Source organism: Bacillus sp. FSL R5-0512 (assembly GCF_038593295.1).
Classification (GTDB): Bacteria; Bacillota; Bacilli; order Bacillales; family Bacillaceae; genus Bacillus; species Bacillus safensis.
This window is the reverse complement of the sequence record NZ_CP151982.1, coordinates 1,436,383-1,494,053: the sequence shown is the minus strand read 5'-3', so window position 1 is coordinate 1,494,053 and position 57,671 is coordinate 1,436,383. Positions and strand designations below refer to the sequence as shown.

Genomic DNA, 57,671 nt, shown 5'->3' with positions numbered 1-57,671 from the left:
GCTTTGTATGCGGTCTGATTGCTTCCACAACATTCGGCCCAAATGTAATATTCGGTACAAAATGGCCGTCCATCACGTCGATATGAATGTAATCCGCTCCGCCTTGTTCCACATCACGGATATCTTTCTCCAAATTGGCGAAATCTGCTGATAAAATGGAAGGGGCAATATAAACCATGAGTTAGTACCTCGGCTTTCTGTCTTTGATTTCAGTTAAAAACTCTAAATAATGCTGATAGCGATACGCTCTGATTTGCTCTTGTTCGACCGCGCCTTTTACCGCACAGCCAGGCTCTTTCACGTGCAGACAGCCTCTAAACTTACAATCTGCACTCCGCTCTTTGATTTCTAAAAAGTAAAGGCCTAAATCTTCCGCTTCGATGCCGGTAAATTCGAGCGAGCTAAAGCCAGGTGTATCTGCAATGAGCCCTTCTGCTGTACGAATGAGTTCGACATGTCTTGTCGTATGCTTCCCCCTTCCAAGATGAGAGGAAATATCATTGGTTTTCAGCGCCAAATCAGGACTCATCGCATTTAAAAGAGAGGACTTACCTACACCAGACTGACCGGCAAATACAGTGATTTTATTGTGAAAATGCGGGGTCAGCTTTTCAATTCCGTCTCCCTCGATCGTGGATGTTACATGAACATCATATCCAATTTGCCGATAGTCCTCTGCATAGCCTTGAATACTTTCACGCTCTTCATCTGTTTTCAATAAGTCCACTTTTGTGATACAGATAATCGGCTTAATATCATTTGCTTCCACCAGCACTAGAAATCTGTCTAAAAGCGATGTGCTAAAGGTCGGTTCTGTCGCAGAGAAAACGAGCACCGCTTGATCGACGTTACTAATAGGCGGACGAACAAGTTCGTTTGTCCGCTCTTTTACTTCTAATAAGTAGCCTTCTTTATCGTTGTCCGCTTGATATACAACATAATCTCCAACAAGAGGTGTGATTTTGTTTTTCCGAAAAATACCTCTCGCTCTGCACTGAATCACTTTTCCACTTTCTAGAGACTCATCGAGCACATAATAAAATCCGCTTAATGCTTTAATAATTTTGCCCTCAGGCATAAAGTCCCTCCTTTATTCATCGTCAGGGTATTCGATTGTTTTAGAGCTTACGACCTTATCATCAACTGTCACTTGATAGTATCCTTTTTGACCTGGTTCAATCTTAAATTTAATGGTCCGTTCAGTTGGTGCAGTGATGTTAAAGGTTTCATATGAATCAGAAATGCTATGCTCAGCATCGTCAATGGAAATCTGAACGGTCATTTCTTGCCCTTCAGTTACTGGTTCATACGGGATGGCAATCTTTTCAGTTACCGTTTTAGCCGGTTTTTTCTTCGGTCCAAGTGAGAAGGTGATTTTAACCGTATCACCTGGTTTCACAGCAGTACCAGCTCCTGGTTCCTGCTTCATCACCTCACCTTTTGGCACATCATCAGAATACGCTTCTTTTTCATCAAGCTTTAATCCGTTATCCTCTAAATAATTCGATGCAGCCTGTTTACTATATGTCGTTAAATCCCGCAATGTAATATCGGCAGGACCTATGCTGACCGTCAACGTCACTTCTTCATCTGCTGCCACAAGCTCAGTACTCGCTGAAGGTTTCTGTTCCATGACAATCCCAGATTCGGTGTCATTATCATTTACTTCCTCCACAACAACTTGCTTAAACCCTTTTTTCTCTAATAATTCTTTTGCTTTATCGACCTTTTCACCTGTTACATCAGGTAATTCGGTCTTTTCTTTGCCAGTACTTTGGTAAAGCTGAATCTCGGTTCCTTCTTTTACCTTTGTGCCGATTTTCGGGTCTGTTTTGACGACAAGCCCTTTTTCAATTTTTTCATCAGCAATCTCAATTGGTTCAGAGGCGACGGTAAAACCGGCTTTCTTCAAGGTGTCCTCTGCTTTTTCAATCGTCATGCCAGATACATCAGAGACCTCAACATCTTTTGGAAAGAGCAGTCCGGGAAACACAGTGATAGCTAAAATGGTCGCAGCAGTTAGAATAAACAGGATGGATGCCACAACCCAAGGCCATTTTTTTCGTTTCTTTTTCGGCTTTTGTTTCTCTTTTTTCTTCGGTTTTTTCACCGGATGGACAGCTGTTTTTTCATTGTCTTGATCGACTTGATGATCTTGAATGATTGGGATCGCTTTCGTTGCTTCATGATCCTCTTCAATGACAAAGCGTTTTTCTTTTAGTCTTGAAGGGTCGAAAGCAGTTTGCAGATCTTTTTGCATTTCAGATGCATCTTCATATCGATAAAATGGATCTTTGGCCATTGCCTTTAAAATGATGTTTTCCACGCTTTGTGGAACAGAAGGATTCCACCTTCTTACAGATGGCGGCTCTGATTGCAAATGCTTCAGCGCAACACTGACAGCTGATTCCCCTTCAAATGGCATGCGTCCAGAAATGAGTTCATAGAGCACAATTCCAAGTGAATAGATGTCTGACTTTTTCGTCGCAAGACCTCCGCGGGCTTGCTCTGGAGACAAATAGTGCACGGATCCTAGAACCGAATTTGTGTGGGTGATGGTCGCTGAGCTGAGTGCAATGGCAATCCCAAAATCAGTGACTTTAATATTCCCCATGTTGTCTATTAATATATTGTGAGGCTTAATGTCCCGGTGGACGAGCTGCTTTGCATGGGCTTCTTCCATTGCCGCAACGACTTGCTCCATAATGCGAACGGCTTCTTTCGGATGAAGCGGGCCATTGGCATGTATGTATTCTTTCAGCGTCATCCCCTCGACATATTCCATGACAATATAATAAATGTCATCTTCTTCCCCTACATCGTAGATGCTGACAATATTTGAATGATCTAAACTTGCGGCTGACTGCGCCTCGCGCCGGAAACGTCTAATAAAATCATCATCGCTTGCAAAGTCAAAGCGCAAAATTTTAATCGCGACTTCGCGATCTAAAATCATATCCTCCGCCAAATAAACGTTTGCCATTCCGCCTCCGCCTATGACGCGAAGAATCTGATAACGGCCGCTGATCCGTTTTCCGATCAACACTTGCTGTCACCCTCCTCTGGCTGGGAGGAGATTTCTAACAATACTGCTGTAATGTTATCTTCACCGCCGTTGTCATTCGCTGTTTGGATTAATGCTGTTACTTTTTCATCTGGTGCGGTCGTTTGCGTTAAAATATGAATCAAATTCTCTTCTTCTACTTTATTGGATAAACCATCTGAGCAAAGCAGGATTTGATCTCCTGGGTCTACTTCAAAAGTATGTGCATCAATTTGAACGTGCTTATCTGTTCCTAATGCTTTCGTGAGCACATTTTTTCTTGGATGATATTCTGCATCCTCTTTAGAAATTTCACCTGTTTTCACAAGCTCATTTACAAGTGAATGGTCATCCGTTAGCTGGGTCAGTGCTCCTTCTCTCAGCAAGTAGCAGCGGCTGTCGCCAATATGGGCAATTGTGACCGTTTGCAAATGAACGAGCGCACAAACAATGGTCGTCCCCATTCCTTGGCACTCCTCATTGTTTTTCGCATGTTCATATACTTGATCATTAATGTCACTAATTTTTGAGATTAACCAGCTTTCTTGCTCTGCTGGTTTTGCTGGAATTGAAGATGTTTCTTCCCAGTATTCTTTTAAAGAAGAGACGGCCATCCTGCTGGCGACATCACCAGCAAGATGACCTCCCATTCCATCTGCTACAACAGCTAGAAGGGTGTCTTCTTTTGCTTCAAAAATACCTGCATCATCTTCATTATGCTGACGGACTTTTCCTGTATCGGTTTGAAAGGCTGCCCTTATCAACATTCGTCACCTCGTCTCTTCCTGACGCTCCTTCGCTCTTAGCTGACCGCAAGCAGCATCAATATCATGGCCTTGCTCTCGTCTAATCGTTACGTTTACGCCGCGTTCTTTCAACGTTTTTTCAAATAGGAAGATTTGTTCTCTCGGTGTTCTTACATAATCTCTTTCCGGTACATAGTTCACCGGAATGAGGTTCACGTGGCACTTGATTCCTTTTAATAAGTCTGCAAGCTCTTCTGCATGATGAACTTGATCATTTACTCCGCCAAACAGGCCGTATTCAAAGCTGACACGTCTACCCGTTTTTTGAATGTAGTATTCGATGGCTTCCATTAATTTTGGCAGCTTATATGCCTTATTGATCGGCATCAGACGGCTTCTGATCTCTGTGTTCGGTGCATGCAGGGAGACAGCAAAATTGATTTGCATTTGCTCATCAGCGAATTGATAGATCTTTGGAATGATTCCGCTTGTCGACACTGTAATATGACGCGCGCCAATATTTAAGCCGTTGTCATGGTTGATGATTTTAAGGAAGGCAAGCATTTCGTCAAAGTTATCAAACGGTTCGCCAATTCCCATGATGACAACCGAGCTGACTCTCTCATCTGTTTCGTCAAGTGCCTGCTGCACTTTCAATACTTGAGCAACGATTTCTCCTGCTTCGAGGTTTCGTTTTAACCCGCCAAGTGTAGATGCACAGAATGTACAGCCGATTCGGCAGCCAACCTGAGTTGTGACGCAGACAGAGTTGCCGTATTCGTGGCGCATCAGCACTGTTTCAATCGTATAGCCATCATGTAATTCAAATAAAAACTTGATCGTTCCGTCTTGAGACGTTTGTTTGATCACGGTTTTTAATGTGGTGATCGCAAATTGATCTTTTAATTTCTCTCTTAAATCCTTTGAAAGGTTAGACATATCGTCAAAAGATGTCACACGTTTCTCATAAAGCCACTCGAAAATTTGGGCTGCGCGGAAAGGCTTTTCGCCTTGTTCTTTTAACCATTCTTTCATTTCGTGAAGCTCAAATGAGTAGATCGACGGCATTTCTGTCTTCAGTTCTTTTCTTACTTTTTGTTCTGTCATTTTTTATCCCTTCTTTCTCATGCTGCAAATAAAGAAACCATCTGTTCCGAAATAATGAGGAAGAATTTGTACACTTCCGTTTTGAACAAACGGAGCAACCTGCTCAGGCAGCCGTTCATTAAGAGATAGATCGGGTTCGAAGTCTTGGTGTTCTTGTAAAAACGCATGAATCACTTGTTGATTTTCTGTTGGGTCCATTGTACACGTACTGTATACAAGGGTTCCGCCCGGTTTTAAAAGCGGGGCCGTTTCCTTTAAAATGGCCTGCTGGATAGCTGCAAGCCTTGCTGAGTCTTCTTGTGACTTTGTATATTTCATATCTGGTTTTCGTCTAATGACGCCAAAACCGGAACACGGTGCATCAATGAGAATACGGTCAAACGAAGCTTCGCTGTAATAGTCTGCCGCTTTCCTTGCATCAAGTGCTTTTGCCTCAATGTGAGTAAGGTTCAGACGTTTTGCTGCTTGTTTGATGAGTTTCACTTTATGTTCATGTAAATCAAGTGAAACAATTTTGCCCTCATCATTCATACGTTCTGCAATATGTGTTGATTTTCCGCCAGGAGCCGCACAGGCGTCAAGCACCGTTTCTCCCGGCTGAGGGTCGAGCGCTCTTGCGACAAGCATCGAGCTTTCATCTTGTATCGTCACATAGCCTTCTTGAAAAGAAGGGGTTGAGACGATGGACCCTTTCATGAGCTTAAGTGCATCTTCAGATAAGTCGCCAAGCTCCGTTTCAATGCCTGCATCCATTAGTTTTTGCTGCAGTGCCGTGCGGTCAATTTTCATTCGATTGACGCGAAGGGTTTGCTTTGGCGGGACTAAATGAATGCGGCACATGTTTTCTGCCGCTTCAAATCCGTACGCCTGAACCCATTCCTGCACAAGCCATATTGGGTGGCTTGTCTCAATGGACAGCCGCTTTACTGGATCTTTGATCGCATCAAATGACGGAACGCCTTCTCTTTGCATAGAACGAAGAACACCGTTCACAAGTGAAGAAATCCCTTTGTGCCCGCGTTTTTTCGTCAGCTCGACAGCTTCATGAATCGCTGCACGATCTGGGATTTTTTCAAGGTACACCATTTGATAAAGGGACATCCGCAAGAGCTGCATCACCCACGGAGCCACCTTTTGCGGTTTTTTCACAAAGGGCGTCAGCATATAATCTAATGCCAGCTTATTTTGCAGTGTACCATATACAAGCTCTGTTAACAGCGGTTTGTCCTGATCAGCTAAGTCTTTATCTTTCATGACTGACTGCAACAGCAAATTACTGTAAGCCTGGTTTTGTTCGAGTTTGATTAAAGCGTCCAGCGCTACTTCTCTCACATTACTTTTCTTCATTCATTAACCCTAATTTCTGTCCAATTTCGATATTTGCGCCTCTTAAGAAGTCTTCGCCGCTCATTTTTTTCTTACCAGCTGGCTGCACACCTGTTAATAAAAGGCCTTGCTCATCCCCAGTTCCAATGACCGGACCTTCTTTTTGAAGCTCAATCACTTTCCCGGGTTCTTCTTGCGCTTGAAGCGGAACCTTTTTCGCTTCCCATACTTTTAGATGAGCGCCGTTCCATTCAGTATAGGCAACTGGCCAAGGATTTAGCCCGCGAACTTGGTTGTAAAGCTCTTCGCCGGTTTTTGTCCAGTCTAATCTTTCTTGCTCCCGCTTAATATTTGGTGCGTATGTGGCCGCTTCTTCATTTTGCGGAATCGGAGAAATAGATCCGCTCAGAACATTTGGCACCGTATCTTTTAGCAGCGTGGCACCTGCAACACTTAATTTGTCATGCAATGTTCCGACATTGTCTAATTCATCGATTTCTACTTCTACTTTACTGATCATGTCACCTGCATCAAGTCTTTCCACCATGTACATGATGGTAACGCCTGTTTTCTTTTTGCCTTGAAGGATCGCATAATGGATCGGCGCGCCGCCTCTTAGTTCTGGCAGCAGCGAGGCATGAACATTGATACAGCCAAACTTAGGTTCATCGAGTAATCGCTTTGGTAAAATTTGTCCAAATGCCGCTGTGACGATTAAATCCGGCTGTAATGCAAGCACCTTATCAATTTCTTCATCAAGGCGCACCTTTTCAGGCTGCAACACAGGAATGCCGTGCTTTAAGGCTTCCACTTTTACAGGAGGGGGTGTGAGCACTCGTTTTCTTCCTTTTGGGCGGTCTGGCTGCGTGACAACCCCTACCACTTCGTATCCTTCTGTTATCAGTGTTTGCAGCACAGGTACTGAGAAATCAGGGGTTCCCATAAATACGATACGTGCCATTTTCTTCACCCTTCCATTTCCGCAAGTTCTTTTTCTGTATAAGTTTCAATGATTTTTGACGTAAATAAAATGCCGTCTAAATGATCAATTTCGTGCAATAAAGCTCTTGCTAAAAATCCGTCTGCTTCTATTGTAAATGGTTTGCCTTTCTTATCAAAGGCTTTTACCTTCACATAGTTCGGTCTCTCTACAGTGCCGTATAAAGATGGAAAGCTCAGGCAGCCTTCAATATCTGTCTGGCTTCCTTCTACTTCAAGCACCTCGGGGTTCACTAAGTCAATTCTGCCAGATTCTTCTCCGATATCTACAACAGCGATTCTTTTTGAAATACCGATTTGTGGTGCTGCTAGTCCAACTCCATCCAGCTCAAGCATTGTATCATACATATCATCCAGCAGTTTTTTAAGCTTTTTATCGAACGTACCGACGAGCTCTGTCTTTTGTTCAAGCACTTCTGCCGGATGTATGACTATTGGTTTTACTGCCACTTACAGCCCTCCGTTTTACATCATCATATATGGATTCATATCTATTGAAATCATCAATTGTTTTTGTTCCATTTCCTTTTGATAATGGTCTTGTATTTTCCGTAGTAAACTTGCCAGTTCATTTTCCCTTTTGTATTTTATCACGCATTGATACCGATATCTATCTTTGATCTTAGCGATTGGCGATGCGGCCGGACCAAGGATTCGAGTATTCGGTGCACAGTTCATTTTTAGGAACTGGACAATTTGATCAGTGACATGTGCTGCCTTCGTCACTTCTTCGTGTGACACTGTCACCATCGCCAAAAAGTAATAAGGCGGATAGGACTGGTGGCGTCGATGCAGCATCTCCTGTTCATAAAAGGCTTCGTAGTCATGCTGCTTCGTTAATTCAATACTATAGTGAGAAGGCGTATACGATTGAATAATAACCGAGCCCGCTTTTTCATGGCGCCCTGCTCTGCCGCTGACCTGTGTGAGAAGCTGAAATGTTTTTTCACTTGAACGAAAATCAGGGATGTGAAGGGATGTATCCGCACTGAGAACACCAACAAGTGTGACATCTGGGAAATCCAGCCCCTTTGCAATCATCTGCGTCCCGAGCAAAATGTCCGCTTCTTTATTGCCAAAAGACGTAAGAAGCTTTTCGTGAGCACCTTTACGAGACGTTGTATCCACATCCATTCGGATCACACGCGCCTCAGGCAATACCTTTGTCAGTTCTTCTTCTACTCGCTGCGTGCCAGTTCCAAAATAGCGAATATGCTCACTGTGGCATTCTGGACATTCAGAAGGTACTGGAGCTTCGTGACCACAATAATGGCACTTCAGCCGTTTTTGATAGCGGTGATAGGTGAGAGAAATTTCGCAATGAGGACATTGCTCCACATATCCGCAATCACGGCACATCACAAAGGATGAATAGCCTCTTTTGTTCAGAAATAAAACGGCTTGTTCTTTTCTTTCAAGCACTTCCTTTAACCTGATCATTAATTCTTCTGAGAACATGGAGCGGTTGCCATTTCTTAGTTCTTCTCTCATATCAATTAACGAAACGTGCGGCATCTGCTGCTGGTTGACGCGGTGCTTGAGCGGCAGCAATGTATAGACGCCTTTTTTTGCACGTGCATAGGTTTCAAGTGAAGGTGTTGCACTGCCTAATACGACTGGACATTGATGCCGCACTGCTCGTTCAATGGCGACATCCTTGGCATGATAACGAGGCATTTCTTCTTGTTTATAAGAGGATTCATGCTCTTCATCTATAATAATCATGCCTAAATTTTCAAATGGAGCGAAAACAGCAGATCTTGCGCCAACGACAAGCTTGACTTCCTTGCGATGAATTTTCCGCCATTCATCATATTTTTCTCCTGTCGATAAGCCGCTGTGAAGAACAGCCACATTTGAGCCAAATCGTTCTTTAAATCGCTGCACCATTTGAGGGGTTAACGAAATCTCAGGAACTAAAACGATCGCTTCTTTGCCTTTTTGAAGAACATGATCAATTGTCTGCAAGTAAATCTCCGTTTTGCCGCTTCCTGTCACTCCGTGCAGTAAAAAGGTTGCGTGCTGATCCTCACTGACTGCTTGATGAATATGTTTTGCCGCCTCTGTTTGCTCAGGCGTGAGATCAAGTGATGCAGATGGTGTAAACTCCCGGTCACGGTAAGGATCCCGGTAGACCTCTTCATAGCTTTCTGTTAACAGCCCTTCTTGAATAAAGGTTTTAAGCGTTTGAGAACTCGCGCCTGTTTGCTGCTGCAAGTCTTTCGCTAAAAAGGTTGCCTCTCCCGCTTGAAGCAAGTAGGAAATCAGTGCCTTTTGTTTTACCGCATTTTTCTTTAGCTGCTGCTGCTTTTCTTCAAGTTTTTCTTTCGATACAGCCAGCTGGAGCATGCGGACCTTTTTCTTTCCAGATTTTTGCGAGACATGGTATCTCACCTCTAGATGACCTTTTTGGACATGCTTTTGAATCTGTTTTAATTGTTCAGACGGGATGTCAGCATAAAGAATGCTCTCTCGCTGACCGAAAAGCTCTTTCAATGACTGCGGAAGTTCTTCCTCTGATAGCACCTGTATTTCTTTTTCATACTTTGCCTTCATGGCTGCGGGCAGCATCGATTGAAGTGCCGTAATATGATAGGACAATGTTTTTTCCGTCAGCCAGTGAGAAAGCTCCAGTAGCTCATCTGTCAGAACAGGTGATAAATCAAATAAATCGACTATCTCTTTAATGCTTCCTGTCTTGATGTCTGTTTCCTCTTTGACTTTTGTCACAAACCCTTGAATCTTCCGCGGGCCAAAGGGAACGACCACCCTCATTCCCGCTTTGACGAGATCTTTGAATCGATCTGGTACACGGTAATCAAATGGCCGGTCAATGGCTTTCGTTGTGACATCTACGATGACTTCAGCAATCATGCGCGATCACGCTCTTTTGGAAGCAGCATTATTGCCTCCTTTAAAATTTCAAAAGCGAGGTCTTTTTTGCTCATCATTGGCAGCTCTTTTTTCGTTCCATCTGCTTTGATGATTGCTGCCACATTGGTATCTGTGCCAAAGCCTGCACCTTCTTTAGTGACGTTATTGGCCACAATCATATCGAGATGCTTGGATTCAATTTTCTTTTTCGCATAATATTCTACATCCTGCGTTTCAGCTGCAAATCCGACCAGCACTTGATGCTCTTTTCTTTTCCCCAGTTCTTTTAAAATATCTTTTGTCCGGGTGAATTCAATGTCCAGAGCGCCGGCCTGTTTTTTCATTTTATGAGCATATGTCGTGACAGGGGTGTAATCGGCGACAGCTGCTGATTTAATGACAAGATCAGCTTCCCCGTATACATCTAGCGCAGCATGATACATCTCTTCAGCTGATTCAACGTGCACTACATGTACATGGTCAGGTTCAGTTAAAGAAACAGGTCCAGAAATCAGCGTAACATCTGCACCCATTTGCTGAGCAGCCTCTGCAATCGCATAGCCCATTTTTCCACTAGAACGGTTTGTAAAGAACCGGACAGGATCGATCACTTCACGTGTAGGACCTGCTGTCACCACAACTTTTTTACCTGAGAGCGGTAAGCTTTTTGGCTCTTCAAAAAAGGCCCGGATGTGTTCAACAATTTTTTCAGGCTCTTCTAATCGCCCTTTTCCAATGTACCCGCAGGCTAAATAACCTTCACTCGGCTCAATAAACCGGTAGCCGTCTTCATATAATGTGCGAATGTTCCGTTTCACAGCCGGGTGATCATACATATGCACATTCATCGCTGGTGCGACCCATACAGGCGCTGTAGAAGCAAGCAAAGTCGTTGTGAGCATATCATCTGCAAGTCCAGCGGCCATTTTACCAATCGTATGTGCTGTTGCAGGGGCAACAAGAATGAGATCGGCCCAGTCAGCTACGTCAATATGTGCAATGACTTTTGGATTGTTTTCTTTGAATGTATCTACATATACCTCATGCCGAGACAGTGCTTGGAAGGTAAGCGGAGACACAAACTCACGAGCAGATTCCGTCATAATCACTCTTACATTTGCGCCTGCTTGTACGAGTTTACTAGTAAGTGCTGCTGCTTTATATACGGCAATTCCTCCGCTGACACCGAGCAATATATTTTTTGACTGTAACATTTGTTTGTCCCCCTTAACGGCCTTTTTCACAAATTCGTCTACAATTCAAAAAAGTCAAAACCAATCATAGTTTTGACTTTTTTGAACGTATCGTATCTGCATTGCAGAAGCGATGTGTTATTCTTGATCCTCTTTTTCAAATGTCAAAAGACCAGCGTCAATTTCTTCTAGTGCTTTGCCTACGAATTTGTAAGACTTTGTGTTTTCAATCTGCTGATCTTGATGGATCTGCATTTCACGTGCACGGCGTGCCGACACTGTTACAAGTGTATATTTTGAATCAAGTTTGTTCATCAATGAGTCAATTGAAGGATCTAACATGGTTTATTCTACCCCCAGCATTTTTTTATATCTTGGTGCGACTCTGTCTCTGCGCAGGTGTTCTGCAAGGACGATCGCTTTGATTCTTTCACAAGCAAGCTCGACATCATCGTTTTCAACGACATAGTCGTAAGCATCCATCATTTCAATTTCTTCTTTCGCAGCAGCCATTCGGTTTCGAATGAGCTCCTCAGATTCTGTACCGCGAGTAATGATACGGTTTTGAAGTTCTGAAAGACTAGGCGGTGCAAGGAAAATAAAAAGACCTTCCGGGAATGCTTCTCTTACTTGAAGTGCACCTTGCACTTCAATTTCAAGGAAAACATCTTTTCCTTCGCTTAATGTCTGTTCTACATAGTCAACAGGCGTGCCGTAGTAATTCCCGACATACTCTGCCCATTCTAACAGCTTTTTGTTTTCAATCATATGTTCAAATTCTTCCCTGGTTTTAAAGAAATAATCGACACCATTTCTTTCACCTTCACGCGGTTTGCGTGTCGTCACAGAAATAGAGTATTCAAATTTCGTATCTTCCTGGGAGAAAATGGCTTGTCTGACCGTTCCTTTTCCAACTCCCGAAGGTCCAGAGAGAACGATTAAAAGTCCTCTTTCTTTCATAATGGCGTATTACCCCTGCCCTTCATCTATGATTTCTTCTTTTACAGAAAGTCTTTGCGCGACAGTCTCAGGCTGAACGGCAGATAAGATGACATGGTCACTGTCCATAATGACAACAGCACGGGTTCTTCTTCCGTATGTAGCATCTATGAGCATGCCTCGATCTCTTGCGTCTTGTATCATTCGTTTAATCGGTGCTGATTCCGGACTGACGATCGAAATCATCCGATTCGCTGAAATGATGTTTCCAAATCCGATATTGATCAACTTTATGGTCATCTTCTTTCGTCCCCCTGTAATATAAACGTCTCTAGTCTCGCCGAAAGAGACGCACTGTAAACAGCATACACAATGACTATTCTATATTTTGCACTTGTTCTTTTATTTTTTCAATAGCACTTTTCATTTCAACCACCAGCTTTGTTAAATGGTGATGGTTCGCTTTTGATCCAATGGTGTTCACTTCACGGTTGAGCTCCTGTACAAGGAAGTCAAGTTTTCGGCCGGCAGCACCGCCTTGCAGCAAGATTTGCTGAAACTGCTGAAAATGACTTTTCAGTCTCGTAATCTCTTCTGTAATGTCACACCGGTCAGCAAAAATGGCTGCCTCTGTCGTTAGTCTGCTCTCGTCAAGCGCCTCTCCGATCCATTCTTGCAATCGCTGATTCAATCGTTCTTTGTACTGACTCACAACCTCTGGTGCAAAGACTTTGATTTCTTCTGTATAGGCCTCTAGTTCAGAAAGCCTCAGTTCACAGTCTTTTTGAAGTGATGCGCCCTCTTGCTCTCTCATGAAGCAAAGCTCCTTGACAGCAGCCTCGCAAGCTTCCATCAGCAGCTGCTCTAACTGTTCATTTCGGCTGGCTGACTCTTCCACCTGAACGGCAAGCTCCAGCCCCAATAAGTCATGTGCATGCTGAATGCCTGAAATGTGATAGCGTTCTTCGAGGTCTTTTGCGGCTTTCATGTATTCATCAAGCAGCGGCCAGTCGATCTGTAAGGACCGGCTTGCTAGTTTACCGCCTTCAATCGTGACAAACAGCTCAATTCTACCGCGCTGCACGTGACGAAGAATGATTTTTTTTAATGTATCTTCGAAATATAAAAGCGGCCTCGGCAAACGGGCATGAACCTCTTTAAAACGGTGATTGACCGATTTTAGCTCAACTGACACTGTCAGTTCTCCATCCGTTTTACTCGCTTGGCCGAATCCCGTCATACTGCGTATCATGTCAAAACACCCAATTCTTTCATATTAATAAAATGAAAAAGGTAATAGCAGACACTATTACCTCAAAATTATACCATAATCAATTATTTTTTTCTTGTCAAAAGTGATCCTGCCAGTAAAAAAGTTGGCAGTGCAGACATCCCAATGATCAGCAGCCAATCAATTGGTGCAACCGCCACCGTTTTGAAAATCGGCTGAAGCGGCGGGTAATAAATGACCACAAACATGAGTAAAAGTGATGACAAAACCGCACCGATCAAATAAAGGTTCCCAAATGGATTACGTTCAAAAATGGACCGTTCACTGCGGCAGTCAAATACATGAATGAGCTGCGCCAAAACAAGCGTACTAAATGCGACAGTCTGTGCATATTGCAGGTTGTTTGGATCGCGGTGATACACAAATATAAATGCCAAAAGGGTCGCAAGCCCGATGAGGAATCCTCTTGAGATGACCTTCCAGCCAAGCCCTCTAGCAAAAATGCCCTCTTTCACATTCCGCGGCTTTCTCTTCATGACATCGCCTTCTGGCTTATCCATGCCAAGTGCCATAGCCGGCAGACCATCTGTGACAAGGTTTACCCATAAGATTTGTATAGGAACGAGCGGAAGCGGCAGCGCGAGGAGCATCGCAAACAGCATGACCAAAATTTCTCCGACATTTGATGCCAGCAAATAACGGACAAACTTACGAATGTTTTCATAAATATTCCGGCCTTCTTTAATGGCGGATTTAATGGTCGCAAAGTTGTCGTCAAGTAAAATAAGAGAAGACGCTTCTTTGGCTACGTCTGTTCCAGTGATGCCCATGGAGATGCCGATATCTGCTTGTTTAATGGCAGGCGCATCATTGACCCCGTCACCTGTCATCGCCACAACATGACCATTTTTTTGATAGGCTTTGACAATTCTCAGTTTATGCTCAGGGGAAACCCGGGCAAAGACGTATACATTTTCAGCCGTTTGCTCAAGCTCTTTGTCGCTCATCTGATCAAGCGCCTTCCCGTCAAGCACCTGTCCTTGCTTCGGTAAAAGGCTCAAGTCTTTGGCGATCGCTTTGGCCGTTTCTACGTGGTCGCCTGTAATCATGACCGTTTTAATCCCGGCATCCCGGCACTCTTTAATCGCTCGTCTGACTTCAGGACGCGGTGGATCGATCATGCCCTCTAACCCGATCAATGTTAAATCGGTTTCAGCCTGCTTTACAGAGGTGATTTTTTCTGTCAGACCGACTTTTTTATAGGCAATGGCAATGGTTCTAAGCGCCTGTCTTGCTAAGCCTTGAATCGCAGCTTCTGTTTCTTGCCTGTGAGTGGCTGAAAAAGAAGCTGTGCGCCCGCCGTGCATGATATGACTTGAACGGTTCATTAGTACATCCGGCGCACCTTTTGCAATGACATACCGCTCTTTTTGATTCGTTTCAACGACGACTGACATCATCTTTCTTTCTGAGTCAAAAGGAAACTCCTCAATGACATGAAATCCAGCTTCGATGAATTGCTCTGTAAAACCCGCTTTACGTGCTGCGGTGAGAAGCGCCCCCTCTGTCGGATCTCCATCAAGCCTCATCTCCCCGTCTTTTTCAACGATGGTCGATGTATTACACAGCGCCCCGTATAATAACACCTTTTGCAGGCTTGGGTGCTTGTCAGCATGGACGATTTCTCCGTTCAAGGTAAAGTCACCGGATGGCTCGTAGCCTGTGCCAGAAATATTCCACGTTTTCCCCTCTGCCCACACATGGGTCACGGTCATTTTATTTTGCGTCATCGTTCCTGTTTTATCAGAGCAAATGATTGACGCGCAGCCGAGTGTTTCCACCGCTGGGAGCTTTCTGACAATCGATTTTTGTTTGATCATCCGCTGCACCCCTAGGGAAAGTGCAACAGTGACGATCGCCGGCAGGCCTTCTGGAATCGCAGCAACAGCAAGAGATACTCCCGCTAGGAACATATGATACAATTCATGTCCTTGCACAACCCCGAGAACAACAACGAGCACCGTTAAAAATAAAGCAGCCACAATCAGAATTTTCCCAAGCTGCTCGAGACGTCTTTGCAGCGGTGTTTCCATATTACCTGCTGCATCCAGCATGCCGGCAATTTGTCCCATCGCCGTATTCATTCCTGTACCAATGACAACCCCTACGCCGCTGCCTCTAGTAACAAGCGTCCCCATAAAGGCCATGTTCGTCAAATCTCCGAGAGAGACATGGTCGCTTGAAAGCGGACTTGCGTGTTTGACCGCTGGGATGGACTCACCAGTGAGAGCGGACTCCTCGATTTCTAAGCTCTTTGTTTCTAGTAATCTAATATCTGCCCCAATCCGGTCTCCGCTTGAAAATTTCACAATATCCCCTGGCACGAGATGTTTAGACGGGATCTTGACCCATTCATTATTTCTTCTTGCATACACGTGCGGAGTTGATAATTCTTTTAACGCTTGAAGGGATTTCTCCGCCCGGCGTTCTTGATAAAAACCGAGTACACCATTAATCAAAACAATGGCTACAATCGCAACAGCATCAATGTATTCTCCTAAAAAGGCAGAAATGATTGTTGCTGCAAGCAAGATTAACACCATGAAATCTTTAAACTGTGCTAAAAAAATGATCAGAGCCGACGCCTTTTTTCCTTCCTGCAATTCATTTGGCCCGTGTTTTTCAAGCCGCTTTTGTACATCTTTTTCTGACAGTCCGTCACCTATCGATGTATTCATTGTTTTTAATAAATCGGTTTGGTTCAGTTCATGCCAATTCATTTGACCTCGTCCACTCCTCTTTTGTTCTCTCTCATATGCAGTGTTCTATAAGCCAGTTTATTCAGACTCGTCCTAAATCATGCTATAATAATAAGACTGCCTAAAGAACGAGAAAATGGAAGTTCTTTCAGTAGATTTGTGTGAAAGAAGAGGGTGTATCCAACATGTCATTTGACGGCATTTTTACATATGGTATGACAAATGAATTGCAAGAGACTTTAACTGGCGGGAGGATTTCAAAAATCCATCAGCCATATAAACACGAGCTGATTTTTCATATTCGGGCAAACGGGAAAAATCACAAGCTGCTTTTATCGGCTCACCCGAGCTATGCGAGAGTGCAGCTCACAGAGCATCAATACGACAATCCAAGCGAGCCGCCGATGTTTTGTATGCTGCTCAGAAAGCATCTTGAGGGCGGCTTTATTGAACGTTTTGAACAGATTGGGTTTGACCGGGTGATCGTGCTTCATGTGAGAAGCCGAAATGAAATCGGTGATGAACAGACGCGTAAGCTTTACATTGAAATCATGGGACGTCATAGTAATTTGATTCTTGTAGAGGATGGAACGCAGCAGATCATTGATGGTTTAAAACACCTTTCTCCATCTGTGAACAGCTATCGAACGGTGCTTCCTGGTCATGAATACCTTCTGCCGCCTGCGCAGCAAAAATTGAATCCTTTTGACGTGACAAAGGATGATATTTTGAAGCATTTACGCTTTCAAGAAGGAAAGATCGCGAATCAAATTGTCGATACCTTCTCTGGGGTTTCCCCGCTGTTTGCAAAGGAAGCAGTACACCGGGCCGGCCTTGCCAATCAAGAAACAATTCCAAATACACTGCTCGACATGTTCCAGCTCATTCGCATGCATTCTTTTACGCCGCAGCTCACAAGAAAAGACGGGAAAGAGTATTTTTATTTATTAGAGCTTCAGCATGTCCATGGCGAGATGAAGACATTCGACTCACTTAGCCAGCTGCTTGACCGCTTTTATTTCGGAAAAGCTGAGAGAGACAGAGTCAAACAGCAGGCGGCAGACCTTGAACGATTTGTCGTCAATGAAAAAAAGAAAAATGAAAACAAGCTGAAAAAGCTAAAAAGAACACTTGAAGAATCCCAAGATGCACACAAATATCAGCTCTATGGTGAGCTGTTAACAGCCAATTTATATGCGATTAAAAAAGGGGATAAAGAAGCGACTGTCATCAATTATTACGATGAAGACGGCGGAGAAATCACGATCCCGCTCAAAACAAATAAAACCCCTTCTGAAAATGCACAGGCATATTTCACAAAATATCAAAAGGCAAAAAATGCTGTAGAAGCTGTAAATGAACAAATTAAGCGGACACATGAAGAAATTGCTTATTTTGAAGAGCTGATTCAGCAGCTGTCCTCTGCTTCACCGAAGGATTTAGAGGAAATGAGAGAAGAGCTTGTTGAAGGAAAATATTTGCGCGCCAAACAAAAGCGCCACGCCAAAAAGAAAAAACCGGCGGCCATTCAGCTCGAAACGTATGAATCGTCCCAAGGCATACCAATTTTAGTCGGAAAAAACAACAAACAAAACGAGTATTTGACTACAAAGGCAGCTGCTCGTGATGATATTTGGCTGCATACAAAGGATATTCCTGGATCACATGTCGTCATCCGCCACCAAGCACCTGATGAACAAACTCTGCTTGAAGCGGCTCAAATTGCCGCCTACTTCTCGAAGGCAAAAGAGTCCGGCTCCGTTCCTGTCGATTATACGAAAATCCGGCATGTGAAAAAACCAAACGGAGCAAAGCCTGGCTTTGTTACGTATGATCAGCAGCAAACATTATTTGTCACGCCTGACGAAGATCTTGTGCTCAAGCTGAGAAAATAAATAAAAAGCCGATAAAATCGAGGGTCAGTCCCCGATTTTATCGGCTTTTTCTTTGTCGTTTTTTTCTTTCGATGTAAAGGGCATCAAGTGCGTCAATATCCTCTTCTTCAAGCAAGGATTCAATTGCCGCAGCCAATTGTTTTGTCCGGGCGGGGCTTGCACCGCTTGTAGAAACTGAAATCGTCACTTTTCCTGCTTTGACAACCTTCGGCACCATCACATTGCCGAGCTCAGATTGGCTCACACAATTCACGAGCTGGTGAGGCTGTGCTGTTTGTGCAATCCATTCATTTACCGAAGGGTCGTTTGTAGCAGCAACAATGAAAAACGCATCCTTTAAATCTTCAGCGTCTACTTTCTTTTCCTTCCAATTGAGCGCATATGTATCAATGAGGCGTCCCATCTCTTCAGAAATATTAGGACTCACAACGGTTATCTGGCAAGACTCCGTACACAATGCCTTTGCTCTTCTTAACGCGACAGATCCGCCGCCGGCGATGACCACTTGTTTATCGGTTAAATCAAGATGGACTGGAAGCATGGATTTCTCCTCGGAAACGAAACGCATCGTCTTTGTTTAAAATGGTTTCTTGAACGCGTTCAATATAAGCCGATTTGACATGCGGATGAAAGCCAATATACCGGCATACCCGGACATCTTTCAGCCGCTTTCTCGCCTGAGCGGCTTCACTTTCAATTTCTTTCATTAAAATCCCCGTAAACAGCAAGTAAGGAACGAGATAGACAGGCCCATCGTCATCTGCTGATAACTGCGCGAGAACATCTCGATAATTTGGCTCACATGCTGTAATAAAACACGGAAGAACCTCTGCATGCGGAAGCAGATTTCGGACATCGTCTGCAATGCCAAACACATCTCGCTTCACATCCGGATCAGAGCTCCCGCGGCCAATTAAAAGAATCCGCGCGTGCTCGCCTTGATATCCTGCTTCTTCAATTCTTGCGGCAACCGCTTTTGTTACTTCTTGATTCACGCCGATTGGCTTTCCATATGTGACCTTCACTTGCGGGAAACGCGCATGCACTTTCTCAATTTCGACCGGGATATCCGATTTGGCATGCATGGCAGTTAAAAGGAGGAGCGGGACGATTGCAATGTGTGTCGCTCCTTTTTTCACACAGGCCTCAAATCCTTCTTCTATAGAAGGGTCCGTCAGCTCTAAAAAAGAAATTTCTTGTATATCTGCTTTCACTAACGGCATACAGCTTTTCATAAAAGAAATGGCCTTATCTTGTGCTTCTTTTACCCTGCTTCCATGCCCAACATAAAGGACAGCTTGTTTCATGGGGCTCCTCCCTCTCACTTGTTTTCATCAGACGAAAAGACACGATGTATGCACGTGTCTTTTCTTTATCATTCTCATTTCTCGATGAATGCAGGTTCAAACCAGTTCAGCTTTTGATGAAAATGAACGACATCTCCAACAACAATTAAACTTGGATGCTCGATCCCTTCTTTTTTAACGGTTTCAGACAGTGTCGCCACCGTGCAGCACGTTGTCTTTTGCCTTGTTGTGGTTCCCCAGTGTATAAATGCAGCGGGTGTTTCAGGGTCCCGTCCATTTTTCAAAAGCAGGCGCTGCACTCTTTCCACGTTTTTGACACCCATGTAAATCACAAGAGTATCAATCCCTGTAGCCAGCGCCTCCCACTTTTCTTCAAAATGTTCATCCTTTTGATAGTGACCCGTGACAAAAGCAACATTTGAGCTGAATTCACGATGTGTCACAGGGATGCCCGCATAAGCAGCCGCTGCAATCCCAGAAGTAATTCCTGGGACGACCTCATACGGAATCCCGTGCTCAGCTAAGCATTCGATTTCTTCACCGCCGCGGCCAAAGACAAAGGGGTCGCCGCCTTTCAGCCGAACGACAACGTTCCCTTCCTTTGCATGAGCCACAAGCGCTTCATTGATGGCTTCCTGTCTCATTGTATGATGATTTGGCAGCTTGCCGCAATAAATCAATTCCGCCTCCGGTTTGGCATGGGCGAGAATTTCTTGATTGACAAGACGATCATATAAGATGACATCTGCCCGCTGTATCGCCTTATGGGCCTTTAATGTTATTAAATCTGGGTCACCGGGTCCAGCACCCACAATGTATACTTTCCCCATCTTGCTTTTCTCCCCCTGCCATCAGGCGATTATTTCGTTGTTCCTTTTACATAATCAACAAGACGCTGTTTAGATTCCTCACGGGATAATTCCCCTGTATCTAATACGAGCTCAGGCGCAGCAGGCTCTTCATACGGTGAATCGATTCCAGTGAAAAACGGAATTTCACCGTTTCTCGCCTTTTTATATAACCCTTTTGGATCACGCTCTTCACACACATTCAGATCACATTTGACAAATACTTCGTGAAATTCCCCATCTTCGACCAACTGTCTGACAGTGTGGCGGTCTTCTTGAAATGGAGAAATAAAAGCAGTGATGACAATCGTCCCTTGCTCCACAAATAGTTTTGCTACTTCTCCGATCCGGCGGATGTTTTCTTTTCTGTCATCATCTGAAAACCCTAGATCTTTATTGAGTCCGTGCCGCACGTTATCGCCGTCAAGAACTGTGACTTGGTAGCCTTGTTCAAACAGCTCTCTTGCAGCTGCATTCGCGATCGTTGATTTACCTGACCCGCTTAGACCTGTAAGCCAGATAATGCCGCTCGTATGATTGTTTTTCTGCTGATATTCTTTTTTTGTAATTGATGAATCATGCCACACAATATGTTCGTTGCTCATGTCATACCCTCCCGTTAAGATACCGTCGTTTTTAATCCTTCGATTAATGTTTCAATGACTTCTTTTCGGCTGAACGTGCTTGGTGGTAATTCACCGTTTCTCAGCATTGTTCGAACCTTTGTACCTGAAAGAATGACATGCTCGCTTTTGTCGTGAGGACACGTTTTTGGTGTGGCCATCGCTTCGCATGTATTACAGTAGAAGCTGTGTTCAAATTTTAATGGGGTAATGCCGATTTCTTCGCTTGTAAATTGATCAAATAGTTCCTGCGCCTCGTATGTGCCGTAATAGTCACCAACACCTGCATGATCTCTTCCGACAATAAAATGGGTGCAGCCATAATTTTTCCGCACTAGCGCATGAAAAATGGCTTCCTTTGGTCCAGCATAACGCATTGCAGCAGGAAAAACACCTAAAAAGACGCGGTCTTTTGGATAATAACCGTCCAATAATACTTGATAGCTTTTCATTCTTACATCTGCCGGGATGTCGTCAGATTTTGTTTCACCGACAAGCGGATTTAAAAATAAACCATCGACTGTTTCCAGTGCTGTTTTTTGAATATATTCATGAGCACGATGAACAGGGTTTCTCGTTTGGAAACCAACAATGGTTTTCCAGCCGTTATCTTTAAAATGACGTCTTGTTTCTTCTGGCTCATACGTAAATTGAGGGAATGGTTTTTCACTGCGTTTCGTCAGTGTAATTTTTCCGCCAATGTAAGTATCGCCGCGTTCAAATAATTTTTTCACGCCTGGATGATTGCGGTCATCTGTTTTATAGACATTCACCGCTTCTTTTTCTTTATCTGGTGTGTATTGATCCTCTACTTCAATGACCCCATATACAGTTCCATTGTAGGATAAGCGCACGATATCGCCTTGATGGATTTCCGCCGCCTTTTCTTTTGTTACTGGCAGTGTAATAGGAAGAGACCAAACGACACCACTTGCTAGCCGCATACTGCTTACAACTGCTTCATAATCAGCTTTTGTTAAAAACCCTTCAATTGGACTATATCCGCCAATTGCAATGAGTTCAAGGTCTGCAAAGGAAATCGCATCTAGTTCAATTTCCTTCGCAGCCGTGCTGAGATCATATTCTTCATTTACTCGATTAATTAATACGCCACCATGTGGTGTTAAACTCATTTGTTCATCTTCCTCTCAATGTTCATATTTATTAGATGTTAATAGTCGGATTTATGGTTAAATCCCGCCGCCCTGTTCATGAATAGAGCTGCTTTCATTTTTGACTGCCTTCATCAGACTCAGCGCACCAAGTGAGGCAAGCAGTACACTCATCATGATAAAGATAGAGTAATAGTCTCCTTTTAAGAAAAGGCTCACAAGCAAATACGAGAGGCTGAGTGATAAAAAAGGTGAGACCACCCATACTTTCAGCATTTTTTTCACAACATGTTTGTGAAAAATGTTAGGCCCGCCTTTTGCCATTCCAAGCCCGATGATAGACGAGGAGGTGATTTGCGTAAGTGGAACGGGCAGCCCAAAAATAGAGCTGACGATGACAAGCCCGGCACCGGTACTCGAAAGTAAAATCCCTTCGCCTGTTTGATAGCGGGTAATTTTCTTTCCGTTTGTTTCCAGCACTCTTCTGCCTAGCAAGAGGGCCCCTGCTGCGACGAAGATTCCGCCGTAAAGTATTCCCTGCCCAACAGACAAAACGCCTGAAGCGACGAGCGGGCCGACGGCATTTGCCACATTGTTCATACCGGCTGAAAATGCCTCTAAAAATCCGCTGAGGATTAATACGACAGATAAAATAGCTGTGCCTTTTTTAGACAGCTTCCGTTTAGGGAACATTCTGATGATTTTGACGACAGCAAAGGTAAAAAGAAAGGCAAAAAGCGGGATGATGATCCAAAATGCCACAATTACTAAAATGGATTTCACAAACAATACTTTATACGCGACTGCCACACCAACCACAGCCCCTACTGTGACCTCACTTGTTGATAAAGGAATCGCCATGAGATTCGCTATGAAAAGTGATAGTGCAGCAGAACCAATGATAATACAAACGATTTCAAGTGTAATGACTGATTCTGGCATAATACCAGAGCTGATCGTTTTGACGACCTCGCCGCCGCCAATCACTGAACCTGCTAAAATCCCCACTGCACAAAAACTGAGTGCATAAATGGGCTTTTGAATGGCACCTGATCCATACGCAATGCCCATAGAAGCAGCTGCCCCGCTTGCGCCTATGTTTAAAGCAAAGAATAGACTAAATAAAATTGCGGCGATTTCCATACATTATGCTCCCTTACTCATGTAATCCGCACTCTGTCTTTGCTGTTCCTGACCATCTGCCAGAACGCAGATCATCTGCAGTAAATGCTGGCTGTGTACACGGTGCACAGCCGATACTTGGATATCCTTGGTCATGCAGCGGATTATAAGTAAGTTCCTCTCTAGATGCATATCTCCATATGTCCTTCCACGTCCAATGGATGAGCGGACATACTTTCACTGATTTGAATTTTTCATCCTTATTTAAGAAATTCGTCCCTGCTCGTTTTGGTGACTGCTCTCTTCTTAAACCGGAAAGCCATGCTGGATAACCAGAGAGGGCTTCTTGCAAAGGAATGACCTTACGCATATGGCAGCAGCTTTGAGGATTTGTTTTCCATAATTCATCACCGTGCTGCTCATTTTGCTGTTCAACCGTCAGCTCAGGCGTTTTCAATACAATGTCTAAACCCGGGTATCTTTCCTTTACCGCATCAATTGTGTCGTATGTTTCCTTAAAATGCAGACCTGTATCTAAAAAGACAATTCTCGCATCTTTTTTTACTTTTGCAATCAGATCAATCAGAACGATGCCCTCGATGCCAAAGCTGCACGCATACACGAGCTGGTCACCATAATGACCGTACGCCCATTTCAGTACAGACAGGGCTCCTTTATACAAATCATCCTCTTGAAATGTAATGGACGGCTCTTGCCAATTTTCATAAGTTAACATGATTTCTCCCCTTCCGGAGTACCGCTCATATTGCTAATTTCCGCACTACTTCAATCTAATTTTTTCGTTTTTTTCCACTTGAATCACTTGACCGTCCTGAACAATTAACGTAATTGAACCGAATTTCATATCCCCAATCAGTTCTTGCATATGCTTTACTAAGTCCTCATCCTGATTTTGTTTCACTTCCATCTCCTCTTCCTCCTCACCGTTAAAATAAAAAAACTTTCTTTCAGTCCGAAAGAAAGATGAGGAAGCTCACGATTTCCTTATCTTTCAAAATAGAATCATTTTGCAGGAAGTAGCACCTTGCGAATCGCAGGTTGCCGGGTTTCATCGGGCCAGTCCCTCCACCTCTCTGGATAAGAGTTTCAATTTGTCTTAAATATTAACACAATTCAAACAAAAGTCAACCCGACTTTATTGATAGGATTAGTTTTTATTAAAATTTGAGTCTATTTTACTATTTTTACCCAAATAAAAAAGCCGTGCGGGCAGGCACAGCTTTTGTTAACGATAGGCTAAAATGCTCTTCATTCTAGTCCTTTTTCTTCTTTTCAGACCGTTTCTTCCATCCAAGATTCAGAGGACGGATCTTGTCTCCAGCGTTTTAGTTTGTTCATCGCAGACGGCTCAATCGCTTTCAGTTCAAGTGCCACGTCTGTCAATGTGTCATAGTCTGTCAGGGTGACATACGGAATATTTTTTTCTTGAAAAGCGGCCGCTGCTTTTGGCAGTCCGTATGTGAAGATTGCGGCAACTCCTAGTACCTCGCAGCCCTCAGCTTGAAGAGCAGCAACCACTTCCAGCACACTGCCTCCTGTGGAAATAAGGTCTTCGACGACGACAACCTTTTGGCCTTTCGATACGGCCCCTTCAATTTGATTTCCTTTGCCGTGTGCTTTCGGCTTACTTCTGACATAACACATCGGGATGTTCAAGCGGTCTGCTGCTAATGCCGCATGCGGAATGCCTGCTGTTGCAGTACCCGCGACAACCTCTGCTCCCTTGAAATGAGTGAGAATCAAATCTTTTAGACCTTCCGCAATGTCGTGTCTGACTTCTGGATATGATAATGTGAGGCGGTTATCACAATAGATCGGTGATTTTATACCGCTCGCCCATGTAAACGGTTCGTCTGGTTTTAATGAGACCGCTTTGATTTGTAATAGATGTTTCGCGATTTTTGATTTCATCTGGCAGTCACTCCCACTCTTTCAAAATTTGATGATAGGCTTCTATTGGTTTATCCGCTTTTGTGATTGATCTTCCGACAACGATTTGTGAAACACCTTGCTCTTTTGCATAGGCAGGTGTCGCCACACGCTGTTGGTCGTCGGTTTGATCATTTGGTAAGCGAATTCCTGGCGTTACAGTGAGAAAGGAGGGTGAGATATGTTCATGAAGTGCTTTAGATTCATGAACAGAGCAAACAACCCCGTCCAGCCCACTTTCATATGCTAATTGACCGTACCGGATAACAGTCTCTTGCAGCGGACGGTCAATGAGTAATTCTTTTCTCATCATGTCTTCTGACGTACTAGTCAGCTGGGTCACTGCAATAATGCCTGGGCGGCTTTGTCCAGCAGGAGTCCCGCTTTCAAGTCCCTCTAATGCAGCCTGCATCATTCGTTTCCCGCCAGCAGCATGCACATTGACCAAATCAACGCCAAGTGCGGCAAGACGGTTCATCGCTTTTTGCACCGTTGTTGGAATGTCATGTAATTTTAAATCGAGAAAAATGCGGCAATTTTTTTCTTTCAGCTCATCAAGGATGGCAGGTCCTTCTTGGTAAAACAGCTCCATGCCGACCTTCACAAATAATGGTGTCCCTTCAAAGGGATCTAAAAAGGCAAGCGCCTCCTGCCCTGATGGAAAATCAAGCGCGATGATGGGCAAGTGCTTCATGTTTCCAGCTCCTTCCGATACATTCCTCTACAGATGAATAACCATATGCTGCTAACACATTTGGCAGCTCTTCAATGATTTCCGGACAAATAAATGGATTCACAAAATTGGCTGTACCGACAGCTACTGCACTTGCACCTGCTAGTAAAAATTCAAGTACATCTTCAGCACTTCGCACTCCGCCCATCCCGATAATTGGAATAGAAACCGCTTGACTCACCTCATGCACCATACGCACAGCGACAGGTTTGACAGCTGGTCCTGATAATCCGCCTGTTTTATTGGCAAGAATGGGTTTCCCCGTTTTTAAATCTAAACGCATCCCAATTAATGTGTTAATCATGGTGAGTCCATCCGCTCCAGCAGCTTCTATCGCTTGAGCAATCTCCACAATATTGGCTACGTTAGGTGACAGTTTGACATAGACAGGAACAGAAGAGACTTCCTTGACTGCTTTTGTTAATGACGCCGCCATATTTGGATCTGTACCAAAGGCGATCCCGCCTGTTTTAACATTTGGGCAAGAAATATTCAGTTCAAGGGCATGAACATTTTTGGCTTGGCTGATTTGCTTGGCTACCTCAACATAATCTTCGACCTGTGAGCCAGCAACATTCGCAATAATAGGTGTATCAAACTGCTCGAGCCAAGGCAATTCATTTTCAAGCACGCCTTTTAGACCTGGGTTTTGAAGTCCGATTGCATTGAGCATACCGGCTCCTGTCTCGGCTACCCTTGGTGTCGGATTGCCAAATCTCGGTTCAAGGGTTGTGGCTTTGATCATGATACCGCCCAGTAATGATAGGTCATATAAGGATGCAAATTCTCTCCCAAATCCAAAGCAGCCTGATGCAGGGATAATTGGATTCTTTAAAGATAATCCCGGTAACTCAACGTTTAGCATGACAATGCCACCTCCTCTGCTTTAAAAACAGGTCCATCAAGACAGACTTTGACGTAAGGTTTGTCGAGCTGATCGGTATGACAGACACATGCAAAGCAGGCACCAATCCCGCAGCCCATTCGTTCTTCCATCGAAATGTAGACGGGCTTATCAGGATACGTGTCTTTCAGCGCTTTTAGCATAGGTGTCGGACCGCAGGAGAGCAGCACATCAAAGCTCAGGTTTTGCTCTTTTATCACATCTGTTACAAAGCCTTTAGCACCGTATGTGCCATCAACCGTTGCAATAAACGTATCGCCGAGTGCTTGAAATTTCTCCTCGTAAAATACATCCTTTTTCGATTGAAAGCCGAGGACATGCTTTACGATGACGCCTTTTTTCGTTAAACGCTTGGACAGTTCATATAGAGGCGGTACGCCAATTCCGCCGCCGACTAGTAATGCCGTCTCTCCGGGCTTGACGACTGAAGGATCATACCCGTTTCCAAGCGGCCCTAATACATCTACTGATTCTCCCTCCCGCTTTTGGGAGAGGAGCTTTGTGCCCTCTCCTTCTGCGCGGTAAATGATGGTTGCTTCTTTTTGCTCGGCAAGAATGTTGGCAATACTGATCGGTCTTCTCAGCAGCGGTGTCATGGATTCACTGACCTTTAGATGAAGAAATTGTCCAGCCGTTTGAAAGGAGTCCACAAGGTCACCTTTTAATGTCATTTCGTAAATATGATCAGCGATCTCTCGGTTCGAGACGACCGTCAAGTATGCTTTTTTCATATCGTTACTGTCACCTCAGCATTCGTTTTCACTTCTGGCATTTCATCCGCTCTAAATGTCATGCTCTCAAGCACTCGTAAAATGGCTTCTGCTGTGTCTAGGGACGTTAAGCAGGCCACTCCGTTTTCAACAGATTCACGTCTAATTCTAAAGCCGTCTCTTGCCGGCTGTTTTCCTTTTGTTAATGTGTTGATCACGAATTGGGCTTCCCCGTTTCGAATGACATCGAGAAGATTTTTGCCTTCTTCTCCAATTTTGCCGACCACACTTGATGGAATGGAGGCTTGTTTTAAATAATTCGCCGTTCCTTCTGTTGCTAAAATATGATAGCCGATCGAATGGAATCTTCTTGCGATCTCAAGTCCTTCTTCTTTATCCTTATCAGCCACTGTCAGAAGAACTGTTCCGTCTTTAGGAATTTGAATGCCTGATGCAATCAATCCTTTATATAAGGCTTTTTCGATCGTGACATCTTTCCCCATGACCTCACCTGTTGATTTCATTTCAGGCCCGAGTGTAATATCCACTCTTCTTAATTTTGCAAAAGAGAAGACTGGAACTTTGACGTACACTCCTTCTTGCTCTGTATGAAGCCCTTCTTCGTAGCCATAATTTTTGAGTTTGTCCCCCAAGATGACTTTTGTCGCAAGGTTTGCCATCGGAATGCCTGTAATTTTACTTAAGAAAGGAACCGTCCGGCTTGATCTCGGGTTCACTTCAAGTACATACACTTCACCTTTTGATAGGACAAATTGTATGTTCAAAAGCCCAATAATGTTGAGTCCTTTGGCAAGCTTGATCGTGTATTCTGCGATCTTCGCTTTGATGTCCTCAGACAATGTTTGCGGCGGATAGACCGCAATCGAGTCACCAGAGTGAACTCCGGCTCTTTCAATGTGTTCCATAATGCCTGGGATCACGACAGTTTCTCCATCAGACACGGCATCTACTTCAATTTCTTTTCCTGTCAAATACTTGTCAATTAACACCGGATGCTGCGGGTTGACCTTCACTGCATTCTCCATGTAGTGAAGAAGCTCAGCTTCTTGATACACAATTTCCATCGCGCGGCCGCCTAATACATAGGAAGGACGGACAAGGACTGGGTAGCCGATTTGATTGGCAATCGCTACAGCTTCAGGCACAGACGTTGCTGTTTTCCCTTTAGGCTGCGGCACACCGAGTGTTTCTAACGTTTGTTCAAACTTGTCCCGGTTTTCTGCGCGGTCTAGGTCTTCTAGAGAAGTTCCAAGAATTTTAACCCCTCTATTTGATAATTCGTCTGCTAGGTTGATCGCCGTTTGTCCGCCGAACTGAACAACGACTCCTTCAGGCTGTTCAAGGTCGATGATGTGCATGACATCTTCTACAGTGAGTGGTTCAAAGTAAAGCTTATCTGAAATACTAAAGTCTGTTGAGACCGTTTCAGGGTTGTTGTTAATAATGATCGCTTCATAGCCTGCTTGTTTAATTGCCCACACAGAATGAACGGTCGCATAATCAAATTCAACTCCTTGTCCAATTCGGATAGGACCTGAACCTAATACGATGACGCTTTTCTTGTCAGTCCGTTCTGATTCATTTTCATCTTCATACGTGCTGTAGAAATATGGTGTCTCTGATTCAAATTCTGCTGCACATGTATCCACCATTTTGTATACAGGTACAATGCCTGCTTCTTGTCTTAGCTTGTAGACATCCGCTTCGTTCATATTCCACTCGCGGCTAATGTAGATATCTGAGAAGCCTTTTTCTTTTGCTTCTTTTAATACGTCTGTATTGCCTTTGTTTTCTTTTAATGTCTTCTCAAAGACGATGATGCCTTCCAGCTTATGAAGGAAGAAGTAATCAATTTTTGAGAATTCATGTATTTGTTCGACTGTATAGCCTCTTCTAAGTGCCTCAGCGATATAAAATAATCGTTCGTCTCCCGCTTTGATAATCCGCTTTTCAAGCACTTCATTTGTGATGTCTGCTTCATCTTTTAATTCAATGTGATGCACATCGGCTTCAAGTGAACGTACAGCTTTTAGAAGAGACTCTTCTAATGTGCGGCCGATCGCCATGACTTCACCAGTTGCCTTCATTTGCGTACCAAGACGTCTGTTCGCAGATTCAAATTTATCGAACGGCCAGCGCGGTATTTTAGAAACGATATAGTCAAGTGCCGGCTCGAAGGCTGCATAGGTTTTACCTGTGACTGGGTTCATCATTTCATCAAGCGTTAAGCCGACAGCAATTTTCGCTGCCAATTTGGCTATTGGATAGCCTGTCGCTTTCGACGCAAGCGCAGAGGAACGGCTCACACGCGGGTTTACCTCGATGATATAGTATTGAAAGCTGTTTGGATCAAGTGCCAGCTGAACATTACAGCCGCCTTCAATGCCAAGTGCACGGATCAGCTTAAGCGACACATTTCGAAGCAGCTGATATTCTCGGTCACTTAACGTTTGGCTTGGTGCTACAACAATACTGTCACCTGTATGGATGCCGACAGGGTCAAAGTTTTCCATGTTACAAACAACGATTGCATGGTCACCGCTGTCTCGCATGACTTCATATTCAATTTCTTTAAAGCCGGCAATGCTTTTTTCAAGTAAGCATTGTGTGACTGGGCTAAGCTTCAGACCGTTTTCAACGATTTCCTTCAGTTCTTGCTCGTTTGTACAAATACCGCCGCCCGTTCCGCCTAATGTATAGGCTGGTCTGACAATGACAGGGAAACCGATTTGATCCGTGAACGCCATCGCTTCTTCAAGGTTATGAATGATTTCACTTTCTGGTACTGGCTCATTTAGTTCATTCATTAAATTACGGAATAAATCTCTATCCTCTGCTTTTTGGATGGCTGACAGCTTTGTACCGAGTACTTCAACGCCGCATTCAGCTAATACGCCAAGCTCTGATAATTCAACTGCAAGGTTTAATCCAGTTTGCCCGCCAAGGGTTGGCAGGATCGCATCAGGGCGTTCTTTTCGAATGATTCGTGTTAAAAATTCTGGTGTCAGTGGTTCGATGTATACCTTATCAGCCATTTCTGTATCTGTCATGATGGTTGCAGGGTTAGAGTTGACAAGAACGACTTCATAGCCCTCTTCTTTTAGTGCTAAGCAAGCCTGTGTGCCTGCATAGTCAAACTCCGCTGCCTGACCGATGATGATAGGACCTGATCCGATTACTAAAATCTTTTTGATGTCTACGCGTTTTGGCATACTTCTTCCCCTTCTTTCTCAGTCGTATGAATCATTTCCATGAACTGGTCAAATAAGTAGTTTGCATCTTCTGGACCCGGTGATGCTTCTGGGTGGTACTGAACAGTGAATGCTGGTGCTTCTTTATGTTTTAATCCTTCAATCGTATTGTCGTTTAGGGCAATATGTGTGACTTCGAGCACGTCTTCGTTAATACTGCTAACCGTGTAGCCGTGGTTTTGAGACGTCAGTGTCACCTTGCCAGTTGCTAGTTCTTTCACTGGATGGTTTGATCCTCTGTGGCCAAATTTCATTTTTTCTGTGCTTGCACCGCACGCTAGAGCAAATAATTGATGCCCGAGGCATATACCAAAGAGCGGCACCTTTCCAATCAATTGCTGAATCATCTCAACGGCTTCTGGTACATCCACGGGATCTCCAGGTCCGTTTGAAAGCATGATGCCATCAGGCTTTAGCTGCAGCACTTCATCTGCAGTGATGTTGTATGGCACCACAATGACGTCGCAGTCACGTTTATTGAGCTCGCGCAAAATGCCGTGCTTCATGCCGAAATCGACAAGGACAATTCTTTTTCCTCTGCCTGGGCTTGGGTACGCATTTTTCACAGATACTTGACTCACTTGATCTGTTGGCAGCTGCAATGTTTGAAGGCGGCGGACAACGTCTTCTACTTGTTCATCAGGTCCTGCAAACGCGCCTCTTAAAGTCCCTGCACTTCGAATCATTCGAGTCAGCTTCCGTGTATCGATTCCGCTCAGCCCCGGAATGTTTTTCATTTTTAAATATTCATCGAGTGAGTATGAAGAGCGCCAGTTTGAGGGCTTTTCACAAAGCTCTTTCACAATCAGCCCTTTCACAAACGGTGTGATCGATTCAAAATCATCACGGTTAATGCCATAGTTGCCGATAAGCGGGTAAGTCAGTGTGACAATTTGTCCGCAGTATGATGGATCAGATAAAATTTCTTGATAGCCCGTCATCCCTGTATTAAAGACGACTTCTCCGACTGATGGTTCTAAGCTGCCAAAGCCTGTTCCTTCGAATACTGTTCCGTTTTCTAGCACTAAGCGTCTCTTCATTTTACTAGTCTCCCCTCTTCATAAACGACTTTCCCAGATGCAAGTGTCATGACCGGCCATCCTGATACAGTCAATTTGTCAAACGGTGTATTTTGCCCTTTAGATAAGAAGCTTGTTTTATCGATTGCCATTTCTTTGTTTAAATCAATGAGTGTGATATCAGCTATGTGTCCTTCTTCAAGCTTTCCGTATGGAAGAGAAAATGCTTCTGCTGGTTTGATTGTCATATAATCAACGAGTTCTTTTAATGTCCATTCGCCTGTTTTGACAAATCGTGTATACAGAAGCGGGAACGCTGTTTCAAGTCCCACAATTCCAAACGGGGCACGCTGCATGGTTTCGTTCTTTTCTTCTTCTGTATGCGGCGCATGGTCTGTTGCGATGAAATCAATCGTTCCATCTAACAGTCCCTCGATCAATGCCTCGCGATCTTCTTTTCCTCTGAGCGGCGGGTTCATTTTATAATTTGTGTCAAGACCTGGAATGTCCGTATCACACAACAGCAGGTGATGCGGTGACACCTCAGCCGTCACACGGATGCCTGCTTTTTTTGCATCGCGTACGACCCGCACAGATTCTTTCGTACTGATATGACATACATGATAATGACAGTTCGCTGCTTCTGCTAAAAGAACATCCCTTGCAATATGCACCGATTCACAAATGGACGGTATTCCGTTTAACCCATTTGCTTTTGAAAATTCTCCTTCATGAACGCACCCGCCGTAAATGAGCGAGTTATCTTCACAGTGCGCCACAATCGCTTGATCAAGACTTGCTGCCTGTTTCATCGCTTCGTACATCATGCCTGCTGTTTGGATGCCGACACCGTCATCTGTAAAAGCAAAGGCGCCTGCTTCTTTTAATGCTGCAAAATCCGTCATCTCTTCCCCAATTTGTCTCGTTGTGATGGAGGCGTATGGCAGCACTCTCACAGATGAGGTCTCTTCGATTCGATTCATCAGCCATTCCATTTGCTCTTTTGTATCTGGAACCGGCCTTGTATTCGGCATCGCTGCAATCGTCGTATATCCGCCTCTTGCGGCTGCTTTAGAGCCTGTTTCAATCGTTTCCTTTTTCTCTCCGCCCGGCTCTCTTAAATGCACATGCAGATCGATCAAGCCTGGTGACACAAATAGCCCTGCTGCATCAATAACCTCTTCTCCGTCTTCTCTTTCTAGGTGACCAATCGCTTGAATCACTTTTCCTTTTACCCTAATATCCTGCTGCACTCTTTCACCTGTGCTTGTTAAGATAAAACCGTTTTTAATGAGATATGACATAGACAGAATCTCTCCCTTTTTGATGTAGTGTGCTATTTTGAAAAGCTCTTTTTAATACGGCCATTCGGATATAAACACCATTTTCCATTTGTTTGAAAATCCTTGACTGCTTGGACTCTACTAATGAATCATCTATTTCAACACCTCTGTTTACTGGTGCTGGATGCATAATAATCGCGCGTTCTTTCATTTTGTTTGCTCTGTCTACTGTTAATCCATAAGTTGATAAGTAATCTTCACTGCCCATTTTTTCAGCGTGCCGTTCATGCTGGATTCTAAGCAGCATCACCACATCAGATTGTGCGATGGCTTCATCTACTTGGACATAGGTTCCGTGAGGGTTTTGTTCATCCTGGAAGGAAGCAGGCCCTGAAAAGAGGACTGTCGCTCCCAGCCTTGAGAGAACCTCAGCATTTGATCTTGCCACCCTGCTATGTTTGATGTCTCCATGAATCGAAATCGTTAAGCCTTCAAAGCCGCTAAACTCTTCAAAGATGGTCATGAGGTCAAGCAGTGATTGGGTTGGATGCTGTCCGCAGCCATCTCCTGCATTGATGATGGGAATTCCAACCTTCCCAATCAGCTCGTTATAATATTCATCGGTGCTGTCTCTGATCACACATGCCTTTACTCCGATCGATTCGAGAGTTTTTACCGTATCGTAAAGTGTTTCGCCCTTTTGAACGGAGGTGCTAGCCGCATCTAAGCTCAGGACATTCATCCCAAGTTTCTTCTCGGCTACTTCGAAGCTAAAACGTGTTCTTGTGCTTGGTTCAAAGAAGAGGTTTGCCACAAATTCTCCGGCTAATCCATGTTCTTGTTTCCCCTTTTTGAGTGCAGCTGCTTCTTCAATCAGCTGTAATATCTCTTCTTTTGATAAGCTGCTCATTGTCGATAAATCATTCATTTTTTCTTCCCCCTCTAGTTTTTCATCACTTTCAGGTTCAAAAAAACCCTAAGCCTCGGCAGCTTAGGGTTCTCCAAAAGAAGCAGCGGCACTTTCGTGCATTCTGCTCCATTTAGAACCCTTGTCAGCCTCACTGGACTTCTTTTAAAAGGTTTTCTGTATTTGATTCATTTGAGTTGTCATCTTCTGCTTTTTGATGCGGTAGGATCAGATTTAACAGGACACCCGTAATCGCAGCAAGTGCCATTCCAGATAGGGTGAGATTGATTTGTTTCACCTCAATGAATGCCCCGCCAATCCCAATGACTAGGATGACTGATGCGATAATGAGATTACGCTTTTCTTCAAAATTCACTTTATGATCAATCAGAATTCTCAGGCCGCTTGAAGCAATGATTCCAAAGAGCAGGAACGAAACGCCTCCCATCACCGCGGACGGCACTGTACTGATTAATGCTGATATTTTTCCTACAAAACCGAAGCAGATCGCAAACACGGCTGCTCCGCCGATGACGAAGATACTGAACACTCTTGTGATGGCAAGTACGCCAATGTTCTCTCCATAAGTTGTTGTTGGCGGTCCGCCAATAAGTGAAGCGAAGATCGTTGCCGCACTGTCTCCTAAAATGGAACGGTGAAGACCTGGTTTTTTAATAAAATCTTGTCCTACGACCTTACTTAACACCACTTGGTGGCCGATATGCTCAGACATTGTGACAAAGGCAACCGGCACCATCACTGTGAGAATGCTTAATGTCACAGCAGGTGTATAGTCGACAAATGGCACGACGAAGTCTGGTACAGCAAACCATTTTGCGTCAATGACCGGCTGGAAGTTCACGATGCCTTGTGTTAAGGCAAAGAGATAGCCGCTGATGATGCCGATTAATACTGGGATTAAGCTAAGGAATCCTCTTAGGAAAATCATACTAATAATGGTCACAGCCAGTGTGAAGCCAGCAACCATTAAGTGCTTGAGGCTGTAAACTAGCTCGGTGGCATTCGGATCAACATACATCGCCATGTTGACTGCTGTTCCAGCGAGTCCGAGTCCGATGACCATAATGACTGGTCCTACGACAACCGGCGGCAGAAGCTTCATCAGCCAGCCTGTGCCGAGCCATTTAATGAACAGGGCGATGAGTGCATAAGCGACACCCGCCATGAAGGCGCCAACCATTGCGGCTCCAGGGCCGCCCGTTGCTTTAACATTCAGTATGGGGGCGATGAAGGCAAAGGACGATCCAAGATACGCCGGAATCTGTCCTCTTGTGATAATTAAGTAAACAATCGTTCCCACACCGCTTGAGATGAGCGCGACGGCTGGACTCATATCAATGATTTTTGGTACAAGAATGGTCGCACCAAACATCGCAAACAAATGCTGAAGGCTAAGTGACAGCCATGTGAATGGTTTTGGGATATCTCGAATGCCTAAATTGGCTTTTTGCTGACTCATGATTTTCCTCCTAGATGTGTCCTTTTTCATTAAAAAAGCCTCTTTGCGAGTATGCGCAAAGAGGCCTAGATAAACCAGACACGTCATGTTGGCCGTGTGCACGGTGTCTCTGTTATTGCCCTCTTTGCAAACTCACTGGAATGCATTTAAAAAGGTTATTTTTCATATATAGCGACAAGGTCGTTCTGATCTACTTCATTGAGCTGAACCATGACTGTCTCTGCTTTTGAAGTCGGAATGTTTTTCCCGATATAATCCGCTCGAATCGGCAGCTCCCGGTGTCCCCGGTCAACGAGCACAGCCAGCTGAATGGAAGATGGTCTTCCTACATCCACAAGGGCATCCATAGCGGCTCTGACGGTTCTGCCTGTAAACAGGACATCGTCAACAACAATAAGTGTTTTGTCATTAATGTCAGCTGGTATGTCTGCACCCTTTACAAGCGGGTCTTGGTTGTCTGTCTTTTTTGTCAGGTCATCACGGTATAGCGTAATATCAAGTTCACCCACAGTGACTGGATTCCCTTCAATTTGCTCGATGCGCTCTGCAAGGCGCTTTGCAAGATGTATGCCTCTTGTCTTGATCCCGGCAAGGATGACATCCTTCATCCCTTTGTTGCGCTCAATCATTTCATGTGCAATTCGGGTAAGCGCTCGTCTAATCGCTTGTTCATCAAGAATGACTGCTTTTTGTTCCATCTATTACACCTCTTTTTGACAAATAAAAAGCCCCTTCTGCAAAGGGCAGAGAGGGGCGTTCATTTGTGCATACGCGTGCACAAATTGATCCGTTATCCTTCTCAGCCTCTCTGGACTGTTTTAAAGAATCTCAATTTCTTTGTTTATTATTTCAGAAAAAGCACGGCCTGTCAATCGTTATTTCTTAATGAATCGATAAAAGCCTGCATATCAGCTGGAATTGGTGCTGTGAACTCGATATATTCTCCTGTTCTAGGATGATCAAATCCTAAAACACCTGCATGCAGCAGCTGTCCATTAAAATCGACTGTTTTTCTCGGCCCATATTTCGGATCTCCTGCAAGAGGGTAGCCGATATATTTCATATGAACACGAATTTGGTGTGTTCTTCCTGTTTCAAGACGGCATTCGACAACCGTGAAGTCTTTAAAGCGTTCAATCACATCAAAGTGAGTAACGGCTTGTTTTGCATTTTCTTTTGTGACCGTCATGCTTTGGCGGTCTTTTTTGTCTCTGCCAATTGGTGCATCAATTGTGCCTGTATCATGCTGGATAATACCGTGGACAACAGCCGTATACTTTCTTGTAACAGTTTTAGCCACCAGCTGATTGACGAGTGACTCATGTGCCATATCGTTTTTCGCGACCATTAACAGCCCAGACGTATCTTTATCAATTCGGTGGACAATTCCAGGACGCATCACACCGTTAATCCCTGATAAGTCTTTGCAATGTGCCATCAGTCCATTTACAAGTGTTCCTGACACATGACCCGGCGCTGGATGAACGACCATTCCTCGTGGTTTATTTACGACTAACACATCTGCATCCTCATAATAAATATCAAGATCCATTGGTTCTGCTTCTACATCTAGCGCTTCCGGATCTGGAATCTCCACTTTGATTTGATCCCCAGCTTGTACTTTGTAATTGGCCTTTACTTGTTTCCCGTTTACTTCGATCAGCCCATCTTTTACCCATTGCTGGACTTGGGTTCTTGACCATTCTGGTTCTGTCGTGCTTAGAAATTTATCTAGCCGTTCACTCGTTTGTTCTTCTGAAACGGCAATATTTACTTGATTCATGTAGTTGACTCCTTATTTTTCTTTCCATCTAACAGCATTTGAATGAAGAGCAGAATAACCCCTACACAAAGAGAAGAATCTGCAATATTAAAGATTGGGTAGTGATAATCCCCAAATACGAAATGAGCAAAATCAACCACTTCCTGACGGAAAATACGGTCAATAAAGTTGCCGATCGCTCCGCCAAGCATTAAGGCCAGCGCTACTCCCAGCAGCTTGTCCTTTTGTCCATGTTTTTGTAAGTAATAAACAATTCCCGCAATAACAACGAGTGTGATCACATAGAAAAACCACATTTGCCCTTGGAGAATTCCCCATGCGGCTCCTGAATTTCGGTGAGACGTGATATAAAAGAATCCATCAATGACTGGAACAGAATCACCGAGCATCATATTTTTGACAATGAGCCATTTTGTTAATTGGTCTAAACAAATGATAACGAATGCGATTATGTAATAGAACACACACGTTCCTCCATCTTCATACTTTGATCTTTAAGCATTTTATCAAGAAAACAGGAAGGAGTAAAGAAACTTTAGTTGACAGACAAAAACCTCCCTACATGTGGAAGGCTTCAAAATGAGAATCATTCGATTCGTAAGGATAAGGAGTGAATGCTTTTTTCTCGTATTGCTTATGATATAAAAAGTCGTCAGCCGTGCGGGCGGTAGGAAGAATGCTCATTTGTTCAAGCGGAATTACATCTCCTGTTGCCTCACATATGCCATAGGTTCCTTGTTCAATTTTTGCAATAGCGAGAGACACATCTTGTAGCTCTTCTTTGATGTGATAAAGAAGCGTGGTCGTTTTGACCTCATTCAATGTGACATGCTCAGCGGGTGAACGAAATGATGCGTATTCAAACAGTTTAGATTGCAGCTCTTCTTTCATTTGAAGGAGTTCCGTGTAAATCGTCTCTAGATCGCCATTCATGTCGCTATTTCAACTCCTGCCCTGTCGTGATAATCATATTGTTGCCCCGACTGGTCACTTTAAAGCCATAAGATTTTTCCTTTCGTTCTAAACGCTGTCATTTTCTCATAAAAGAAAACGCCCCGCATATGACGGGGCGCCAGCTTGTGATATCGCACTGTTAATTCTGGTAATATTTCTCCACGATTTCAGCATTTTTCAGCGACAATGTTGGGTATTTCGGATTTGCCCCAACGTCTTTTGAAAAAATGCGGGAACGCTCGCACAGTTCTCCTTCTGCTTTTTGAACCACAATTCGTCCTGATGTATATTCAGGCGCTGATGTATCTGCATGCTGCTCATCTTCTACCGTTAATTCAGAGATGATAAAGAGCTGCTTCACATCTTCTTTAATGGATGCAAGAAGGTTTTTCACTTCATCTGTCGCATAAAGCGTCACACTTGCTTCAAGTGAACGTCCGATGACTTTCTCGTTACGCGCAATCTCCAGCGCTTTTAGCACATCGTCACGTACTTCCATAAAGCGGTCAAACTTCGTTTCTGTCGCTTCAGCTTGAGGTACTAGCACACCTTCTGGCATATCTGTTAACTGAACACTTGGCTCTTCAACAAAGCTTAAGTGGCTCCATAATTCATCTGCTGTATGCGGAAGAATTGGTGCATTCAGCTTCACTAATGCCATTAATGTTTCGTAGAAGACCGTCTGCATGCTGCGGCGGTCTGGATGATCGGCATGCTCAATGTAGACGACATCCTTTGCAAAATCGAGATAGAAAGAGCTGAGCTCAATCGTACAGAAATTGTGAATCGCATGATAGACGACCGCAAATTCGTAATCATCATAGGCTTTTTTCACTTTATCAATCAATTTGTTTAATTTGATCATGATGTATTGATCCACTTCGCGAAGCTCTTCTACTGGCACGGCATTAACTGCTGGGTCAAAGTCAAATAAGTTTCCATGCAGGAAGCGGAAGGTGTTACGGATTTTACGATAGACTTCTGCTACTTGTTTCAAAATATCATCAGACACTGGATGATCGGCTTGATAGTTGACAGAAGATACCCAAAGTCTAAGAATTTCTGCACCAAGCTGCTTCGCGACCTTCGTTGGATCAATCGTATTGCCTAATGATTTACTCATCTTACGTCCTTCTTTATCAAGCGTAAAGCCGTGGCTTAGGACCCCTTTATATGGTGCTTTTCCAGTAACAGCAACTGCTGTTGATAAAGAGGAGTTAAACCAGCCGCGATATTGATCAGAGCCTTCAAGATAAAGATCTGCCGGACGGACTAGGTCATCTCTTTCTTCTAAAACAGCTTGGTGAGAAGAACCGGAATCAAACCATACATCCATGATGTCCTGCTCTTTTGTGAATTCACCATTCGGGCTGCCTGGATGTGTAAAGCCTTCTGGCAATAGCTCTTTTGCTTCTTTTTCAAACCAAATATTCGAGCCATGCTCTCTAAATAATTGAGATACATGCTGAATGGTTTCGTCCGTGATGATCGGCTCACCATTTTCCGCATAAAAGACTGGAATTGGAACGCCCCATACACGCTGTCTTGAAATACACCAGTCACCTCTGTCACGCACCATATTGAACAGGCGTGTTTCTCCCCATGCTGGAACCCATTTTGTTTCTTTAATATTGTCTAATAACGCTTCTCTAAAATCTTTAATGGATGCAAACCACTGAGCTGTCGCACGATAAATCGTTGGTTTTTTCGTTCTCCAGTCATGCGGGTAGGAGTGCGTGATAAAGTCGAGCTTTTTCAGCGCACCTTTTGCTTCAAGCTGTTCTGTGATGGCTTTATTGGCATCCTCGTAGAATAGTCCTTCAAAACCAGGCGCCTCATCTGTCATCACACCTTTTTCATCTACTGGACAGAGCACATCAAGACCGTATTTCATACCGACAATAAAGTCATCTTCCCCGTGGCCTGGTGCTGTGTGAACACAGCCAGTTCCCGCATCAGTTGTCACGTGGTCGCCAAGCATCACAAGGGAATCTCTACCATAAATCGGATGCTCTGCAACGACGTTATCTAATTCTTTTCCTTTTAATGTTTTCACGACTTCATACTCTTCAAAGCCAAGCGTTTTTGCCACTTGTTCAACGAGCTCAGATGCGACAACATATCGCTCAGCACCTACTTGAAGAACACTGTACTCTAAGTTTGGATGAACACAAATGCCAAGGTTTGCAGGAAGCGTCCAAGGTGTTGTTGTCCAGATAATGAATTGTTCGCCGTTTTCAAGAACGCCTTTGCCATCTTTTACTTTAAACGAAACGTAAATCGATGGTGAACGTTTGTCTTTATATTCAATTTCCGCTTCAGCGAGGGCTGATTCACTTGAAGGAGACCAGTTAACAGGCTTTAATCCTTTATAGATATAGCCTCTCTTCGCCATTTCACCAAAGACAAGAATTTGCTGCGCTTCGTATTCAGGCTTTAATGTGACATATGGATTGTCCCAGTCTGCTCTGACGCCTAATCGCTTAAACTGGCTGCGCTGACCTTCAATTTGCTTCCAAGCATACTCCTCGCATAGTTTGCGGAATTCTGCTGTAGACATTTCTTTGCGTTTGACTTTTTTATTTTTAGTGAGAGCTGTTTCAATTGGCAACCCGTGTGTATCCCAGCCCGGTACGTACGGTGCATGGTACCCGTTCATTGATTTAAAACGGACGATAAAATCTTTTAAGATTTTATTGAGTGCGTGCCCCATATGAATGTCACCATTCGCATATGGAGGTCCATCATGCAAAATAAACGTCGGGCGTCCTTTAGTCCGCTCTAAAACCATTTGATAGATGTCTTTCTCTGCCCATTCCTCTTGGATTTCAGGCTCTTTGTTCGGCAAGTTCCCTCTCATCGGGAATTCTGTTTTCGGCATTAATAAGGTGTCTTTGTAGTTCATACCCATTCCTCCACATGCAAATTCTGATTAAAAAACAATAAAAAAAGCCCTCTCATCCCATAAGGGACGAGAAGGCTTGTCTCGCGGTACCACCCTTTTAGACAAGCGATATGAAAGAGCCGCTTATCCACTCAAAAATCGTAACGTGATCAGACGCCTTTTCTTACTGGTTTTTTCAGAAAAGGAACTAAAGGGGTGATCTCATTGCAGCGTCTCGTAATGTCAGGCTTCCACCATCCCTGATTCGCTTTATTACGCATGTGACAGCTGCGAGTGTCCCTTTCAAACGTTTATCTCTTGTTAATTTATGATGGTATTATATGCAACATGAGCACGTCATGTCAAGATGATGCGCTTATTCTTTTTCGTCAAAGACAGCGTCTACTTCATATTCCAGTAAATGATCCCAATCGTCATTTTTCAGAAGATCAAGCTGCGCTTCGATGAGCATTTGGAAGCGAGTTCTAAAGACCTTCGACTGTTTCTTCAGCTCTTCGATTTCCATTGCAATCTTTCTTGATTTTGACAGCGCTTCGTTGATAATACGGTCTGCATTTTTCTCTGCTTCACGAATAATCAATTTTGCTTCTTTATCAGAATGACGCTTTACGTCTTCCGCTGCTTCCTGCGCCACAAGAATCGATTTGTTTAATGTCTCTTCAATTGTTGCAAAATGACCTAGTCTTTCGTCAAGCTCGTTTACTTTGTCTTCAAGCTCGTTCTTTTTACGAAGTACGATCTCGTAGTCTTTACGTACTTGGCTTAAAAACTCGTTTACTTCGTCTTCGTCATAGCCGCGAAAGCTTTTTGTGAACGTTTTATTATGAATATCATTAGGTGTTAATGGCAACCTCGCCACCTCCAGATTCAAGTTCGTTATGTCAGAAGCTCAAATGTTACTTTGAATTTATCTTTTTTGGTCTTCCCATCAATCGTTTTGAGGCTAAAGCGGCCAAATCCCCGAACAGAGAGCTGATCGCCTTCACCGATTGTAAAGGAAGGGTCCTCAGTGACTTTCCAATTGACTTTGACAAGCCCATTTTTAACTAAAAGCTGTGCTTTTTGCCGAGACTGACGGCTGACAGCAGCGCATACAGCATCCAGCCGAAGTGAAGAAATGGTATCTTCTTTGATATCAGTCTTCGTGATCACTGGCTTTATTTCTGCCTGCGTGATTTCCTCTAATGAAACGGCTGCTCTGCCGACATGTGTCAGCTGCGCCCGCACAAAATCGGCGACATCACTTGTACAAATAAATTGCACATCTTCCTCTGAAAATAATAGATCTCCGAATTTTTGACGCTTCAAGCCTGTCCCAATCAATGAGCCGAGAAGCTTCGGGTGTTCTAAGGAAATAAACTTTTTCGCATAGTTCACCTGAAAATATGACAGCTCAACATCTTGAATAGAAGGTTCTAAATAATCAGGATAAATGAGAGCTCTTTTGCGCTCCGCTCCCTCATACCCGCCAAAAAACATGATCCCAAGTTCTTCGCCATGCTGGATGACGGATTCAGTAATAAATTGCTCACGCGGATCAAGAAAATCTGTTAATTTCATTCGATATTGGTCGAGTGCGATTTTTTTCCAGCCTAACACTTGGTCAACAAATGGCTGTTCGTCTTTTCTAAAATGCTGATAGATATCGCTCATTTTGTTCCCCTCTTATGTAAAAGAGCCTGGCAGTGCCAAGCCCGGCAGCCTGTTTACATGAAGCGCACAATCATATTGTAAAGACCAGTTAGTCCATATGATGATGCAAAACGAATCACAAGCAATGCCACAATCGGCGAGATGTCAATCATGCCGATTGGCGGAATAATTTTACGAAATGGTTCTAAATACGGTTCGCAAATATTTGTCAGAAAACGGCCAAACACAGTTTCTCTTGCAGATGGCACCCATGACATAAAGATGTAAATAATAATCGCGAATGAGTAAATCGTTAATACCGTTCCTAAAATATTAAAAATGAAATTTAGAATCACTATGATTTACCACCTCTGAGGTTCTTCCTCTGTCAATAGCTCTGATATTGTGCCAGATACATCTACATTATCAGGTGTGCAGAGGAATATATTCGAGCCAATACGCTGGATGTCTCCACCGATTGCATAAACGGTTCCGCTTAAGAAGTCAATGATTCGCTTTGCTTGATCATGCTGAATGCGCTGCAAATTCACGACGACTGCACGTCTGTTTTTAATATGGTCTGCAATCTCCTGCGCTTCTGCATAAACACGCGGCTCACTTAACACCACTTTAGAGGATTTTTGCACGCTTTGCAAGCTGACAACATTTTGTTTTCCTGTCTGCGGACGATCTTGAAATGCTGCTTTGTCCTTCGTTCCTTTTTCTTCTTGAACGGGTTCTCTTTCTTCATCAATATATTCGTACTCATACTCTTCATCGTCGAGAGTGAAAAAGCTTTTAAACTTATTTTTTATGCTCATGTCACGCACCTCCTGTTTCATTTCCAACAAGTGAAGAGCCAATCCGAACGAATGTCGCACCTTCTTCAATTGCGATTTCAAAATCATTTGACATGCCCATCGATAAATGCTGACAAGGTGCATTTACTTGGTTAAGATGTTTTACTTCTTCTCGAAGAATTTTTAATGTTTTAAAACAGTTTCGAATCACAGTGTGATCCTCTGTAAATGGAGCCATCGTCATCAGTCCAGCAATTTCAATCTGTTTGAAATCAGCGAGCTGCTTCACAAATGGAATGACGTCTTCACTTTTCAAGCCGTGTTTTGACTCCTCAAGTGACGTGTTCACTTGTACAAAACAGCGAACTGTGTGATCCGCTCTTTTTTCAATTTCATTCGCAAGAGACATCCTGTCGAGCGAATGTAAGTAGTCAATTGTCTGAATGACAGATTTCACTTTACGTGTTTGTAAACTGCCGATGAAGTGCCAGCTAATGTTTTCATCGGTTATGGCCGCCTGCTTTTCAAGTATCCCTTGGTCACGATTTTCACCAAAATGCATAATCCCTGCTTCTTTGGCTTCTTGTGCTCGTTCAATTGAGACATACTTTGTCACAGCAACGACCGATACATCTGCTGGATGTCTACCGGCTCTTTTACATGCTTCGTTTATTTGTTCATTTATTTGTCTGAGATTCTCTCGTACATTCAATTGCACTTATGCCTCCTTAAACCCGACAAAAGACATCATACGTCCTGTTTTGCCTTGATCACGCCGGTGTGAGAAGAATAGCTGATCATTGCAGCTTGTGCACATCGAACTGACATGTATGTTTTCTTCTTTTATTCCTGCATGAAGCAATACGTTTTTGTTTAATGTTTTCAAATCAATTTTATATTGTCCTTGTGAAATCTCGGAATACACATCCTCTGTTGAAAAAGGAAGCTGTTTCACTTGATCCATGACTGCGTCATCGACTATGTAGCAGCAGCTGCCAATGGATGGTCCAATGACGACTTGAATATGATCGGCCTTGGCACCTTCTTGGCGGACCCATTCATCAACCATCTTAGCACCAATTTGCTTGACGGTTCCTTTCCAGCCGGCATGAGCCGTTCCAATTAATCCGTTTTGCGGAGCTAGAAAATAAAGCGGAACACAATCAGCGAAACAAAGAGCGAGCATCATGTTCGTCTCAGAGGTATATAAACCGTCTGTACCAGGCAGTGCCTCATGATAATGAAGACTTCCTCTTCCTCTTTGCTCCTTGGTGACTTTCAGGATGCGATCCTCGTGTGTTTGGTCTGCAAACACCCAATCAGAGAGCGGCACAGCAGCAGCATCTGCTATGACTTGACGATTCATTTGAACACTAGAAGCATCATCTCCTACATGGAGTCCAGTGTTCAATGATTGATATGGAGGTAGGCTGAAGCCGCCATTTTTTGTCGTAAATCCGGCCAATACCTCTTTTCCAGAACATGTCATGTTCGTCCAATCATGAATGGTCATTGCATATGGTGATTTCTGCTGAAAGGGGTCATATTTGTGTGTCAAAGCTGCCTCCCACCTTTCATTCATCTCTCTTTATATCGCTCCTATTTTACCACAAGACATGCATAGACAGTTAGTGGGATTCATTAAATATTACACTCAAATGTGCCCTTTCTGCAGGTTTTTTTTCAAATTGATATGAAAACGTAATCTTTTTACCCGAAAAAGACATTGTTTGCTGAGAATGGAGAGCTTGTTTTAAGGAAAAATTGAATGATTCATTGAGGAGTTATACGAATTAAGAAGACAATCGGACAAGTATTACATCTTCGCCAATTTTTACTATATTTCGCCAAGGGACGATCATTTCCTCTTCTTTTCCGAAAAATCCCATCATTTTCCCTGTGCCGCCAATAATAATCGCTTGTATTTTGCCGCTTGTCACATTAATATCAATGTCCCCAATGGTGCCTAGTTTTTTTCCGCTGGATACATCGACGACATCCTTGATTTGGAATTCAGAAATACTGATCATCTGTCCTTCCCCGCCTTTCGTTTTCTACTATAATATGTATGATGGAAAAGCAGGGACGCAGACCAATAGTTTCTTTTATCTACAATTTACTTAAATGCGGACGGCCATTTCTCCACATGACATCTACCGGACATTCAAAAAAAGAAGAAAGCAAGCCGCTTGTCATCATTTCTTTCGTTTCTCCTTGATCAAAAACAGATCCATCTTTTAATAATAAGGTGTGCTGAAAAACAGGCAGAATCTCCTCTGCATGATGGGTCGTATAGAGCAAAGTAGGCGCATCAGGCTTTGCTGCAATAAATGAGATGGTCTCCAGCACTTGCTCTCTTGCTAAAAAATCAAGACCCGTCACAGGTTCATCTAAAATCAAAAGCTGCGGATCATTCATTAAAGCCCTCGCAATCAAGACTTTTTGCTTCTCTCCCTGTGAGAGGGTTTCATATGTTCTGTTGGCATATTTGAATGAACCAAATGCTTTTAATAGATCAATGGCTTTCTCTCTCATTTCATCTGTCGGGGTTTCATAAAGCCCGATAGAAGCAAATGCGCCGCTAAGTACAATTTCAAAAGCATTGTCGTCTCTATGCAATTTCTTTTCAAGTCCCGCTGAGATGAGACCAATTTTCCTCCTGAGCTTTTCACCAAGAGCTTCCTTGCCAAAGACATGTCCCAGCACTGTCATCTCGCCTGACGTGGGGAAATAATAGGAGCAGAGCATATTTAATAAAGCGGTTTTTCCCGCACCATTTAAACCGTAAAGCACCCAGTGTTCCTGCTTGTTCACCTGCCAGTCAATAGACTGCAGCAGCCATTTCCCATTTCTTTTTAATGAAACATTCTTCAATTCAAGTGACACCATAACTTCCTCCTGATTAAAAATTCCGAATATACAAATAATGAATGTTTACAGCATATCGTAAATGCTCTTTCTGGTAAACCTCATATAAAAAAGCTGCTCCTAATTAGGAACAGCTTTTTTTACATGGTTACGAAATTTCAATTCGTACGCCTTCTTTTATATCAGGAAACGTGTGCGGGGATGCAAAAACAGCACCTGGTAATACATCATCAAACGGCTCTTGGAAGTAGATCGAAATATGGCCGAGCTCTTTAAAGTTGTCATTTGCTTTATTGCCGAGGGCTGTGATCGTGTACGTTTGATCGCCCACTTGAATAGTTCCGCCCAGCTTCAGCGGCTCTTCTTCTAGATGCTCGAACTCATGAATGACAGACATATCTCTTAATTCCTGCGGCGCTGCGGGTCCAAATAAAACAATCAGCTTATCTTCTTTAAATTGAGGGACTAAGATCCCAATTTCTTTTACGACAGATTGTGTTACCATGTATCTCGATTCCTCCTTTAATACTTAATACATACCGAAGCTGGCAACGTATGCGATCACAACAGATAGAACCCCTGTAATAAGACGGCTATACAAAACAGCTGGTACCCCATATTGTACCGTTTCCGGCTTCGCTTCACCAAGTGACAGCCCCACTGGAATAAAATCACACCCTACTTGGCCGTTGATGGCAAATAGTGCAGGTAGTGCAAATTGAGGCGGAATGTTTCCTAGTGCAATTTGACTACCAATCAGAACACCGATGACTTGGGCAATGACTGCTCCAGGTCCTAAGACAGGTGATAGGAACGGCAGTGTACAGACCACAACGAGCAGTAAGAGCCCCCAAAGAGATCCTGCCAAAGGTGATAGAAAATGGGCAATCAGGTCACCGATTTTTGTATAATTGATAATTCCAATTAACATACTGACAAATGCCATGAAAGGAATAATGTTTTTCAAAAGCATATCAACAGAATCACGGCCAGCCTGGTAGAACGTACCGGTGACTTTCCCGATTCCGCGTGAGAATCTCATCAGGAAATTGCCTTTTTCCTGCCGCTCAATATTTTCCTCTTTCAGCTTTGCATACGTTTCTTTGAAATTCTCTTTGTCAATCGACTCACTGTTTTCCTGACCTTCTGCTTTCGCCTCACCATCAGATGCTTCTGCATAGGAAATATCTTTTTCTGTTACGCCTGATACGAAGATATCTTCTGTAATATGTTTAGCAAGCGGCCCAGAAGGAGAGGATGCCAAAACGTCTACAGTAGGAATGCGTTTCATTGGATAAAGTCCGATTCGCGCTGTTCCACCGCAGTCAATGACAACACACATCATTTCATCTTCTGGTATAGAGTTTTTAAAGCCGTCACATGCTTCTGTCCCTGTCATTTCTGCAATTTTACGTGCAACCGGGTGAATGCCTCCCCCTGTAATGGAAACAACCTTTCTTCTTTTACCAGTTGGTTCAAGCTCTAAGCCTTCTCCCCATCCGCCAGCACCTTTTGCAACAAATACTTTGTGGTTTGTCATGTCTAACCCTCCCCTATTGTGAATTCGCTTTCATTTTTCCTGCTAAATATTTTGTAATCCATTCAGTAATGATTCCGCGTAGTAAAATGACGACGATCCCGACTAAGAAGTAACGAACAGCAAGCTCTGACATTGAATATCCAGCTTCTTTAATCCCGTTCGCAATTCCTAAGTAGACAAATAGTTCTCCTGCGTTGGCATACGGGAACAGTGATGTCACCGGATGAACAAATGAAACAGCTGAATCATAGAATGCTGGTTTTTGTTTTTCAGGTAAGAAGCGGCCAAACGTATAAGCCATTGGGTTTGTCAAAATAAGAACAGATAAGATCGGCATTAACGTGTAGCGCAAAATGGTATATTTCGCTGCAAACTGAATGGCTCTATTCACTCGCTCTTCTCCAATAAATTTCATGACAGCATAAGTGAAAGTAAGTAACACAACAAGCGTTGGAACGATACCTGTAATTAGACCCATGAACTGCTTTCCGCCGGCTTCAAACATTCCGATAAAGTGCTCTCCAAACCATTGAATCCATTCCATGTTTCATCTCCCCTTTCTTTAGTTCACATTTGTTATATTTTTTTTCGAAATCGAGACAAGTGCCTGCTCAGCCGCCATGGAAAGTGCTTGCATGACAGCTGGCGCTTTTTTGCGCTTTTTCAACGTCTTCTTCATCATATGGTGCTCGTCCAGCACAGCCCCTACATGCTTGCCTTCATATGCAGGGACTTCTTTAAATTTAGATAAGATCGACACGCCGCCAAGCACATGGCATTTTTGAATGATATATGATTCATCCACAATGATGAGCGCAATGGCTCCAGGGCCAACTTTGCGCCGTTCCATTCCTGAAAATAAGTGATATCCCTGTTTCCCTCTGTAGTCATCAATTAGTGAGTCCATGCTTTTGCGGTAATACTTGATTTGGATAAAAGATAACCCATATTGCACAATGAGAATGATACAAAGTACGATTGCTAATTTTTCCATAGCTTCACGTCCTTATGATTGAAATAAGTGATCTTGTAATGAACGCAGCTTCCAGACGGTTGTGTTTGAATCAAGCTCTACATCATCATGAGTAAGGAACTGTCCTAATTTGATGTCTTTTTTCGCTACAACTTTTCCGCTGATTAAGCCAATTGGAATGTGACCGTTCGTTTTCATGTCTTGATGTGTTTCAAGTACACCTCTTACGGAGTATCCGCCAATTCCGTCAAGTGATTCCCCTGCTTTAATATCTCTTTTCGCAACAGCGACTGTTTCTGAGACTGGTACACCAATCGGGTGGATCGATGAATCATGCTGTAAGACCGCTTTTGCGATCGTAACAGGTGTTTCAAGGCTCGCTAAGTGGAAAGGACGGTAAAGCGTGTAGTGAGGACCTTTTCCAACTTTTAAGTAACGAAGCTCTTCATCTACTGGCTCTAGATCACTCTTGACGATAACGAATACACCTGGAGCAAGTCCGTTTACATATTCCACGACTCCGAAGTTATCGAGCACGCCGCCTTGTTGTTTTTGATTCAATTTATCTGCTACATTCTCTAAATTTGCTTCGACTCCGTGCATACCGACTTTATCTGGCAAAAGCCCTGTCGCGTTACTTAATAAGTTCATTTCTGCCATTGTTTTTGTTCCGTCTTGGAAGGCAGCGAGCATATGTGCACTCATATGTTTACTATCTGCTTCTGCTTTACACGTATCTGGATTTGCTTCTGGGAAGAATGGGTTGTTCTTGCCTTTCCCAGCAACGAGCACCTCAAGTCCCATTGTTTTTGCAAATTCATATAATTCTAGTGTAGCTGCGGGTTCGTCTCCAGCTGATCCAGAATAAACAAGCCCTGCATTTGTGAATAATTTATGCATCACCAAACCGATGGTAATATCAACTTCTACATTTAAAAGAACGAGATGTTTCTTTGAATTAAGCGCTTCCAAAGAAATGTTTGCTCCGACCTCTGGCACTCCTGTTGCATCTACGACAACTTCCACAAAATCTGATTGAATTACTTCTCTATAATCATTTGTGACGACCATTTGATGCGGCTTCGCATGCTGCTTGTAAAAATTCGCTGCCTTCTCTGCTGCACTAAGGTGAATATCACAAACACCTGCTACAATCATGCCTGGAATTTTAGAAATTTGTGAAATAAGTCCAAAGCCCATTTGGCCTGCCCCAATAATTCCTACTTTGATTGGATCTCCACTGCGTTCTCGAGCTAACAACTGTTGATAGATTGACATCTAAATCATCCTTTCAGGTTTTCTTGCTTCTCGGGTAGATTGCTAGAAAAATAATCTGAAACTTTTAACAAATGTTATAAAAATTAACAAAAATCTGTTTCTTGTAACATTTGTTATTTTATTTATCATTTGTTATGAACTTAGTTTATATGATGTGTCAACTTTGTGTCAAGATAAAATCGATAAAATTTTCAATCTTTTTGAGTCTAAAGGCTCAAAAAAACTACCTAATATGATTAGGTAGTTACTTTAATAAGGCATCTCCTGTTCGTTCATCCGTAATTAATACATGAATTAATCCACCTTCTAATGCTGCCCGGATCGCTTCAATTTTTTCTTCTCCTCCAGCGACACCAATGACTAGCGGGATTTCTTTCAGCTTTTGCGGGCTTATGCCCATTACCCTGTTGTTCCATGGGTGAGGATACACTTCCCCTTGGTGATCAATAAAGTTATAGCAAATGTCACCCGCTACATCCTTCGCTTGAAGAATATCCTCCTCTCCGCTTGTCATATAAGATTTCACCATCGTTGAATGCTGCGGAACCCCGCCAATCCCGACAACCGCAATATTTGATGATTCTCCTAGTTCAATCACTTTTTTGATTGACGGCTGCCGAATCAGTACATCCTTCGCTTCTTTCGTATCAAGCATGACAGGCACATGTAAAAACTCACATTTAGATTTGAGTGCCTCTGTGCATCTCGCAATAATATAATTGGCATGGATATCAACATCTTCGTTTCCCACACCCCCGACTAGAGGAACAAATGTCACAGATGGGTAGTGCTGAACTGACGTAAGCGCTTTCGCCATTTCATGCAAAGTGGTTCCTGAGGAAAAACCGATGACTTGTCCATCCTTCATGACTTTTAATAAAAAGCCTGCCGCCGCAGCGCCAATTCGGCTTTTTGTTGTTTCTTGACTGAGCGTTTCCACACAGACGACTTCTCGCAGCCCATATTTCCGCTCTATTTTTCTTTCTAATGATCCATATTGTTGATTCACTTCATCATGAATAATGATTTCCACGATTCCTGCTTCACGTGCTTTTGCCAAATATTTCGATATGAGCGAACGGCTAACCCCAACCGCTTCTGCTATTTTAGATTGAGTGGCGCCTTCTTCATAATACATATGCGCAACCTTAATGAGCAGCCTTCTTTCATCATGGAATGTCATAATAACCCTTCTTTCCGCTTAAGTGTTCCCTAACAAATGATATCTAAAATAACATTTGTTAAAAACAGATTAAATGAAAAAAATAACAGAGTCAATACTAGAGACGTGCTCTTTCCAAGAATGAAAAAAGCCGCACATGAAGCGGCGGCTTTAAAAGATGTTTTTATTCATTTGTTTAATGGCTGCTTTTTCAAGTCTTGAGACTTGTGCTTGAGAAATTCCGATCTCTTCAGCGACTTCCATTTGCGTTTTTCCTTGGAAGAAGCGTTTGCGCAGAATCATTTTTTCTCGATCATTCAATCGGCGCATTCCCTCTTTTAAGGCCAATTCCTCTACCCATTGTGTGTCTTTGTTCCGATCATCACTAATTTGATCCATCACATAAATCGGATCTCCTCCGTCATTATAGATCGGTTCAAACAAAGAAACAGGATCTTGAATCGCATCTAGGGCAAAGACAATTTCCTCATGAGGCACTTCCAGCACTTTGGCAATGTCTTCTGCCGTTGGCTCCTTGCTTGTCTCACTTATCAGCCTCTCACGAACCTGAAGCGCTTTGTAGGCAATATCTCTAAGTGAACGAGACACCCGAATTGGGTTGTTATCACGCAAGTATCGACGGATTTCTCCTATGATCATAGGGACCGCATAAGTTGAAAATCTGACATTGTGGCTTAAATCAAAATTATCAATTGATTTCATTAATCCGATACAGCCTACTTGGAAGAGATCATCCACATACTCGCCTCTGTTGTTAAAACGCTGAATCACACTTAAAACCAACCGCAAATTGCCATTGACTAGCTTTTCTCTTGCTGTATCGTCACCCTCATCCTGCAGCTGTCTGAACAATTTTCTCATCTCTTCGTTTTTCAGAACAGGCAGTTTGGAGGTGTCGACTCCGCAGATTTCCACTTTATTTCTGGACACTTTTTTCCCTCCCTACAGGAGCTGTTGTACAAAGTTCAGTATCTCCTTGGGATGGAAAAATATGCACGAGTGATGATGAGAATCATGAGAAAAGAAGTTGATACCTTTGACAGCAAAGGGACAGAGCTTTCAAAAAAAATTTTTTAGACCATTTTGTTAAATTCTTTTTGTAATCGTTTAATAATTCTTTTTTCAAGTCTTGAAATATACGACTGGGAAATGCCTAACATATCAGCGACATCTTTTTGGGTTTTTTCTTCACCGCCAACTAAACCGAATCTGAGCTCCATAATCTGCTTTTCGCGGTCATTTAATTGCTCCAGCGCTTTTTTCAACAGTTTTTTATCTACATTTGCTTCAATATCCCGTGTGATAATATCATCATCTGTTCCAAGTACGTCTGATAAAAGCAGTTCATTTCCGTCCCAATCAATGTTGAGCGGCTCATCAAACGACACTTCTGAACGAATTTTATTATTTCGGCGCAAATACATCAAAATCTCGTTTTCAATACATCTCGAAGCATATGTCGCAAGCTTGATCTTTTTTTCTGGATTAAATGTATTGACTGCCTTAATCAGGCCAATAGTTCCAATACTAATTAAATCCTCAATATTAATCCCTGTGTTTTCAAATTTTCTTGCGATGTAGACCACCAACCGCAAATTTCTTTCAATCAGGATAGCCCTTGCTGTTTGATCACCTTTTGGTAATTTGACAAGCAGTTCCTGCTCTTCATCCTTTGATAATGGCGGCGGCAGCGCCTCACTACCACCAATATAATAAATCTCATCACTCTTAAGACCTAGCTTCATGAGGAGTTTATACCAGTAGTAAGTGAGTTTAAATTTTAATTTTTTCATCTTCTTCTCCCTTCTAAATGTCAAGTTGACCTCGTAAGATAAAAGACATCACCAAAACTTAAGACACCCCTTGGATGATTTTTCCGTCTAACATATCTGGATGAATGATGGATTGAAATTCCTGATCTGCTGATAAACCGCTCAGACTCATGCCTACAAAACACTTGGCTGGCTGGATCATATGCGTCTTTGAATAAATGATGACCGTATCTGGTTTTAAGCATAGAAGAAACCCGTGATCATGACCGACCGCTCGATATGGAACAAGTCTTAAACGGTCAAGAAGCGGAAATTGATCATCGAGCTTTTGCATCACTTCAACAGGATGAGACTGCTTCATAAGCTCTATAAATGGCTCTCCGCAAATGGACATGAGCTGATCTGCTTGAACGATCATCACAGGTGTTTTCGTCATAGGATCATACAGCTGATTACCGGAATCGACGAGTCCCTTTAAACGGATGATCTCCCCGTGAATGTGTATCTCCACAAGGACTTGTTCATCAAACTGTCTTTTTTTCGCACCGACCTCTCCTAATCTTTTCTTTGAAAACAGCCAAATCGCAGGAAAGCCGGTTAAAACGAAAAGCCAGCTAATGGGATCACCAAAGCCATCATTTTGTGAAATCAACAGCCCGTCTTGAATAACAGTATTGGTTTGTAAAAACGAATGAACCCCGATCATGCCTCCTCCCATCAAAAATGTGATAAAGTAAAAAGCAAACAGGTTTTGAAAAAAGGATCGAAATCTTTGAAATCCAAAAGTAGCAAGCACGATCAAGACAGAAAAAAGCAGTTTGCCCAAAGGGTGTGACACAAACATTGCAAATGGTGTAAAGAGCAAGAGAACAATGCTCGATCCAATCAGAGCTCCTAACATATATCGCCGTTTTTTTACTTGTCGTTTGAGAATAAATGCAGTGAGTAAGAGAAGCAATAGATCAAAACAAAAGTTTAACAGCCAAATCACATCTAAATAAATGACCACCTTCTGCTCCTTTCATCTGAAACAAAGAATCAAAAGCAGTACTTGCACTTGTTTGTACCAGTATAAAACAGCCAAGAGATGGAAGTCTGTCAATTCTTGTTGGGGATGATAGAGAACTTTTGGTGGATTGTTATTGTTTTTGTCGAGGAATGAGAGCACAAAGCAAGAGAGTGTGCTTCCGGACAAGCTTTCAAACAATTATTCGAAACGAAAAAGACACGCTCCAAGGAGTCGTGCCTTTTTTTAAGGATTATTTTTCATTGATATTTAATGTGCCTGAAGCCTTTTGTCGAGTAACATTTCCATAATCATCCCGAACAATCACTTCAATGACTGCACCTTTTGCTTTGGCGGTAGAAGTAGCTGTCCAGTAGCCTTCATATGTTCCGCCGGCTACCTCGCGAAGCGGCAGCTCTGTTGTATTTTGCAGCTTTGATCTCGCGTTTGTCAGCGGCATATGAATGACAAACGTTGCGTCTAGCTTTTCTCTGCTGTTAAATGAAATTTTAACAGACTCACCTGATGATAGATTGACATTCTCTGCTGGTGTCAGCTTAAAAATCTCAGGCGCTTCGTATTGAACATCGATATCGACTTTTTTAGTCGCTTTGTTTCCTGCTGCATCTTTTGCTGTAACTTTGATCGTATTTTTCCCGTTCTCAAGCAGGATTCTTGCAGAATATTTCCCATCTTTTATTGCTGCCTTTTTTCCATTCACAGTGACTTGATCAAGATGATCATCGGTTACCTTTCCTTCTACAGTGAGTGATTCTTTGTTAGATTTTTCCCCTTTTTTTGGTGTATCTATCGTTACCACTGGGGCTGTTTGATCAATGATCAACTTGACTGATTTGGATTTTTTCGTTGCGCCTTTATCCGTAACAGTGGCAGCCGTAAATACATGCTCTCCGCTTGACACTGTAACCTTCTCTTTGAAAGCACCCGACTGATCTGCTTTCACTTTGGCAATCTCTTTATCGTTTTGATAGATCGCTACATCAAGCCCTGGAGAGGCTTTACCTTCAATCTCCAGTTCATCTTTGTTCGTGATCGTTCCAGCCTTTGGAGATGTTATTTCTGGCACATCTGCTTCATATTGGACAAGCGCACGAATCATATAATTTCCCTCTTCTTTTGGAGAAGGAGAAAAGGCACCGCTTGTCAGCTGCCAGCTTCTTTCAGCATTTGGTCCATCTTCATCTGTTGCAAGGCCTGGAGATTCCGTATTCTTTTTCGTTTGAATATAGACAAGATAGAAATCTCCATCCACCGTAATGGCTTGATCTTCTAAATCTACTTTTGTCCATTCACCATTACGCAGCGCATTCGCTTTAAAAGGTCCCGCGATTTTCTTACCTGGAGCACCGTCCTTTCCGGAAGCATCATACACTTCAACCGCAAATTCATTCCCGCCAGGGGCTGGCCACTCTGTTGTCCAGAAACGGAAAAGTCCCCCTGTGACCTGCGCTTGTTTCTTCCCTTTTTCTAATGAAAATTTCACCGCCCAGCCATTACCAGGATCATAGAACGCCCGCGCATTTTCAGCTGTTCCGTCATCGTAGCCAATTTCGCCAGCAAAACCGATGAAAGGTTCCAGCTTGATTGCTTTTTCAAGCGGCTTTTCTGTCACATCAGCTGTAAACGAATATCCTTTAAACCCTTTCGCAAATACTTTGACTGTATACACACCGCTCAATGCCTCTAGAGAAAACTCACCAGATTCATCAGTTTTCACCGGCTCAATTTTCGCATCCTCTACAAGATAAACCTTAGCATCCTTTACTTTTTCACCCGTTGCTTCGCTTACAATTGTGCCAGATATCGTTCGTTTCTCAAGTGGCTGTAAGGAGAAATTTGCCTCTGCCTGATCATTTGCAGAAATATTGACTTTTTGTGTGCGTGATTCAAAGCCATATGCTTCAGCTTTCACTGTAAATTCCCCTGCACCATGAGAAAGCTGATATCTCCCTGTCGCTTCATCTGTGTACGTGGACTTGCCGCTTTCAAGAACACTGATTTCTGCCTTCATCGGAAGAGCTTTAATAGATGGGGCATCTAAGCTTTTTTCCTTTTTCATCTGGACATGCTTTTCTTTTAGTTTAGCAGGCTTTGCACTTTTCGGATCGACGGGTTTCTTCTGCTCCTGTGCTGGCTTTTCTTTTTTGATGACGCCAAGTTGTTTCTTTGCCTTTTGAGGCAAGGCTTGATCTGTTATTTTCACATCATCTAAATAAAAACCGTCTTTTGTCACACTGCCATCCGTTCTTAGCTGAAAAATAACTCTCACGTTCTGACCTTTGTAGGCAGATAAATCAACTTCTCCTTTTGTCCATCCACTTGTTTTGCCTGTGTAGGCTGCCACTTGGACAGCATCTTCCCCCTCAGGCTGCACATGAATATGCACATAGTCATAATTTGCTTCAAGGTCATGCCAGTATTGAAATTGTAAAAAGGAGGAGCCTGACTCAGGTACAGCAATCATCGGCATAGATAAATGAGCATCTGTTTGATTTTCATAAGGACTGTCTAGGTTTGTAGCGTAGACATGATCTCCAGTAAAGGCCTGTTTCGGACCTGTGGTCGGCTTCCCCCACTGCCAAGGATCTTTTGTTCCACCACTGAACCATCCACTTGGCCAAGCTTCAAAATCTTGCGAGTAGCCAGTCGTGATGGATGTTTTAATCGGAAGCGTATACGGTTCTGATGCGGCTTCATTTTCTCCAAAATCTTTCACAATCCATCGGTACGTGACGTTTTCCCCCTCAAGTTCTGGGAGCTGGACAACATATGTCCCTTTTAAATGATTTCCATCCGTTCGTTTTGCTTGAAGCGTCTCCCTTTTCCCTTGATCCACTTGATAGCTCAAGGAGACATTTGTCACAGCTACTTCATCTTCTGCTGTAATACTAAGAGGTGTTGGCGTAGAGGCAAAAATTTCATTCGGTCCTTTATGAGAAAATACAGGTGGTTCTGTATCTTCTCCTTCTTTTGTTACCTGCCCTTCAATCTTGCCAATTCCATCTGTTAATGCTGTAATCGCTTCTTTTGCATCAACTAATCCTGCCCCATAGCCATTGTTAGGGGATTCCGGGAATTGTTGATCTGTCAGTGGTTTTGCAGTATCAATGAGAATTTCTTCAATCTCTTCAACAGACAGATCTGACTGTACTTGGCGCAGAAGAGCCACAACAGCTGAAACATGCGGACCTGCCATCGAGGTTCCATTCCAGCCATCCTCATATCCTTTCCCTGGAATAGAAGAACGAATGTTTACCCCTGGGGCCGCAATATCTGGTTTCATGACCCCATATGGAGAGGGACCTTGCAAAGAGAAAGAACCCAGTTTGTTGTTTTGATCTGTTGCACCCGTCGCAAAGGCTTCGGGATAGTTCGCAGGATTTGCAATAGATCCCTCACCGCCAGGGTTAAATAAATCCGTATTACCAGCTGAAAATTCTGGGAAGATGTCCGCTGCTCTCCAAGCATTGACCACATCTTTATACCAATCATCAAGACCAGGCCCACCGCCCCAAGAATTATTGACCACATCTGGCGCCTTTTCTGGATGAGGGGTTCCGTTTTTATCTTTTGG

Annotated in this window: 56 protein-coding genes and 1 riboswitch (2 of these 57 only partly in view); of the genes, 1 reads left to right on the top strand and 55 read right to left on the bottom strand. The window is 43.3% G+C overall.

The window, feature by feature from the left end:
* The 15 genes from rpe to NSQ25_RS07525 all read right to left on the bottom strand — a co-directional run.
* Window positions 1–178 carry the beginning of a ribulose-phosphate 3-epimerase gene (rpe, locus tag NSQ25_RS07595; protein WP_070325808.1) on the bottom strand. The gene continues 473 nt to the left of window position 1, outside the view, so 178 of the gene's 651 nt are visible here — the first part of the coding sequence; its start codon is at window positions 176–178; the stop codon falls past the left edge of the window.
* Between the two features lie 3 nt (window positions 179–181).
* Entirely contained in the window at window positions 182–1,078 is an 897-nt protein-coding gene (rsgA, locus tag NSQ25_RS07590) for a ribosome small subunit-dependent GTPase A (protein ID WP_120207068.1), read from the bottom strand.
* A 12-nt stretch (window positions 1,079–1,090) separates the two neighbouring features.
* Complete coding sequence (gene pknB, locus NSQ25_RS07585; protein ID WP_081124366.1) at window positions 1,091–3,046, bottom strand: Stk1 family PASTA domain-containing Ser/Thr kinase; 1,956 nt, start codon at window positions 3,044–3,046, stop codon at window positions 1,091–1,093.
* Window positions 3,040–3,810, bottom strand: a complete 771-nt coding sequence (locus NSQ25_RS07580) for a Stp1/IreP family PP2C-type Ser/Thr phosphatase (RefSeq protein ID WP_034281746.1) — start codon at window positions 3,808–3,810, stop codon at window positions 3,040–3,042. Before NSQ25_RS07580 ends, pknB begins: the two co-directional genes overlap by 7 nt.
* Window positions 3,811–3,813: 3 nt before the next feature.
* A complete protein-coding gene (gene rlmN, locus NSQ25_RS07575) occupies window positions 3,814–4,896 on the bottom strand; it encodes a 23S rRNA (adenine(2503)-C(2))-methyltransferase RlmN (protein ID WP_111290877.1) in 1,083 nt (360 codons plus the stop codon).
* 3 nt (window positions 4,897–4,899) lie between these two features.
* The gene (gene rsmB, locus NSQ25_RS07570) at window positions 4,900–6,243 is read right to left on the bottom strand and encodes a 16S rRNA (cytosine(967)-C(5))-methyltransferase RsmB (RefSeq protein ID WP_326136454.1); all 1,344 of its coding nucleotides are present in this window, start codon (window positions 6,241–6,243) and stop codon (window positions 4,900–4,902) included.
* Entirely contained in the window at window positions 6,230–7,183 is a 954-nt protein-coding gene (gene fmt / locus NSQ25_RS07565; RefSeq protein WP_326136456.1) for a methionyl-tRNA formyltransferase, read from the bottom strand. The genes rsmB and fmt overlap by 14 nt, the downstream gene beginning before the upstream one ends.
* Before the next feature lie 5 nt (window positions 7,184–7,188).
* Window positions 7,189–7,671, bottom strand: coding sequence for a peptide deformylase (def, locus tag NSQ25_RS07560; protein ID WP_326136459.1), 483 nt, complete (start codon window positions 7,669–7,671; stop codon window positions 7,189–7,191).
* Between the two features lie 15 nt (window positions 7,672–7,686).
* Window positions 7,687–10,095 carry a primosomal protein N' gene (priA, locus tag NSQ25_RS07555; RefSeq protein ID WP_111927351.1) on the bottom strand — a complete coding sequence of 803 codons (2,409 nt, stop codon included), beginning with the start codon at window positions 10,093–10,095 and terminating at the stop codon, window positions 7,687–7,689.
* Window positions 10,092–11,309, bottom strand: coding sequence for a bifunctional phosphopantothenoylcysteine decarboxylase/phosphopantothenate--cysteine ligase CoaBC (coaBC, locus tag NSQ25_RS07550; protein ID WP_034281738.1), 1,218 nt, complete (start codon window positions 11,307–11,309; stop codon window positions 10,092–10,094). The genes priA and coaBC overlap by 4 nt, the downstream gene beginning before the upstream one ends.
* Before the next feature lie 117 nt (window positions 11,310–11,426).
* Complete coding sequence (gene rpoZ / locus NSQ25_RS07545; protein ID WP_003211647.1) at window positions 11,427–11,630, bottom strand: DNA-directed RNA polymerase subunit omega; 204 nt, start codon at window positions 11,628–11,630, stop codon at window positions 11,427–11,429.
* Window positions 11,631–11,633: 3 nt separating this feature from the next.
* Window positions 11,634–12,248: a guanylate kinase gene (gene gmk, locus NSQ25_RS07540; protein ID WP_024424214.1), complete on the bottom strand. Its 615-nt coding sequence runs from the start codon at window positions 12,246–12,248 to the stop codon at window positions 11,634–11,636.
* Window positions 12,249–12,257: 9 nt separating this feature from the next.
* Window positions 12,258–12,527 (bottom strand): extracellular matrix/biofilm regulator RemA, encoded by a 270-nt coding sequence (remA, locus tag NSQ25_RS07535; RefSeq protein ID WP_008344898.1) that lies wholly within the window; start codon window positions 12,525–12,527, stop codon window positions 12,258–12,260.
* A 76-nt stretch (window positions 12,528–12,603) separates the two neighbouring features.
* On the bottom strand, window positions 12,604–13,479 hold the full coding sequence (locus tag NSQ25_RS07530; protein ID WP_034281735.1) for a YicC/YloC family endoribonuclease: 876 nt from the start codon (window positions 13,477–13,479) through the stop codon (window positions 12,604–12,606).
* A gap of 83 nt (window positions 13,480–13,562) precedes the next feature.
* A complete protein-coding gene (locus NSQ25_RS07525; protein ID WP_326136462.1) occupies window positions 13,563–16,238 on the bottom strand; it encodes a calcium-translocating P-type ATPase, SERCA-type in 2,676 nt (891 codons plus the stop codon).
* A gap of 164 nt (window positions 16,239–16,402) precedes the next feature.
* On the opposite strand from NSQ25_RS07525, the gene NSQ25_RS07520 reads away from it, so the two are divergent.
* The gene (locus NSQ25_RS07520; protein ID WP_034281729.1) at window positions 16,403–18,112 is read left to right on the top strand and encodes an NFACT RNA binding domain-containing protein; all 1,710 of its coding nucleotides are present in this window, start codon (window positions 16,403–16,405) and stop codon (window positions 18,110–18,112) included.
* 37 nt (window positions 18,113–18,149) lie between these two features.
* Here NSQ25_RS07520 and NSQ25_RS07515 read toward each other — a convergent pair whose 3' ends face one another.
* From NSQ25_RS07515 to NSQ25_RS07320, 40 genes are all read right to left on the bottom strand, one after another.
* Entirely contained in the window at window positions 18,150–18,653 is a 504-nt protein-coding gene (locus tag NSQ25_RS07515; protein ID WP_070325799.1) for a bifunctional precorrin-2 dehydrogenase/sirohydrochlorin ferrochelatase, read from the bottom strand.
* The gene (locus NSQ25_RS07510) at window positions 18,634–19,419 is read right to left on the bottom strand and encodes a sirohydrochlorin chelatase (RefSeq protein ID WP_214755220.1); all 786 of its coding nucleotides are present in this window, start codon (window positions 19,417–19,419) and stop codon (window positions 18,634–18,636) included. Before NSQ25_RS07510 ends, NSQ25_RS07515 begins: the two co-directional genes overlap by 20 nt.
* A gap of 74 nt (window positions 19,420–19,493) precedes the next feature.
* Window positions 19,494–20,249 carry a uroporphyrinogen-III C-methyltransferase gene (cobA, locus tag NSQ25_RS07505; RefSeq protein WP_214755221.1) on the bottom strand — a complete coding sequence of 252 codons (756 nt, stop codon included), beginning with the start codon at window positions 20,247–20,249 and terminating at the stop codon, window positions 19,494–19,496.
* Window positions 20,250–20,278: 29 nt separating this feature from the next.
* Entirely contained in the window at window positions 20,279–20,872 is a 594-nt protein-coding gene (gene cysC, locus NSQ25_RS07500; protein WP_034281722.1) for an adenylyl-sulfate kinase, read from the bottom strand.
* Between the two features lie 14 nt (window positions 20,873–20,886).
* The gene (sat, locus tag NSQ25_RS07495; RefSeq protein ID WP_024426947.1) at window positions 20,887–22,023 is read right to left on the bottom strand and encodes a sulfate adenylyltransferase; all 1,137 of its coding nucleotides are present in this window, start codon (window positions 22,021–22,023) and stop codon (window positions 20,887–20,889) included.
* Window positions 22,024–22,080: 57 nt separating this feature from the next.
* A complete protein-coding gene (locus NSQ25_RS07490; protein ID WP_065214337.1) occupies window positions 22,081–23,145 on the bottom strand; it encodes an inorganic phosphate transporter in 1,065 nt (354 codons plus the stop codon).
* A gap of 13 nt (window positions 23,146–23,158) precedes the next feature.
* Window positions 23,159–23,860: a phosphoadenylyl-sulfate reductase gene (locus NSQ25_RS07485; RefSeq protein ID WP_024426945.1), complete on the bottom strand. Its 702-nt coding sequence runs from the start codon at window positions 23,858–23,860 to the stop codon at window positions 23,159–23,161.
* A 45-nt stretch (window positions 23,861–23,905) separates the two neighbouring features.
* Window positions 23,906–24,052 carry a YezD family protein gene (locus tag NSQ25_RS07480; protein ID WP_073205135.1) on the bottom strand — a complete coding sequence of 49 codons (147 nt, stop codon included), beginning with the start codon at window positions 24,050–24,052 and terminating at the stop codon, window positions 23,906–23,908.
* Window positions 24,053–24,126: 74 nt separating this feature from the next.
* A riboswitch (SAM riboswitch) is annotated at window positions 24,127–24,229 on the bottom strand.
* Window positions 24,230–24,417: 188 nt separating this feature from the next.
* On the bottom strand, window positions 24,418–25,056 hold the full coding sequence (pyrE, locus tag NSQ25_RS07475; RefSeq protein ID WP_024424225.1) for an orotate phosphoribosyltransferase: 639 nt from the start codon (window positions 25,054–25,056) through the stop codon (window positions 24,418–24,420).
* A gap of 7 nt (window positions 25,057–25,063) precedes the next feature.
* Entirely contained in the window at window positions 25,064–25,768 is a 705-nt protein-coding gene (gene pyrF, locus NSQ25_RS07470; protein ID WP_081124358.1) for an orotidine-5'-phosphate decarboxylase, read from the bottom strand.
* Window positions 25,740–26,672, bottom strand: a complete 933-nt coding sequence (locus NSQ25_RS07465) for a dihydroorotate dehydrogenase (RefSeq protein WP_070325795.1) — start codon at window positions 26,670–26,672, stop codon at window positions 25,740–25,742. The genes pyrF and NSQ25_RS07465 overlap by 29 nt, the downstream gene beginning before the upstream one ends.
* Window positions 26,666–27,442, bottom strand: a complete 777-nt coding sequence (locus NSQ25_RS07460; RefSeq protein WP_144496629.1) for a dihydroorotate dehydrogenase electron transfer subunit — start codon at window positions 27,440–27,442, stop codon at window positions 26,666–26,668. Before NSQ25_RS07460 ends, NSQ25_RS07465 begins: the two co-directional genes overlap by 7 nt.
* Window positions 27,439–30,654 (bottom strand): carbamoyl-phosphate synthase (glutamine-hydrolyzing) large subunit, encoded by a 3,216-nt coding sequence (carB, locus tag NSQ25_RS07455; protein ID WP_065214333.1) that lies wholly within the window; start codon window positions 30,652–30,654, stop codon window positions 27,439–27,441. The genes NSQ25_RS07460 and carB overlap by 4 nt, the downstream gene beginning before the upstream one ends.
* Complete coding sequence (locus NSQ25_RS07450) at window positions 30,639–31,733, bottom strand: carbamoyl phosphate synthase small subunit (protein WP_024424230.1); 1,095 nt, start codon at window positions 31,731–31,733, stop codon at window positions 30,639–30,641. Before NSQ25_RS07450 ends, carB begins: the two co-directional genes overlap by 16 nt.
* Complete coding sequence (locus tag NSQ25_RS07445; RefSeq protein ID WP_024424231.1) at window positions 31,730–33,016, bottom strand: dihydroorotase; 1,287 nt, start codon at window positions 33,014–33,016, stop codon at window positions 31,730–31,732. The genes NSQ25_RS07450 and NSQ25_RS07445 overlap by 4 nt, the downstream gene beginning before the upstream one ends.
* Window positions 33,000–33,923, bottom strand: coding sequence for an aspartate carbamoyltransferase catalytic subunit (locus NSQ25_RS07440; protein ID WP_144496627.1), 924 nt, complete (start codon window positions 33,921–33,923; stop codon window positions 33,000–33,002). The genes NSQ25_RS07445 and NSQ25_RS07440 overlap by 17 nt, the downstream gene beginning before the upstream one ends.
* A 130-nt stretch (window positions 33,924–34,053) precedes the next feature.
* Window positions 34,054–35,382 (bottom strand): solute carrier family 23 protein, encoded by a 1,329-nt coding sequence (locus NSQ25_RS07435; RefSeq protein ID WP_025092549.1) that lies wholly within the window; start codon window positions 35,380–35,382, stop codon window positions 34,054–34,056.
* A gap of 155 nt (window positions 35,383–35,537) precedes the next feature.
* The gene (gene pyrR, locus NSQ25_RS07430) at window positions 35,538–36,080 is read right to left on the bottom strand and encodes a bifunctional pyr operon transcriptional regulator/uracil phosphoribosyltransferase PyrR (protein ID WP_024424234.1); all 543 of its coding nucleotides are present in this window, start codon (window positions 36,078–36,080) and stop codon (window positions 35,538–35,540) included.
* 170 nt (window positions 36,081–36,250) lie between these two features.
* A complete protein-coding gene (locus NSQ25_RS07425) occupies window positions 36,251–37,165 on the bottom strand; it encodes an RluA family pseudouridine synthase (RefSeq protein WP_024426940.1) in 915 nt (304 codons plus the stop codon).
* Window positions 37,162–37,629, bottom strand: a complete 468-nt coding sequence (lspA, locus tag NSQ25_RS07420; RefSeq protein WP_024424236.1) for a signal peptidase II — start codon at window positions 37,627–37,629, stop codon at window positions 37,162–37,164. The genes NSQ25_RS07425 and lspA overlap by 4 nt, the downstream gene beginning before the upstream one ends.
* Before the next feature lie 94 nt (window positions 37,630–37,723).
* Window positions 37,724–38,098 carry a hypothetical protein gene (locus NSQ25_RS07415; RefSeq protein WP_024424237.1) on the bottom strand — a complete coding sequence of 125 codons (375 nt, stop codon included), beginning with the start codon at window positions 38,096–38,098 and terminating at the stop codon, window positions 37,724–37,726.
* A 160-nt stretch (window positions 38,099–38,258) separates the two neighbouring features.
* Window positions 38,259–41,024, bottom strand: coding sequence for an isoleucine--tRNA ligase (gene ileS / locus NSQ25_RS07410; RefSeq protein WP_342497917.1), 2,766 nt, complete (start codon window positions 41,022–41,024; stop codon window positions 38,259–38,261).
* Window positions 41,025–41,379: 355 nt separating this feature from the next.
* A complete protein-coding gene (locus tag NSQ25_RS07405; protein ID WP_008344947.1) occupies window positions 41,380–41,874 on the bottom strand; it encodes a DivIVA domain-containing protein in 495 nt (164 codons plus the stop codon).
* 26 nt (window positions 41,875–41,900) lie between these two features.
* A complete protein-coding gene (locus NSQ25_RS07400; RefSeq protein WP_024424239.1) occupies window positions 41,901–42,677 on the bottom strand; it encodes an RNA-binding protein in 777 nt (258 codons plus the stop codon).
* 53 nt (window positions 42,678–42,730) lie between these two features.
* Window positions 42,731–43,012 carry a YggT family protein gene (locus NSQ25_RS07395; protein ID WP_024424240.1) on the bottom strand — a complete coding sequence of 94 codons (282 nt, stop codon included), beginning with the start codon at window positions 43,010–43,012 and terminating at the stop codon, window positions 42,731–42,733.
* Window positions 43,013–43,018: 6 nt separating this feature from the next.
* On the bottom strand, window positions 43,019–43,477 hold the full coding sequence (gene sepF, locus NSQ25_RS07390) for a cell division protein SepF (protein ID WP_024424241.1): 459 nt from the start codon (window positions 43,475–43,477) through the stop codon (window positions 43,019–43,021).
* Between the two features lies 1 nt (window position 43,478).
* Complete coding sequence (locus NSQ25_RS07385; protein WP_251027142.1) at window positions 43,479–44,168, bottom strand: YggS family pyridoxal phosphate-dependent enzyme; 690 nt, start codon at window positions 44,166–44,168, stop codon at window positions 43,479–43,481.
* Between the two features lie 6 nt (window positions 44,169–44,174).
* Entirely contained in the window at window positions 44,175–45,014 is an 840-nt protein-coding gene (gene pgeF, locus NSQ25_RS07380) for a peptidoglycan editing factor PgeF (protein WP_024426938.1), read from the bottom strand.
* A 235-nt stretch (window positions 45,015–45,249) separates the two neighbouring features.
* On the bottom strand, window positions 45,250–45,486 hold the full coding sequence (locus NSQ25_RS07375) for a YlmC/YmxH family sporulation protein (RefSeq protein ID WP_008344958.1): 237 nt from the start codon (window positions 45,484–45,486) through the stop codon (window positions 45,250–45,252).
* A gap of 79 nt (window positions 45,487–45,565) precedes the next feature.
* Window positions 45,566–46,342: an ABC transporter ATP-binding protein gene (locus tag NSQ25_RS07370; protein ID WP_041118122.1), complete on the bottom strand. Its 777-nt coding sequence runs from the start codon at window positions 46,340–46,342 to the stop codon at window positions 45,566–45,568.
* A gap of 130 nt (window positions 46,343–46,472) precedes the next feature.
* Window positions 46,473–46,829: a PTS glucitol/sorbitol transporter subunit IIA gene (locus tag NSQ25_RS07365; RefSeq protein WP_007499733.1), complete on the bottom strand. Its 357-nt coding sequence runs from the start codon at window positions 46,827–46,829 to the stop codon at window positions 46,473–46,475.
* A gap of 24 nt (window positions 46,830–46,853) precedes the next feature.
* Window positions 46,854–47,864 carry a PTS glucitol/sorbitol transporter subunit IIB gene (locus tag NSQ25_RS07360; protein ID WP_024426936.1) on the bottom strand — a complete coding sequence of 337 codons (1,011 nt, stop codon included), beginning with the start codon at window positions 47,862–47,864 and terminating at the stop codon, window positions 46,854–46,856.
* Between the two features lie 13 nt (window positions 47,865–47,877).
* Complete coding sequence (locus NSQ25_RS07355; RefSeq protein WP_024424246.1) at window positions 47,878–48,408, bottom strand: PTS glucitol/sorbitol transporter subunit IIC; 531 nt, start codon at window positions 48,406–48,408, stop codon at window positions 47,878–47,880.
* A gap of 18 nt (window positions 48,409–48,426) precedes the next feature.
* Window positions 48,427–48,858, bottom strand: a complete 432-nt coding sequence (locus NSQ25_RS07350) for a transcriptional regulator GutM (RefSeq protein WP_024424247.1) — start codon at window positions 48,856–48,858, stop codon at window positions 48,427–48,429.
* Window positions 48,859–48,870: 12 nt separating this feature from the next.
* Entirely contained in the window at window positions 48,871–50,115 is a 1,245-nt protein-coding gene (locus NSQ25_RS07345; protein ID WP_024426935.1) for an SAF domain-containing protein, read from the bottom strand.
* Window positions 50,116–50,359: 244 nt separating this feature from the next.
* Window positions 50,360–51,298 carry a sugar-binding transcriptional regulator gene (locus tag NSQ25_RS07340; RefSeq protein ID WP_065214327.1) on the bottom strand — a complete coding sequence of 313 codons (939 nt, stop codon included), beginning with the start codon at window positions 51,296–51,298 and terminating at the stop codon, window positions 50,360–50,362.
* Window positions 51,299–51,448: 150 nt separating this feature from the next.
* The gene (gene sigG / locus NSQ25_RS07335) at window positions 51,449–52,228 is read right to left on the bottom strand and encodes an RNA polymerase sporulation sigma factor SigG (protein WP_024424250.1); all 780 of its coding nucleotides are present in this window, start codon (window positions 52,226–52,228) and stop codon (window positions 51,449–51,451) included.
* A 143-nt stretch (window positions 52,229–52,371) separates the two neighbouring features.
* Entirely contained in the window at window positions 52,372–53,091 is a 720-nt protein-coding gene (gene sigE, locus NSQ25_RS07330) for an RNA polymerase sporulation sigma factor SigE (RefSeq protein ID WP_007499746.1), read from the bottom strand.
* A gap of 58 nt (window positions 53,092–53,149) precedes the next feature.
* Window positions 53,150–54,079 carry a sigma-E processing peptidase SpoIIGA gene (gene spoIIGA, locus NSQ25_RS07325; protein ID WP_046310869.1) on the bottom strand — a complete coding sequence of 310 codons (930 nt, stop codon included), beginning with the start codon at window positions 54,077–54,079 and terminating at the stop codon, window positions 53,150–53,152.
* Between the two features lie 250 nt (window positions 54,080–54,329).
* Window positions 54,330–57,671: the 3' portion of a S8 family peptidase gene (locus NSQ25_RS07320; RefSeq protein WP_231122763.1), read on the bottom strand. 969 nt of this gene lie beyond the right edge of the window; only the last 3,342 of its 4,311 coding nucleotides appear in the window; the start codon falls outside the window, past its right edge; its stop codon occupies window positions 54,330–54,332.

Coding starts and splice junctions, on each gene's coding strand:
- rsgA (WP_120207068.1), bottom strand. CDS start 1,078: ATGCCTGAGGGCAAAATTATTAAAGCATTAAGCGGATTTTATTATGTG.
- NSQ25_RS07580 (WP_034281746.1), bottom strand. CDS start 3,810: ATGTTGATAAGGGCAGCCTTTCAAACCGATACAGGAAAAGTCCGTCAG.
- rlmN (WP_111290877.1), bottom strand. CDS start 4,896: ATGACAGAACAAAAAGTAAGAAAAGAACTGAAGACAGAAATGCCGTCG.
- rsmB (WP_326136454.1), bottom strand. CDS start 6,243: ATGAAGAAAAGTAATGTGAGAGAAGTAGCGCTGGACGCTTTAATCAAA.
- fmt (WP_326136456.1), bottom strand. CDS start 7,183: ATGGCACGTATCGTATTTATGGGAACCCCTGATTTCTCAGTACCTGTG.
- priA (WP_111927351.1), bottom strand. CDS start 10,095: ATGATTGCTGAAGTCATCGTAGATGTCACAACGAAAGCCATTGACCGG.
- coaBC (WP_034281738.1), bottom strand. CDS start 11,309: ATGTTACAGTCAAAAAATATATTGCTCGGTGTCAGCGGAGGAATTGCC.
- rpoZ (WP_003211647.1), bottom strand. CDS start 11,630: ATGTTAGATCCTTCAATTGACTCATTGATGAACAAACTTGATTCAAAA.
- gmk (WP_024424214.1), bottom strand. CDS start 12,248: ATGAAAGAAAGAGGACTTTTAATCGTTCTCTCTGGACCTTCGGGAGTT.
- remA (WP_008344898.1), bottom strand. CDS start 12,527: ATGACCATAAAGTTGATCAATATCGGATTTGGAAACATCATTTCAGCG.
- NSQ25_RS07530 (WP_034281735.1), bottom strand. CDS start 13,479: ATGATACGCAGTATGACGGGATTCGGCCAAGCGAGTAAAACGGATGGA.
- NSQ25_RS07525 (WP_326136462.1), bottom strand. CDS start 16,238: ATGAATTGGCATGAACTGAACCAAACCGATTTATTAAAAACAATGAAT.
- NSQ25_RS07520 (WP_034281729.1), top strand. CDS start 16,403: ATGTCATTTGACGGCATTTTTACATATGGTATGACAAATGAATTGCAA.
- NSQ25_RS07515 (WP_070325799.1), bottom strand. CDS start 18,653: ATGCTTCCAGTCCATCTTGATTTAACCGATAAACAAGTGGTCATCGCC.
- NSQ25_RS07510 (WP_214755220.1), bottom strand. CDS start 19,419: ATGAAACAAGCTGTCCTTTATGTTGGGCATGGAAGCAGGGTAAAAGAA.
- cobA (WP_214755221.1), bottom strand. CDS start 20,249: ATGGGGAAAGTATACATTGTGGGTGCTGGACCCGGTGACCCAGATTTA.
- cysC (WP_034281722.1), bottom strand. CDS start 20,872: ATGAGCAACGAACATATTGTGTGGCATGATTCATCAATTACAAAAAAA.
- sat (WP_024426947.1), bottom strand. CDS start 22,023: ATGAGTTTAACACCACATGGTGGCGTATTAATTAATCGAGTAAATGAA.
- NSQ25_RS07490 (WP_065214337.1), bottom strand. CDS start 23,145: ATGGAAATCGCCGCAATTTTATTTAGTCTATTCTTTGCTTTAAACATA.
- NSQ25_RS07485 (WP_024426945.1), bottom strand. CDS start 23,860: ATGTTAACTTATGAAAATTGGCAAGAGCCGTCCATTACATTTCAAGAG.
- NSQ25_RS07480 (WP_073205135.1), bottom strand. CDS start 24,052: ATGGAAGTGAAACAAAATCAGGATGAGGACTTAGTAAAGCATATGCAA.
- pyrE (WP_024424225.1), bottom strand. CDS start 25,056: ATGAAATCAAAAATCGCGAAACATCTATTACAAATCAAAGCGGTCTCA.
- pyrF (WP_081124358.1), bottom strand. CDS start 25,768: ATGAAGCACTTGCCCATCATCGCGCTTGATTTTCCATCAGGGCAGGAG.
- NSQ25_RS07465 (WP_070325795.1), bottom strand. CDS start 26,672: ATGCTAAACGTTGAGTTACCGGGATTATCTTTAAAGAATCCAATTATC.
- NSQ25_RS07460 (WP_144496629.1), bottom strand. CDS start 27,442: ATGAAAAAAGCATACTTGACGGTCGTCTCGAACCGAGAGATCGCTGAT.
- carB (WP_065214333.1), bottom strand. CDS start 30,654: ATGCCAAAACGCGTAGACATCAAAAAGATTTTAGTAATCGGATCAGGT.
- NSQ25_RS07450 (WP_024424230.1), bottom strand. CDS start 31,733: ATGAAGAGACGCTTAGTGCTAGAAAACGGAACAGTATTCGAAGGAACA.
- NSQ25_RS07445 (WP_024424231.1), bottom strand. CDS start 33,016: ATGTCATATCTCATTAAAAACGGTTTTATCTTAACAAGCACAGGTGAA.
- NSQ25_RS07440 (WP_144496627.1), bottom strand. CDS start 33,923: ATGAATGATTTATCGACAATGAGCAGCTTATCAAAAGAAGAGATATTA.
- NSQ25_RS07435 (WP_025092549.1), bottom strand. CDS start 35,382: ATGAGTCAGCAAAAAGCCAATTTAGGCATTCGAGATATCCCAAAACCA.
- pyrR (WP_024424234.1), bottom strand. CDS start 36,080: ATGGAACAAAAAGCAGTCATTCTTGATGAACAAGCGATTAGACGAGCG.
- NSQ25_RS07425 (WP_024426940.1), bottom strand. CDS start 37,165: ATGAATCAAGTAAATATTGCCGTTTCAGAAGAACAAACGAGTGAACGG.
- NSQ25_RS07415 (WP_024424237.1), bottom strand. CDS start 38,098: ATGAATGGCGATCTAGAGACGATTTACACGGAACTCCTTCAAATGAAA.
- ileS (WP_342497917.1), bottom strand. CDS start 41,024: ATGAACTACAAAGACACCTTATTAATGCCGAAAACAGAATTCCCGATG.
- NSQ25_RS07400 (WP_024424239.1), bottom strand. CDS start 42,677: ATGAGCGATATCTATCAGCATTTTAGAAAAGACGAACAGCCATTTGTT.
- sepF (WP_024424241.1), bottom strand. CDS start 43,477: ATGAGCATAAAAAATAAGTTTAAAAGCTTTTTCACTCTCGACGATGAA.
- NSQ25_RS07375 (WP_008344958.1), bottom strand. CDS start 45,486: ATGATCAGTATTTCTGAATTCCAAATCAAGGATGTCGTCGATGTATCC.
- NSQ25_RS07365 (WP_007499733.1), bottom strand. CDS start 46,829: ATGGTAACACAATCTGTCGTAAAAGAAATTGGGATCTTAGTCCCTCAA.
- NSQ25_RS07360 (WP_024426936.1), bottom strand. CDS start 47,864: ATGACAAACCACAAAGTATTTGTTGCAAAAGGTGCTGGCGGATGGGGA.
- NSQ25_RS07355 (WP_024424246.1), bottom strand. CDS start 48,408: ATGGAATGGATTCAATGGTTTGGAGAGCACTTTATCGGAATGTTTGAA.
- NSQ25_RS07350 (WP_024424247.1), bottom strand. CDS start 48,858: ATGGAAAAATTAGCAATCGTACTTTGTATCATTCTCATTGTGCAATAT.
- NSQ25_RS07345 (WP_024426935.1), bottom strand. CDS start 50,115: ATGTCAATCTATCAACAGTTGTTAGCTCGAGAACGCAGTGGAGATCCA.
- NSQ25_RS07340 (WP_065214327.1), bottom strand. CDS start 51,298: ATGACATTCCATGATGAAAGAAGGCTGCTCATTAAGGTTGCGCATATG.
- sigE (WP_007499746.1), bottom strand. CDS start 53,091: ATGAAAAAATTAAAATTTAAACTCACTTACTACTGGTATAAACTCCTC.